Raw genomic sequence first — 56,920 nt, 5'->3', positions numbered from 1 at the left:
CCGCTGAATATGAAGTACAGGACGGGCCGAATGCGGATGGCGAAATGTTCACCCGCAAGGCGATCCCGACTGATCACTTCCCGGCGCCATTTCCGAACGCGAACGCAGCTGCGGCCGCGAACAACGGTGCAGCTCCTCCGGACTTCTCGCTGATCGCGAAGGCTCGTGGTGTTGAACGCGGCTTCCCGACCTTCATCTTCGACATATTCACGCAATATGCCGAAGCAGGTCCGGACTACATCCATTCACTGCTGACCGGCTATGATGAACAGCCACCAGCGGGGATGCATATTCCTGAAGGGACGCATTTCAACCCATACTTCATCGCCGGCAAGTCGCTGGCCATGGCAAAGCCGCTGAGCGACGACCAAGTCACCTATGACGATGGTTCGCCGCAAACGGTGGATCAGTATGCACGCGACGTTTCGGCATTCCTGATGTGGGCTGCAGAGCCGCATCTGGAAGATCGCAAGCGGACCGGTTTCCGGGTCATCATATTCCTGATCCTTTTTGCCGGTCTGGTTTATGTCGCCAAGCGTTCGATCTGGTCGGATGTTAAACACTGACAATAGATCAACCTGAATTAAAAGATGGGCGCCGTGGGCGCCCATTTTTTTGTGCTGGAACTGGAAGATCAGCCTTGCCACAATTAGGCCATGCAAATGACCGTGCGTCGCCGCAATGTTCTTGGCAGAAATGGGCGGTTTCTTTTGCAATTTGCCCGTTTGAGGGTGTAAAGGTCCTTGGTCCCAACTTTGCCTTGATTAACTTGACCGGCCCGCAGGCCGCCTGAAAGGATGGAAAATGGAATCCGGATTTAAAGCCAGCTTGAAGGATGCGATCCGCACCATTCCGGACTATCCCAAGCCGGGCGTCCAATTCCGTGACGTGACGACGCTTATGGGCGATGCGCAGGCATTTCGCCGTTCCGTCGATGAGCTGGTCTATCCCTATGCAGGCAACAAGGTCGACAAGGTAGCGGGCATCGAAGCACGTGGCTTTATTCTCGGCGGCGCAATCGCGCATCAGCTGTCGGCTGGTTTCGTACCGATCCGCAAGAAGGGCAAGCTGCCGCGCGATACAGTGCGCATTGCCTACAGCCTTGAATATGGCATCGATGAAATGGAAATGCATCGCGACGCGATTGAAAAGGGCGAACGGATCATTCTGGTGGACGATCTGATCGCCACGGGCGGAACGGCGGAAGCGGCAGCGAAGCTTTTGCTTCAGATGGGCGCAGAGATCGTCGCAGCCTGCTTCATCATCGACCTGCCGGATCTCGGCGGACGCAAGAAGCTGGAAGCTCTTGGCGTGCCGGTCCGCACGCTCGTGGCCTTTGAAGGCGACTGAGAATACGAAAAAGCCCGGACATTGCTCCGGGCTTTGTTATTTCAGGCATCAGCCTTGGGCGGCAGTTTCACCATCGCCGCATTGTCGAAGGAAAGCACCTCTTCGCCATTCTGGTTATGGGCGCTCGTCGTCATGGTCAGCATCGACCAGCCGGGGCGGGAGGCGAGCGGCCTTATGGCGTGGACCAGGCGCTTGTAGGTGATCGTATCTCCGGCATAGACGGGCTTTGACCATTTCAGGTTTTCAAAGCCGGGTGAGGGGCCGAATGTCGGCGGCGTCTCGCCGCGTTTCAGAGCTTCCTTCGTTGCCTTGACGATGGAAGCGACATTGAGCTTCATGAACACTGCAGTGGTGTGCCAGCCGGAAGCACAAAGTCCGCCGAAGACGCTCTTTTTTGCCGCTTCGCTGTCCAGATGGAACGGCTGCGGATCATATTTTCTGGCGAAATCGATGATTTCCTCGGCAGTAAACGTATAGCTGCCGATGACGAGGTTCTGCCCGAGATTTTCTTCCAGGAAACTCATGACGCCCCTCCTGCCGTCGCATCGTAATCGCGGCGCAGCATCATGCATGGATGCTGCATTTCGCACACGCTCTCACCACGCTGATTGAACAGTTCATGGTGGAACGTCACCAACCCGATTGCCGGGCGCGATTTGGAAATGCGTTTGTCCTTGATGGTCGTCACACCATTCAGCGTATCGCCCGCGAGTACGGGGCGTTTCCAACGCGTGAATTCGACGCCGGGACCACCCTGTGACGTTGAGTTTGTAAGATAGGCATCGCAGACCATGCGCATGATGAGGGAGGTGGTCTGCCATCCTGATGCCGCCAGCCCGCCGAGCACGCTCGCCTTGCCTGCTTCCTCATCAAGATGGAACGGCTGCGGATCGAACTCGCTGGCAAACTCGATGATTTCTTGCTTGTTGATCGTACGAGGACCGAAGGGAAGGGTCATTCCCGGCTCCATATCCTCATAAGCATATTTAGGCAGAGGCTTGCTCACCCTCGATCTCCTCCGAGTAGGCATAAAGAAAAGGCCGCCGGTTTCCGGCGGCCTGAACGTATCAGGTATTGAAGCGGAACAGCATCACATCGCCGTCATGGACGATGTATTCCTTGCCTTCGTCCCTTGCCTTGCCGGCTTCCTTCGCTCCGACTTCGCCATTGTATTTGACGTAGTCTTCATAGGCGATGGTCTGGGCACGGATAAAGCCGCGCTCGAAATCGGTATGGATGACACCGGCAGCGCCGGGAGCCTTGGTGCCGCGCCGGATTGTCCAGGCGCGGGTTTCCTTCGGCCCTGCGGTGAAATAGGTGATGAGGTCGAGAAGCTTGTAACCGGCGCGGATCAGGCGGTCGAGACCCGGTTCCTCAAGGTCCATGCTTTCCAGATATTCCTTGGCTTCCTCATCGGGAAGCTGCGCAACTTCCGCTTCGATTGCAGCCGAAATGATGACCGTCTGGGCACCCTGTTCCTCGGCCATCTTGTCGACGGCAGCGCTATACTCGTTGCCCTTGGCCGCATCGCCTTCAGCGACGTTGCAGACATAAAGAACCGGCTTGGAGGTGAGAAGGTTCAGGCCCTTCAGCGTCAGCAGGTCTTCTGCGGCAATATCCTTCAGCATCAGGCGGACCGGCTGGCCGTTCTGGAGCAGTTCGAGTGCTGCTTCCATCACCGGCAGAATGGTGAGGGCTTCCTTGTCCTTGCCGGTAGCGCGCTTGCGGATTTGCACGATGCGGCGCTCGATGCTTTCGAGGTCCGACAGCATCAGCTCCGTTTCAACCGTCTGGGCGTCCGATACCGGATCGATACGACCTTCGACATGGGTGATATCGTCATCCTCGAAGCAACGCAGCACATGCACGATGGCATCCACTTCGCGGATATTGGCGAGGAACTGGTTGCCGAGACCTTCACCCTTCGATGCGCCGCGCACGAGGCCGGCAATATCAACGAAGTTGATGCGGGTCGGGATGATTTCCTTCGAACCGGCAATCCGGGCGATATCGTTCTGGCGCGGATCGGGAACCGCCACTTCGCCCGTGTTCGGCTCGATGGTGCAGAACGGATAGTTTGCGGCCTGTGCGGCGGCCGTTTTGGTCAGCGCGTTGAAAAGCGTCGACTTGCCAACATTTGGCAGACCGACGATGCCGCATTTGAAACCCATGATCGTACCTATCAGACTAGAATTCTATTGTTGTGGCTATGCGTCATCGGACCGTGAAGCGTCAAGAGGCGGAGGCGTCGCGCCCTTGGGAACGGCTTACTTTTACGCATTCTCCCATGCAAAACCGCTTCGCACTTTTGCTGGAACTGTTTTAGTCCTTTTTCCCAAGCAGCTTTTTCAGCATTTCAGCCATCGGGCCGCTGGCAGGAATATTCGGCTTCTTCTGGTTCTGCCGCGCCTGGCGAATATGGCTCTGCGCCTTTGGTGGCGCCTTTTCCAGTTGTGCGGGATCGGCCTTGAAACCGCTGGGCCGTTGATTGCCGTCGCCCATGGCGAGCGCAATGCGGTTCATGAAACTGTTGTCTTCGCCCTTGGCGGCAAGCAGGCCCACATTGTCGGCAATAGCGCCCAGAAGCGTATCCAGCCATTCATTGTCGGCCTTGGCGAAATCGCCGAGGACATAGTTATGCACGAGTTCCTTCGCACCCGGATGGCCGATGCCAAGCCGCATGCGGCGATAATTCTGGCCGCCGGGGAAGGCCTGCATATGCGCGTCGATGGATTTGATGCCGTTATGACCGCCGGAGCCGCCGCCGGTCTTGATGCGCAGCTTGCCCGGAATGAGGTCGAGTTCGTCATAGATCACGACGAGATCGGCAGGTGTCAGCTTGTAGAAGCGCATGGCTTCGCCGATGGACTGACCCGAAAGGTTCATAAAAGTCTGCGGCTTGACCAGCAGCACTTTTTCGCCGTCGATCACGCCGTCGGCAATCTCGGCCTGAAACTTCTTCTGCCAGTTGGAAAAGCGATGGCGGCGGAATATTTCATCCGCCGCCATGAAACCGATATTGTGCCGGTTATGCGCATATTTGGGGCCCGGATTGCCAAGACCTGCAATGAGCAGCATGGTTCAGAGCCCCTTCTGTAGCGCTTCCCGAAAAGTGGGAACCGGTTTTCGGATAAGAAGCGCGTTAGCGCTCCTGTGCGGAAAGCGATTATTCGCCGTCCTTGGCTTCTTCTTCTGCAGCACCTTCCGAAGCAGCTTCTTCCGACTTCAGGCCGGCAGGAGCAGCAATCGTGGCGATGGTGAAGTCGCGATCCTGGATGGCAGCGGTCACGCCCTTCGGCAGCTTGATCGCCGAAATGTGGACGGAGTCGCCGATTTCGAGGCCGGTCAGGTCGAACTCGAGTGCTTCCGGAATTGCATTGGCCGGAACGATCAGTTCAACGTCGTGACGAACGATGTTGAGAACGCCGCCGCGCTTGATGCCCGGAGCTGCTTCTTCGTTCTTGAAGTGAACAGGAACATTCACGTGGACGACCGACTTCGCGGAAACGCGCAGGAAGTCGACATGCTGCGGGAAGTCACGGACCGGATCCAGCTGGTAGTCCTTCGGGAGGACCTGAATCTTCTTGCCGTCTACTTCGATCGTGGCAACAGTGGTCTTAAAGCCACCGCCATGAATCTTGTAGAAGATCTCCTTGTAGGAGACGGCGATTGCGAGGGGTTCCTGCTTGTCGCCATAGATGACTGCAGGAATCTGGCCGTTGCGACGCAGTTCGCGGGAGGACCCCTTACCAACCCGGGTACGCAGATCGGCCTTGAGCACGTAAGTCTCGCTCATGGCATTTCCTTTCGATGTTACTGGAGTGTCGCTCGCTGTATAATCTGCGCATGATCTTGTCCGAAAACCGGTTTCCACTTTTCGGGATCATGCTTCAACAAACGACATGAAACAGCCCGTATTGTCTGTCACAAGGTGAAAGACCGGACCGCTCCATTCCGCGTTGCCTCCAAGGGTGTCTACGCGGATGGCGCTGGCTATAGACCATAGCGTGCGGCGGCGCAAGTTTTTTGGGCTGCGAGCAGTTCCCGTGCCCGGCATCTGTGGGCATTTCTCATAACCGGTGGCATTGGCGGCGTCAAAGATGTTAAGCGAATGCCTGATCGACCGCAGGCTTGGCCGTGCGAGTCGTTTGTTCCTGCTATGTTGAAACAAGGAGGCGAGATGCAGGTCGGTATCGACATGGGTGCAGTTGCTGGAAGCGGTTCTGCCTCGGCAGCGGCGCTTGGCGGTGGCAAGCAGGCCATGCTTGATCTTGAGGAGCTTCTCGCCACGCGTTTGCTCGTGCAGGGCAATTCCGGCTCCGGCAAATCGCATCTTTTGCGCCGCCTTCTGGAACAGAGCGCGCAATGGGTGCAGCAGTGCATCGTCGACCCTGAAGGCGATTTCGTCACGCTTGCCGATCTTTACGGCCATGTCGTTGTCGATGCCGCCCGTACCGAAGCCGAACTGACACGCATTGCCGGACGCATCCGCCAGCATCGTGTTTCGGTGGTGCTCAATCTGGAAGGTCTCGATGTCGAGCAGCAGATGCGCTCGGCTGCGGCTTTTCTTGGCGGTTTGTTCGATGCCGAGCGCGACTATTGGTATCCGATGCTGGTGGTTGTGGATGAGGCGCAGCTTTTTGCGCCTGCCGCCGCCGGTGAAGTGTCGGATGAAGCGCGCAAGCTGTCGCTCGGCGCGATGACCAATCTCATGTGTCGCGGACGAAAGCGTGGCCTTGCGGGTGTTATCGCCACGCAGCGACTGGCGAAGCTTGCCAAGAACGTTGCAGCTGAAGCTTCGAACTTCCTCATGGGGCGTACATTTCTCGATATCGATATGGCGCGCGCCGCTGATCTTCTGGGCATGGAGCGCAAGCAGGCGGAAATGTTCCGCGATCTGCAGCGCGGGCATTTCGTGGCGCTTGGCCCCGCATTGTCGCGTCGTCCATTGCCGATCAAGATCGGCAAGGTGGAGACATCGGCGCGGTCTTCATCGCCGAAACTGATGCCGCTTCCTGATGCGCCGGAAGATGCGCTCGACCTCATCTTCACGCCTGCGCCGCAGGAAATCCGTGCTGCCGTGCGCAGAGCGCCGCCGCCTCCACCGCCGCCATCGACGGCGGAGATTCTGGCGCAGGTAGCAAAGCCGAAGCCCGAAGCCGAACCGGCACAGGAACCTTTGTTCCCCGGCATGGTGGAAGCCGAACGGGATGAGCTCCTTGAAAAGGTGATGCGCGAGATCGTGGACGATCCGGAAGCGTCGTTCCGGTCCGTGGCCGTGCTTTATCAGGACTTTCTGGTGCGTTGTCGCATTCACCGCGTTCCGGGCGAGCCGCTGGCTCTCCCTGCCTTCCGCCGCAGGCTGGCAGTGGCGCAGGCCAGCATTGAAAGCGATGTGGCCAGTGGCGAAACATGGCAGCAGGCGCTGGCCCTGTCGGAAAGCCTCACCGACGATGTGCAGGGCGTGTTCCTGATCGTGGCGCAGGCGGCGGTAACCGGCGCGCCTTGTCCTTCCGATGCGGCTTTGGCGCGCGCCTATGGCACGCACTCGTTCAGCCGTGCCCGGCGTCTGCTGACCTATTTTGAAGAACGCGGGCTTCTGGTGGTCCGCAACGATTTCAAGGGAATGCGCATCGTCAATTTTCCCGATCTCGCCTGCGAAACGGCACCGGGCGACCCGAATGCGCCGGACGATCTGGCGGAAGAAGGCGCTGCGGCGGAGTAAGCTGTGAAAACTGTCATGAACCTGTAATGATCCTCGCCGACAGCTTGCGAAACGGATCATTCAGGGCAGCAGCGTGACACAGCCAATTCAGCAACCGGGTTACAAAGAACTCTTCGCGACATTCGGCAAGATCGGGCTTCTGTCCTTCGGCGGGCCGGCCGCGCAGATCGCCATGCTGCAGCGCATTCTCGTGGATGAGAAGAAATGGATGGATCAGGAGCGGCTGATTCATGCGCTCAATTTCTGCATGTTGTTGCCGGGGCCGGAAGCCATGCAGCTTGCGACCTATTCCGGTTGGGCGGTTAAGGGCTGGCGCGGCGGCCTTCTGGCCGGGCTTCTGTTCGTGCTGCCCGGCGCTGTCGTCATGCTTGCATTGTCGGCGCTGTATATCTCCTTCGGGCATGTCGACATCGTGGCCGGGCTGTTGTTCGGCCTCAAGGCTGCGGTTCTCGCCGTGGTTTTTGAAGCGCTTTATCGCATGGCCAAACGGACACTAGCCTCGGGGTTTTCCTATGCGGTGGCGATTGCGGCATTCGTTGCGATAGCCTTCCTGAAACTGCCGTTTCCGCTCGTCGTTCTGCTGGCGGCTCTTGCAGGTGGCCTGCGGCATATCGTGCAGGGAAATGGTGCTGCCGCAATTATGGGAGAGGCGACGCCTGGCGCCTTGCGCGAATTCACGCAGCAAACGCTCATCTGGGGCGGGCTGTGGCTTTTGCCTTTGCTCGGGCTTTTCTTCACTTTTGGTGGCGCGCATGTCTTCGTGCAGGAAGCGGCCTTCTTTTCGAAGCTCGCTGCGGTGACATTTGGGGGCGCTTATGCAGCTCTTTCCTATACGGCGCAGCAGGCGGTCGAGCATTTCGGCTGGATGAAGCCGGGGGAAATGCTGACGGGGCTCGGTCTGGCGGAAACCACGCCGGGACCGCTGATCCTCGTGCTGGTTTTTGTCGGCTTTGTGGGGGCTGCGAACCTGTCGGGCCTGCCGCCACTTCTGGGTGGCCTTTTCGGCGGACTGATCGCGCTGTGGTTTACCTTCGTGCCCTGCTTTCTATGGATATTGGCGGGCGCGCCATTCGTGGAGCGGCTGCGTCAGGTGCGCTGGCTGTCGGCCATGCTGGGCGGGATCACGGCTGCGGTCGTCGGCGTGATTGCCAATCTGGCGCTGTGGTTCTCGCTGCATGTCCTGTTTTCGCAGGTTGTCGAGAAGGCTATAGGTCCCTTCACATTGCCGCTGCCGGTCTGGAGCACAATAGACAATGCCGCCGTCCTGATTGCAGGCGCGGCGGCATTCTTGCTTGTTGTTCTGAGGCTCAACATGCCGCTCGTGCTGTTGCTGGCGGCATGTCTCGGAATTGTAATCCGGCTGGTGTTTTAGTCGAACAGGCTCGAAACGGACTCTTCCGCTGCCGTGCGGGCGATGGCCTCGCCAATCAGGTCCGAGATCGAGAGGACGCGGATATTTGGCGCATCGTTGATGGCAGTGGTCGGCTGGATGGAATCGGTGATGACCAGTTCCTTCAGCTTGGACGAGGCGATACGGGCAACCGCGCCGCCGGACAGAACGCCGTGCGTGATGTAGGCGGTGACGCTCTTGGCGCCCTTGTTCAACAGGGCCTCAGCTGCGTTGCAGAGCGTGCCGCCGGAATCGACGATGTCATCGAACAGCAGGCAGTCCTTGCCGGAAACGTCGCCGATGACGTTCATGACTTCCGATTCACCTGGACGTTCGCGGCGCTTGTCGACGATGGCGAGCTGCGCATCGATGCGCTTTGCGAGCGAACGGGCGCGAACCACGCCGCCAACGTCAGGCGAAACGACCATGCAATTGCCGGTCGCGTAATTGGCCTTCACATCGCGGGCGATGACCGGAACGGCGTAGAGGTTGTCGGTCGGGATATCGAAGAAGCCCTGAATCTGACCGGCATGAAGGTCAAGCGTCAGGACGCGGTTCGCACCGGCTTCGGTGATGAGATTGGCGACCAGCTTGGCAGAGATCGGCGTGCGCGGGCCGGGCTTGCGGTCCTGACGGGCATAGCCGAAATAGGGCAGGACGGCGGTGATGCGACGTGCCGACGAGCGGCGGAAGGCGTCGATCATGATGAGCAGTTCCATCAGGTGATCGTTTGCCGGGTAGGAAGTCGATTGCAGTACGAATACGTCTTCGCCGCGCACGTTTTCCTGAATCTCTACGAAGATTTCCTGATCGGCGAAGCGACGGACGCTGGCCTTACCGAGTGGAATGTTGAGATACTGAGCAACGGATTCGGCAAGAACCCGGTTGGAGTTGCCTGCGAAAAGTTTCATTCTTTTGCCTCTGACGCCGATGCGGTCGCGGTTTGCAGTTTGGTTCTGTCGCAACAGTCCGCCGGAACGGACTTAATCTCTTAAAAACTTTAAAGCTGCGTACGGTCTGACCGGCCAAGTACTGCAGCTAGAAAGGTTTTCTTTCGGATGTGGGGCCTATTGCAAAGAGTCATCGCCATTGCAAGGCCCTCGGGAACACAATTGCTGTAAAAAGCCCGGTTTTCCGGCTTTCCCACAGTAGGCAAAACAGATTCAGCAAAAGATTTCAGTCTTTTGCTGCCAAAGCAAGTTTCTATGCGCGATTTGCCGCAAGCCAGGTCGAATATTCCTGCATGGTGCGGTCGGCGATTGTCTGCATTGCGGAAGCCGGAACGACGCTCCATGAGTCTGCGGCCGCACCTGGAACTTTCTCCTGCCCCTGTATCCGGTGAAGGCGGTTGCCGGAAGCATCCAGAACATCCCAGACGTAAAGCACGGTGGTCTGATTATCTTCCGAAAGAACGGAGAAATATCCCTTCATGACGTAGGCAGCACTCGGGTCGTTATTGCCTGCAAGCTCAATGCCTTTCGACTTGGCATCGTCATTCATGCGATGGGTCAGCGGCGTCACCACATTGACCGGTGCGCCGACAATCGGGGCGATATGCAACTTGCCCGGCTTGAGCGCTGCACTGCGCTGCGGTGCCACTGGCGTGGTCGTCGCAGGTGCTGTGCCGGTCGTGGCCGGAGTTGTTCCCGTGGGCTGCACGGGAGCGGTGCCCGTCGCCGGGGTGCCCGGTGTCGCGGCTGGCGTAGTAGTTTGCCCGGAATTTTGCCCGGAATTTTGATTGCTACCCTGTACGTTCAGAGCGGACTCAGTGCTGTTGCAGGCGGCCAGGACGCTTGTAAGCACTCCGGCCAGCAACAACATCGTTGAAAGACGTGCCTTGTTCATGTTCGGCTTCATGCTCCTGAAGGCGCAGGTTCTCTGCGGTCGGGCATTTTCAGTTCAAAATAATCTATCGATTTTATCGACGTGCATCTTGCCCGAAAGCCGCTTTGCAGTTTCCGGGTTGCGCTTGTGGCAGTTTTATCGCCGATTGCGCCTCATTTTACAATCATATCAAGAGAATGGCGGGATAATGGCTGAGCTGCGCCATTTGTTGTGAGATATGTCTGCCCCAGCGTCATGGCGGTTTGGGTGTCGGAATCCATGATGATCATATGTGCGAAAAGCGTCATGTCCGGCTGGATGCTTTCCGGGTTTCCGGCATAGAATATCTGCGGGTCCATCCATGATGGCGTGAAACGTGCTCCCACCGAATAGCCACAGGTATTGAGGCGATGACGGGTAAGGCCGTGTGCTTCCATGGTCCGCGCATGGGCGTCAAAGACGTCGCCGAATGTCGAGGCGGGCGTCATGGCTGCTTCCACTGCTTCCAGCGCCTCGCGTGCAGCCGCATAGAGCTCTTGATGATGTGTGGTCGGCTTGCCGACGACGATCGTGCGCATCATCGGCGCGTGGTAATGCCGGAAGACGCCCGACCATTCGAGCGTGAGCTGATCGTTCTTGTTCAGCTTGCGCCGACCGGATTTGTAGCGGCAGAGCAGGGCATCGTCGCCCGAGCCGATGATATATTCGTTGGCGGGAAAATCGCCGTCGCCGGCAAAATTGGTGCTCATCATCGCAGCCAGAATATCGGCTTCGCTCGCCCCGCCTTTGGTGAGCTTTATCGCAGCGTCGAGTATGTCGTCACTGAGTTCGGCGGCGCGTTTCGCATAGGCAATTTCCGCAGGGCTTTTGAGCAGCCGCAGGCGATCCACCATGCCGGAAGCATCGTAAAGCTTGGCAAAGCTCTGCAGCTGTTCGTCCAGCTTGCGCGCATTGGCGCCGGTAAGGCCATGCGTCTGATATTCGATCCCGATCCGGGTGCCGAGAAGGTCGAGTTCGGTCAGAATATTGCGAAGGTCGGAAGCCGGATTGGCATTGTCGCGATCGGTCCAGACGACGACGTTCTCGATGTTCGACGTATGACGCGCCTGCCGCAAATCGGCGGAGCGTGTCATCAGCACCATCGACCCGTCGGCCTTCACGACGAGGCATTGGAAGAAGCAGAAGCCGAACGTGTCATAGCCGGTCAGCCAGTACATGCTCTCCTGCGCGAACAGCAGAAGCGCATCCAGCTTTTCCTCCTCCATCTTCAAGATCAGACGGTCGCGACGTGCTGCGAATTCTTCCGGCTCGAAGTGAAGGGCCATGCGGTTCTCCTAATCTTCTATGATGGCGATCGCTGCAATCTGACGCCCGTAGTCGGGTTCATTGCGATGGGTGGTGCGCCGGTAGGAATAGAATTGTTCCTCATCGGCATAGGTGCACTGGCGAAGGGATTCTGCCCGCACACCAGCCTTCGTCAGCCGGTCGGTGATGAATGTCCACAGATCGAACAGCTTGTGTTCCGGCTTGTCGGAAGGCCGGAAATAGGTGGTGTAGGCAGCATCTCTGCCGATGAATTCTGCATAGAATTCCGGCCCGACTTCGTAATTTTCCGGCCCGATGGTCGGCCCGAGAACAGCAACGATGTTCTCGCGTTTCGCACCGAGGCCGATCATGGCTTCAATCGTGTTTTCAAGGACACCGCCGAAAGCGCCACGCCATCCGGCATGGGCGGAGCCGATGATTCCCGCTTCGTGATCTGCAAAAAGCACAGGCCCGCAATCGGCGGACAAAGCACCAATGGCGATGCCCGGCACATTTGTGACCATTGCGTCGGCCTTCGGGCGTGGAGCGCCGAACGGCTCGGTGACGTGGAGGACATCGGGCGAATGAACCTGATGCACGGTCATGAGATGATCGGGTGCAACGCCAAGGTTCTCGGCGACGCGGCGGCGATTCTCGGCAACTTTTTCCGGCACATCGTTTGACCCGCTTCCAACGTTCAGGCCCGTATAGATGCCATCGGAAACACCGCCCTTGCGGGTGAAAAAGCCATGCGCGATCCGCTTCCCGTTCTGTCCGACGGGCTTTTCAAGGAGAGGCGAGCGGAGTGGTTGCGGCATATCGGTCATCTTGCTGGCTTTCGTAAACGGCGGGATGGTGGGGGAGGTCCGCTGGCTTGTCAATTGAAGCTTTTTGAAGGGAAGGGCATCACTTGGTTTCGAAAGGATAGAGGCGTGTCAGCCCGTCACTCAATGCGAGAACCTTGAACAAGGTTCCCATTTGATCGGGTGCGGCCAGTCTTTCGACGTCCTGTCGGATTTTTTCCTGAAACGCTGCGTCCTTGCCCGTACCGAGCCGTCCGGCGCGATCAAGCAGGCCCATTGCGAGCAGAAATTCGCCCTGCGTCATTGTTCCGGTCTTGCAGCCGCTGGCCCGCGCGGTCTTGTCCAGAATGTCGAAATCGACATGGCTGGTGAGGTCCGCAATGCCCGGATTGGCAAATACATCGTCAAAGCCGTGTTTCAACATGGCTTGCAGCGTGTCGCCGAAACCGGCTTTCAGATGGCCATAGTCGACGTTGAGCGCTGCGCCGCGTGTGGTCGCGATACGGCTGGCAATTTCCTGCATCAAGGCCGTGCGCGCAGGGGCTGCTTCAAAGATCGCGCCTTCGGGTGCTTCCGCATGGCCTACAGGTAACAGCGCCGGATCTATACCACCCAGACCGCTGACGAAATGGAACTCATCCTTGTCATCGAGCGCAATCATCCGTTCGACAAAGCGGCCATCGACCTTGACGAACTGCCGGAACGGGATCGCATCGAACAGCTCATTGGTGACGAGGATCAGCGGCCCGTTGGCAGTATCGGCGGGAATATCGGAAAAGCGTTCGAACCAGTCGATCTTCGCGCCTGCGTCGGACAGTTTTTCCTTTTGCTTTTCGGCAAGGCGCGGGCTTGTTTCGACCATGGCGACACGCACATGGTCCAGCATTTGCGGGGCGAGCCTGCCAATAGTGCGCAGCATATCGCTCATCAGCGTGCCGCGACCGGGGCCGATTTCGCACAGCACGATATTGTCCGGGCCTCCCAGCGCGTCCCATTCGCTGACACACCAGATGCCGATCAGTTCACCGAACATCTGGCTTACTTCCGGCGCGGTGATGAAGTCACCGTCGCGTCCGAAAGGTTCACGCGTCGTATAATAGCCCGCCTCGCGGTCGCCGAGGCAGGCTGCCATGTAATCGGCAACGCTGATCGGCCCGGAGGTGGCGATCAGGCGTTTCAGCCGGTCTTTCAGCGAAAGATCAGGCATCCTTGGCTGCGGTCCGGTTTGCGCGCCACATGGCCCAAAGCCCGATCAGTACCATCGGCACCGAGAGGACCATACCCATGGTGAGCCATCCGCCGAAGAGATAGCCGAGCTGCGCATCCGGCTCGCGGAAGAATTCGACCACGATGCGGCTGAGGCCGTAGCCCGTGACGAAAGCGCCTGCAATGAAGCCGGGCTTCTTCAGTTTGCGTCCGACCCAGACGAGCAGGAACAGCACGAGGAAGAGGACTACACCCTCAAGGAACGCTTCGTAAAGCTGGCTTGGATGACGCGGCAGCGGGCCTCCATTGGGGAAGTAGACTGCCCACGGCACATCACTGACACGACCCCAGAGTTCCGAATTGATGAAATTGGCGACGCGCACGACACCAAGTCCGACCGGAACACCAGCGGCAATCGTGTCGAACATGCTCCAGACCTTGATGCCGCGCGAGCGGGCAAACAGGATCATGGCGAGCGTTGTGCCCAAAATGCCGCCGTGAAACGACATGCCGCCATCCCATACCGCCGGAATGGCAAGCGGGTTGGAGATATAATAGGAGAAATTATAGAAGAGCACGTAGCCGATGCGACCGCCGAGCACGACGCCAAGCGCTGCCCAGATGACGAAATCATCGAGCGCTTCCGGCGCCATGGGCGGCTGGTTGTTGGCCCACAGGCGGTGGCTTCGCAAGAGCTTCTTGCCGTACCACCAGGCGAACATGATGCCGACGACATAGCCGAGGCCGTACCAGTGCACTGCCAGCGGTCCGACCCGGAAAATCACCGGATCGATATTTGGGAAGGCGAGCGCCGATGCGGGCAGCAACGTCTCAATCATGAAATCACTCCGTTTTGTGACGGAACATGCTGGACCGACCCGTTATGGTCAAGCTGTTCCCGTCGGCTGCAAATCGCGTTTGCAAATCGTGTTTGCAAATCGCGTTTTCTGGGCTTCCGGTGCTGATCTACCCTTAAGGTAGCCTTAAGTACATTCGCTAGTGGCGCTTCCGGTTTCCGGTCGCCGTCATTTTCGCGTGGCCCGTGGTTTTGATTCAAGTGCGCCGAACCTGATCACTTTCTATAGCTGCGCTTGCATCGGAACTGAGACGGCCCTATTTCAAATTTATGTTTTCAACAGGTCTCACCTGGAAATAAGGAATGATTGCCATGACCAGCGGACAGAACCGGGTTCTTGATGAACTCGCCAAGCTTGTGACGGATGCGGCAGGCGCTGCCCAGGGCGTGCGCCGTGAAGTGGAAACGGCGTTGCGTTCGCAAGGAGAACGCGTGCTGAACACACTCGATGTCGTGCAGCGCGAAGACTTCGAAGCCGTTCGTGAAATGGCAATCAAGGCGCGTGCGGAAAACAGCGCGTTGCTGGCAAGAATCGAAGCTCTCGAAGCACGTCTTGCGAAATTCGAAGTTGATTCTGAAGCCAAATCGGCAAAATCAGCTTCATCTTCGGCAAAATCCAAAAATAATCCCTGAATATTTATTAACAGGCCGCAAGTGGCAAAAACCCTTGTCTTAGAGTCGGTTAAGGCAAGGGTCGCGGTCGGTCCCTCGTATATTTCCACATGCTTTCACGGCTCTTTGTTCAAAAGGGGCTGGCGTTCAGATTCAGCATCAATAGACTGAAAACACTACATGATTCGTAACGCGGTCATGTAGGCGGCGGCGAGGGGCTGAGTGTCAGGTTTCGCGTCTTTCAGGCTGCTTTCCAGTATCAGTTGCGTATGTGCGTGTGCCATTGAGGCGCTTGCATGCCGTCGTGCATGCCGGTTCCTCAACCGATCAATTCGTGCCTGTTTTCCTGCGCTTGTTCTTGCGCGGTGGCCGGCACGGGCGAGCAATGACTTGCGCGCCGGGAATTAGGAAACATCTGGGGGCAGATGGTTCCCAGAACAGGAAACGGACATGAGCCTTCTTGAGCTTGAATTCGCACGTGAGGCACATCCGGTGGATGTGATCGAACAGGTCGCGCATTCAAACGACTGGACGTTCGAGCGGACTGGCGACGACGAAATCGCAATTTCGGTTGCGGGCAACTGGACTGACTATCACATCTCGTTTTCCTGGATGGAGGATTTCGAGGCGCTGCATCTGGCCTGCGCATTCGACATCAAGGTGGCCGAGCCACGTGTGAACGAAGTGATGCGCCTGCTGTCGCTCATCAATGAAAAGCTTCTGATGGGCCATTTCGATCTCTGGCAGCAGGAAGGCGCGATCATGTATCGCCAGTCGCTGCTGCTGGCAGGTGGTGCGGAACCGACGAGCCGTCAGGTGGAAGTGCTGCTTTCGGCGGCGCTGGAAGCTTGCGAAGCCTATTTCCAGGCCTTCCAGTTTGTGGTCTGGTCGGGTGTTACGGCGCGTGAAGCGCTTGAATGCGTGGTGTTCGAGACCGTCGGTCGCGCCTGACTATAAATCAGTTGAATTTTGGCCCGGCGCTCGCGCCGGGTTTTCTGCGAGGCCGGGAGCGCGGGCCGGGGAGTGAAAAAATGAGCGAAGCAACCACTATCACCTGGGCAGATTTCGAACAGGTCGATATCCGCAGCGGAACCATCGTGGAAGCTGTGCCATTTCCCGAAGCCCGCAAGCCTGCCTTCAAGCTGAAGATCGATTTTGGTGAAAAGATCGGCATCAAGAAGTCGTCAGCCCAGATCACCAGGCACTACACGCCGGAAGAGCTGGTCGGCAAACAGATCATGGCAGTCGTGAACTTCCCGCCACGACAGATCGGGCCCTTCATGTCGGAAGTGCTGACACTCGGCATGCCGGACGAAGATGGCGAAGTGGTTCTCGCTGCAATCGACAAGCCCGTGCCGAATGGTGGCAAGCTTTATTGAGAGCGGATGATTTCGCGTTAAGCAAGCGCGTTTCTCCCTCATCCTGAGGAGGCTCCTGAGCTTGCGAAAGAGCCATCTCGAAGGACGAGGGCAAGCACCGTGCGTTTTCCCTCGCCCTTCGAGATGCCGTTTTCAACGGCTCCTCAGGATGAGGGAAAAGAATAGCGTTGGAAGTATGGAACTCCGTTGTCGGATCGCTCTGCCTTGACGTGCAGCCGTGCATTTGACGGGGCCAGAACGCTTTAAGCCGGAATATGGATGGTCGCGCGCAGGCCGCCGGTCGGAGCGTCTTCCAGCGTAATGTCGCCACCGTGGCTGCGTGCAATATCGCGTGCAATAGCAAGACCCAGCCCGCCTGTGCCGCCCGAATCCTGCGTTCGCGCTTCATCCAGCCGGACGAAAGGCTTGAAGACGTCTTCGCGGCGGTCTTCCGGAATACCCGGCCCGTCATCGTCCACAACGACTTTCAGCCAGCCTTCAACATGCGAAATCGACAGCTCGACATTCTGCGCATGACGGAAGGCGTTCGAGACGAGATTGCTGACCAGCCGCGAGAAGGCGTTCGGACGCACATGGACCTCGCTGTCGCCTTCAATATGATACTTGAAGCCGCGCTCGCGCAGGCGTGCTTCATGCTCCAGTTTTTCGCAAAGCCTCGTGACATCGTAGCTTGCGGTTTCCTCCGAACCTTCGCCGCGCGCAAAGGCGAGATAGCCTTCGAGCATCGTCTGCATGTCGGCAATATCCTGATTGAGCGGCTCGGTGTCGATCGAGTGGCCAGCCAGCGCAAGCTGCAGCTTGAAACGGGTCAGAATGGTGCGCAGATCGTGGCTGACGCCGGAAAGCATGGCCGTGCGCTGCTCGATCTGGCGTTCGATGCGCGAGCGCATCTGAATAAAAGCGATGCCTGCACGGCGCACTTCCTCGGCTCCGCGCGGATGGAACCCTTCCGGCATTGGTCGCCCCTTGCCGAAACTCTCTGCGGCCTCGGCAAGCTGCTGGATCGGCTTGATCTGGTTGCGCAGGAATGCGATGGCGATGATCAGCAGAACGAGCGCGGTGCCCACCATCCACGTCAGGAAGATGCCTGTATTGGATGCATAGGCCTGGCTGCGCCGCGCAAAGACGCGCAACACCTTGTCCTCCAGCTTGATGCGGATTTCGATAAGATCGGAATCGCCCACCGTATCGACCCAGAAGGGGCGATTGATCTGGCGGGTGATCTCTTCACTCAGGAAGTAATCGAGAATGGCGAAAAAGGGCTTTGGCCCGGGAGGTGGCAGCGGATCGGGCGGCAGGATCGAAATGTTCAGCGCCAGCCGCTGCTGCGCGATGCGGATGAGATTGTCGTAGCCCGGTTCCTGCGGATAGGTTTCGAGAATGTCGATGATGCCTGCAATATCGCGCACAACGGCGGTCGACAGTCGTTCGGTCACCATCTGCCAGTGACGCTCCATGAACACATAGGCGATCACGGACTGGAGCAGAACCATCGGGGCAATGATGATGATGAGCGAACGCGCATAAAGCCCCTTCGGCATGATGCGCGCCAACCAGCGGGAGAATTTTCTCAAGGGCGATTTCATCGTGTTAAAACGTCCCTCAGTACCCTGTGGTTGCGCTCAAAAGACTTATTTTGTCGCAAAGCCGCTTCACACTTTTTGGCTCGAAAAACGCTTCCGGAAATATTGCTGTCTGCAAATGGCGTTTTCCATGAACAACATTGCGGCTGCACCTTTGGTACATGCCGCCCTGCGTTTTGAGAAAACACCATTTTCTGATCGCGATATTCCTGATTGCCGATGGTTGCTATTCGATGCTGAGCTTGTAGCCGATACCGCGCACGGTCTGGAGCCAGACCGGATTGGCCGGGTCCTGCTCGATCTTGCGGCGAAGGCGATTGATCTGGACGTCGATCGTGCGTTCACCGACATCGCCATCCTGACCGGTCAGCTCATGGCGGGGGATCGTCTCGCCGGCACGCTCGGCGAAAATCGCCATGATATCCTGCTCACGATCCGTCAGCTTGATGGTTTCCGTACCCTTTTTCAGCTCGCGGCGCGGGATGAAGAAAGTATAGGGGCCGAACACGATCTGCTCGATCTTCGGCTGTGCGGGTGGCGCGCCGCGGCGCAGGATATTGTTGATGCGAAGCGTCAGCTCGCGGGGATCGAACGGCTTGGGCAGATAATCGTCCGCTCCGGCAGCCAGACCGTCGATGCGGCTGTCGGTTTCCGACAATGCCGTCAGCATCAGGATGGGGACGTTCTTCTGCTCGCGCAGCGATCGCGTCAGCGAAACGCCGGTTTCTCCCGGCATCATGACGTCGAGGATCAGCAGATCGAAATCGATGCCTTCCAGTTTGCGGCGCGCTTCGGCAGCGCTTCCAGCCATGGTGACACGGAATCCGCTATTGGTCAGATATTGTGAGAGAAGGCTGCGGATACGCGTATCGTCGTCAACGACGAGGAGATGTGGCGCGTCGTCCGAGAGCGTCTTTTCTTCTTCTACAGCCATGGCGTCTTTCGATCCCATTCCGATAATTTTACTTCAGCATTCCAGCTTATGCCCGATGCTTTGGTGCACATATTATCGACTGGAATGCGGCACGTCCATTCACTGCCTGCGTGGACCTGTTTTTATACAAGCACTTATTGTCTGATCCAAAAGTCGCCATACCTTGGCTCGCAAACAGCGTTTTTCTGCGCTTCCGGTGCTCATGTACTTGCTCAGACGCATAATCTTATCCGAAAAGTCTACAACTTTTCGGGACTATGCTTAGCAGTACACTGCGCTCCGGTTCTCGAAACCCACCATTTTCGCCACGGCCTGACGTTTTTTTATTCAGACACTTTGTGCAACTAGACGTAACACTCAAGCCCAGTGTCACTCGGTTCAGAGATGTCTGGTCGAACTATCTTCGGCAGAAAACTCGTCGATCTGGGCGCGCCGCTCGGGGTTGACCATATTATAGAGGAAGCGCTCGATGACTTCCCGGTCCTGCGGCGCACAGTCCTCCAGTGCACGTGCGATGCGTCGTGACTGCGGAAGGGCGAGGGCAAGCGTGAGCTGGCGGCCGCTCTTGGTCGGATAAAGCTTGCGGTGGCGGCGGTCGTGAAGGCCGGTGGCCTGAACCACATGCCCCGTATCGATCAACTGTTTAAGCACGCGCGACAGGCTCTGCTTGGTGATCCGCAGGACCTCCAGCAGCTCGGCAACCGTCATGCCGGGCTTTCGGTTGATGAAGTAGAGAACACGGTGATGCGCCCGCCCGAATCCGATCTTTTCCAGAATAAGATCAGGGTCGGCGGTAAAGTCGCGATAGGAAAAAAACAGTAGTTCGATCACGTTGAGGTCGGCCGCCTCCTCAGCCGTCAACGGATTGCTTATATAATTCATATCGTTCGTCGAATTCACATCTGTGCTCCGTTCTGTTGCGTTAAATATGTCAGCATTATTGACATAATTCAATCGCCCAGATAATTTTCGATAAGTGTGAGCTGGCTTTTTTGGAATAATGTTTGCGCTGATACGTGCAAGGAGGAGGAATAATTGCGCTAACGGGCTACCCGCCACCGTCTCAATGGGTTGGTGATGGAATGGTTGTCGCAATATTCGAACCCTGTGGAGGATTTATTTTCTTTCCATGCATGCTCCGCCTGGGATTCGCGCAATATGTTTGCGTGACCTCAAAGCATTTTGAACAAAAAGGCCAGCAATTACGCAGGAAAAGGTGGCCGTCTCACCAGTTATATCGATTTAGCTGGGGAAGACGGGATGCGGAGAAGTTTATCTGGTCTGAAGTCGACCTGAAACCAGATCGAGACAGCGCTGCTGAGGCGCATCCCGAAAAGTATGAGGCGATTTTCGGGATGCGCGTCAAAATGCATAGACAGGGCATTTCCAAGGTTTCATCCTGAAAAAAGAAATGCTCGATGAAATATTTAGGAGCAAGAAAATGGCTGCGATTCCATTCGATCAACGGGACGGATTTATCTGGCTGGACGGAGAATTCGTCGACTGGAAAGATGCAAAAATCCACGTGCTGACCCATGGTCTGCATTATGCGAGCGCCGTGTTTGAAGGCGAACGCGCCTATGGCGGCGAGATCTTCAAGCTCAATGAGCATACCGAACGCCTGCATGAATCTGCACGCATTCTCGGTTTCGAGATTCCTTTCAGCGTTGCAGAAATCAACGATGCCTGCCGCGAGCTTCTGAAGAAGCAGGGTTTTGAAGACGCCTATGTTCGCCCGATTGCCTGGCGCGGTTCGGAGTCACTGGGGGTCTCGGCGCAGAACAACCGCATTCATCTTGCCATCGCCATCTGGCAATGGCCGAGCTATTTCTCGCCCGAAGAAAAGATGAAGGGCATCCGGCTCGATATCGCTGAATATTGCCGCCCGGACCCGCGCACTGCGCCCTCGCGCTCGAAGGCTGCCGGTCTCTATATGATCTGCACGATCTCCAAGCACGCCGCCGAAGCCAAGGGCTATGCCGATGCATTGATGCTCGACTGGCGCGGACAGGTTGCGGAAGCAACCGGTGCAAACGTCTTCTTCGTGAAGGACGGCGCACTGCATACGCCGAAGCCTGACTGCTTCCTTGACGGTATTACGCGTCGCACGGTCATTGATCTTGCCAAGCGCCGCGGCATTGAAGTCATCGAGCGGGCAATCATGCCGGAAGAACTTGCCGGTTTCTCCGAATGCTTCCTGTGCGGAACAGCAGCGGAAGTGACGCCGGTATCCGAGATCGGTCAATACCGTTTCAAACCTTCCGAAATTACAAATGTTCTAATGAATGACTATTCTGCGGAAGTTCAGCCAAAGCGGGCGGCAGCCGAATAGTAGGTGCCGAACCAAGTTTTAAACAGAAAAAGAGCGGTCTTAGGGCCGCTTTTTTGTTATTCCGTCGCTTATTGTTTGACATTGGAAAGTTTCGGCACAAGATTTTTTTACCGGAGTCGCGCTACTCCGGTTTAAAACTCAGATGGGGTGACGATTATGGAATCTCTACTACCTATCATTCTCCAGCTTGTGGCTGGCGCGGTTGGTGGCAACATCGCCGGAGCAGTGAAGAATATCAGTCTGGGCACCACGGGTAACACGGTGGCAGGCGGCATCGGTGGTGTCATCCTCGGGCAGCTGCTTCCGATGTTGTCTGGCGGTGGCCTCGATTCCGTTCTCAACGGTGTTGTTGGTCAGCTGGCAGGCGGCGGCATTGGCGGTATCGTGCTCACGGCCGTTGTCGGCCTGATCAAGAACGCGATGGCCGCCAAGGCCTGACGCACTAAGACATCCCGAGAAGTGTGAAACGCCTACGCAGGGAAATCAGTCCACTGGACTGATTTCTGATCCCGCTTCGATCGGGTAACATGTGCGTGAAAGCAAACAGTTGGAGCGCCGGTCTGATTCAATCAGATCGAAACGCGCTCTGGAGACCGCATGGTTGTGGGGACAACCGGTAAGACGAACTGTCGGGCCTATCCCGGAAACCGTGAAACGGTTTTCGGAGAAAGCGCCTCGGACAATCCTGGAGAGGGAAAACGGGCGGCTATCAGCCGCCCGTATCTATTTAAAGCTTCACCTGACGGGCACAGGACACTATCTCTGTGTCAGAAAGCACCTTCCGGACCGCTATTTATTCAAGTGGAGTAAGACTATGGGGCAATTGCAGGCCATCATCGTTCCCGTCACGCCTTTCCAGCAGAATTGCACCATTCTGTTCGATGGCGAGACCAAGAAGGGTGTCGTGATCGATCCGGGCGGTGACCTGGATCGCATCCGCGAGGCGATTGATTCCCAAGGGATCGATGTCGAGGCCATCTGGATCACGCATGGCCATATCGATCATGCTGCGGCAGCCCTTGATCTCAAGGAAGCCCTGAATGTGGACATTATCGGCCCGCACAGGGATGATAAGTTCCTGCTCGATAATCTGGAAGCGACCGGCCTAAAATATGGCATCACTGAAGGCGTGCGCAATGTTACGCCGGACCGCTGGCTGGACGAAGGTGACAAGGTTTCCGTCGCCGGGCATGAATTCGACGTCTTCCACACGCCGGGCCATGCGCCGGGGCACGTCGTGTTCTTCAACCCCGAAGCGCGGTTTGCGATAGTCGGTGATGTGCTTTTCAACGGCTCGGTCGGGCGCACTGATCTGCCAGGCGGTGATCACGCGGCGCTGATTCGCTCCATCAAGAAAAAGCTGCTGCCGCTCGGGGACGATATCGGTTTCATTTGCGGGCATGGTCCCGGCGGTAGGTTCGGTGATGAACGGCGCTCCAATCCATTTTTGAACGACATCGGATATGCATAAAAAAAAGCCGCCTTTAAAGGCGGCTTTTCATCGGGATGGTTTGCTTTGGAGCACCGATCTGGTTGAAGCAGATCGGTGCTCTAATCACTTGTTTTGGCGCGCATCTTATCCGAAAACCGTTTCACACTTTTCGGGATGTGCTTTAATTTGCGGAGCAGAAGTGATCGCGTCCGTCATAACCGCGATAGGTGCCGGTATTCGGATTGAATGACCGGTAACGGTCGGCGCAATACTGGTACCAGCCACGGCTCCATGGCTCATAGCTTGAGCGATAATAAGTCGCCTGACGAGCCGGGGCTGCCGGGTAATAAGCTGGCGGCGGCGGAGGCGGTGCATAGACCGGGGCAGGCTGCACGTAGGTCGGTTGCGGCTGGCTCAGCGCGCTGCCGATGAGGGCACCTGCTGCAAGACCGATCACACCTGCGGCAACGGCGTCGCCATGGTTGCGATGCCGGTCGCGGTAGTAGGGTCGATCCCAGCCGCCACGATCCCAGCCATGGCGGCCCCAGGAATCTGCCGATGCTGTTGCAAGCGGTGCGGCAACAGCCGCAAGGGATGCCGCTGCCAGAATGGCTGTTTTCGCAAATCGGTTCATTGTTCGCTCCTTCAGAAGCTCGACTGTAATTTCTCCGATACGCTCGCCGAACGGGCACACACGTATCGTTTATGAATAACTAATTAACTGTTTCGACATGAATGGAGGCTGAACAATGGTGAAGGGCGATGGAAAGCTGTCAGTTTCCGGTCAATTACTTGCAGCATCTGTAATATTTCGCGCCTGAATGATGATCCGTTCAGGGTTGCATACCGGCAATAAAAAACCCCGGCAAAAGCCGGGGCAAGTGGTAGGTTCTTTTATGAACGATCAGCCGGTAACGGTGATGTTCACGGCCTTCGGGCCTTTGCCGCGACGATCCGGTTCCGTCTCGTAGGAAACCTTCTGATTGTCTGCGAGGCCAGTGAGGCCAGAAGCCTGTACAGCAGAAATGTGTACGAAGATGTCAGCGCCACCGTCGTCCGGCTTGATGAAACCGAAACCTTTTTCGGTATTGAAGAATTTGACCAGTCCGGTCTGTGCCATGGGATCCGTTCCTTTTCCTTGGCGCCACTGCTCTTGTGGAGACAGTGGTATTACAAATTCTGCCAAGCGCACCACACACCCGGCAGAGGGTTATGCAGGCAGTTCTCGACATTGGGAAGGAACCGATCATTGCCGAAGGGGAGCCTTCGACCCGGAACTTATAGCGGCCCCGGCGCGCCGTTCTTCCAGTCTTCCATTTGTTCGCTAAATGCCCGAACAGGTGGAGACTGATCTATGAAGCGGTATTTGGCAAGCAAATTCTTTGGGGGGAACATGATTGGTTATCTTTGAACCGGTATCGTCAGAATTTTTTACGATTGTTTCAAGAAAATCATCGACTCAATCCCAAAATAGAACAGGCTAACCCTAATATATCGCGAATTTAAACGGATATGTCCTGGTATTTTCATCGATTGCGCGAAACTATGCATGCGCCACCGGCGGCGCGCAGCTTCGCACAGATGCTGTCGGCTTCTCCGCGGCTGTTAGCGCCGATGCGTACTGCATAGATGCCACGGCGTCCCATCGGCGTCCGTATCCGGCTGATAACGGGGTCGTGGCCTGCCAGCACGGCGCTGAACTGTTTGCGCAGGCGCACCCATTGATTGGCCGCCGCGCTGCGGCGGAAATTGCCAGCGACCTGAATGCCCCATGGCTTGGGTTTCACGCGCGACATCGGAATTGTGGCGCTGCGGATGATCGGCAGGCGCTTGCAGGCATCGACGAAGGCGAGCTTGGGATCGAGCGGGCGGTTCACGACCTCCTTGCCTGCCGCGAAGTCATCGGCAGGTGCGCCGGTAATGTCCAGCACGTAATTTTCAGTTTCGAGCGGCAGAAATCCACCGGACCGCATCCAGCTGGAAACACGCCCGGCCCCTGCATTATAGGCGGCGGCTGCAAGGCCCCAATTGCCGAAAGCGCCTTTAAGGTCGCGCAGGAAACTCGCCGATGCGGGGATGGCCTGTTCTATGTCGAAAGGGTCGGCAAGCCCACGCTCCTTAGCAGTATAAGGCATGAACTGCGCAATGCCTTCAGCGCCGACAGGGCTGACCGCGTTGTGATCGAACCGGCTTTCTTTCCAGATCAGCCGGGCGAAGAAGTCGCGCGGGATGCCGTGGATGTCGGCATTGGCACCGATGAGCTGGCAGATGCGGCCGACGGTCGGGACTTTCTTCTCCGGCGGTAAAGGCGGCGCATAGACTGGCGGGTTCGGCTCGCTCGCCGCATAGGATGCAGCCACGCCGGAAGGCAGGCTGAAAAGCTGCGAAGCCAGGATAAATGCTATGCCGTGCCGATAACGATTCATGCTGCCTGTTCCGCCCCTCAACATCGGCCAAAGTAACCTATATGGGCGGGTTGTCGATATGGTCTGCAAGGTTTTGCACTTTTGCGAAAAGACTTGCTCTTATCGTAGGTTGCGCCATTTTAGTGTCCGGGACAGATCGGATTTATCCGGACAAGGGAGAGGAAAATGCAGTTTCATCGATTCAGACAATTGGCTGTGCTTGCGGGCGCTCTGCTTCTCGCCGGTTGTGTTGCCGAAGGCGGCCCGGATTATCGTCCGCCGATTCGCCCTGGACCGTCACAGCCGCAGATGTGCCCGATGATCTATGCTCCCGTCTGCGCCACGCGCGGTTCTTCGCGCAAGACCTTCGGCAATTCCTGTCAGGCAAGAGCTGAGGGCTATCGCGTCATCGCAAATGGCCAGTGCTCATCAAGACCGGGTCCGGGATGGGGCGGCGAAGGCGGCATGCGTCCGCCGCATCAGGGCAACAGACCGGGCAGGCCGGGCGCGGGTGCTTGCACGCGGGAATATATGCCTGTTTGTGCACGCCGTGGGAACGACAGGCGCACTTTCCCCAATCGTTGCGAAGCCGACCGTGCAGGCTATCGCATTATGAATGGCGGGCAGTGCCGCTGAATATAGAAAATCGAATGGCCGTTCGTGATGTGTTGGAAGACCGGTAAGTCTTCCAACACATAATCAACGATCTCGGTCACCGTCCCGGTCGGCCTGTCTTGCCGGGGCGGCGTTTCTTGCGCGCTGTTTCGGCAGGGTCCTCGTAAGACCCGATGCCTGCGCGCTCACGGCGGATCGCCGCATCGTCGCCGCCACTTGGCACTTCGGTCCGCTTGACCGTCATCTCATCAAGCGTGTTCTTGCGGAAGAGCGGTTTTGCCATGTCGGTGCCCGGTCCCATATCGTCAAGCGATGGCTTCTGGAACAAAGACGACTTGCCAAGCGGGCGCGTGGTATCAGCGCCCATTTCATCCAGCGCCGGCTTGCGGAAACGTGAATTGCCGGTGGGCTTGCCCTTGTTGCGGCTTGCACCTGCATCGCCCGCCTCAAACTCGCGTGCCAGCGGGTCGTCGGCAATAGCCAGTTCCGTCTCACGCAGCCGCTTGATTTCGTCGCGCAGGCGCGCGGCCTTTTCGAAGTCGAGATCGGCAGCGGCGTCGCGCATCTGCTTTTCCAGATGCTCCAGATGGGCGGCAAGATTGTTGCCCATCATCGCGCCTTCTTCCGCAAAGCCCGAAATATCCGCGCGGACATGATCGCGCTCGTAAACTGAGCCGAGGATGTCCGAGATATTCTTCTTCACCGAGGCAGGCGTGATGCCGTGCTCTTCATTATAGGCAACCTGCTTCTCACGGCGGCGGCTGGTTTCATCCATCGCGCGCTGCATCGAGCCGGTAATATTGTCGGCGTAGAGAATGACCTTGCCGTCAACGTTACGCGCTGCACGTCCAATGGTCTGAACCAGTGAGGTTTCCGAGCGCAGGAAGCCTTCCTTGTCGGCATCGAGAATGGCGACGAAGCCGCATTCCGGAATGTCGAGACCTTCGCGCAGGAGGTTGATGCCAACCAGCACATCGAAGGCGCCGAGACGCAGATCGCGAATGATTTCGATACGTTCCAGCGTGTCGATATCGGAATGCATGTAGCGAACGCGCACGCCCTGTTCATGCAGATATTCCGTCAGGTCTTCGGCCATGCGCTTGGTCAGCACTGTGACCAATGTACGGTAACCCTTCTGTGCCGTTTCACGAATTTCGCCGAGTACATCATCGACCTGCGACTTGGCAGGGCGGATTTCGACCGGCGGATCGATCAGCCCGGTCGGGCGGATGACCTGTTCTGCGAACACGCCGCCAGCTTCTTCCATTTCCCAACCGCCCGGCGTTGCCGAAACAGCAATGGTCTGCGGGCGCATGGCGTCCCATTCCTCGAAACGAAGCGGGCGATTGTCCATGCAGGATGGCAGGCGGAAACCATATTCGGCAAGCGTTGCCTTGCGGCGGAAGTCGCCGCGATACATGCCGCCGATCTGCGGAACCGTGACGTGGCTTTCGTCGATGAAAACCAGCGCATTGTCCGGAATATATTCGAACAGCGTCGGAGGCGGCTCGCCGGGATTGCGGCCTGTCAGATAGCGTGAATAGTTTTCGATACCCGCACAGGAACCGGTTGCTTCCAGCATTTCGAGATCGAATGTCGTGCGCTGGTCGAGGCGCTGGGCTTCCAGCAGACGCCCGGCATTGTTCAGTTCGACAAGGCGATGCTTCAGCTCTTCCTTGATCGACTTTATCGCCTGATTGAGGGTCGGACGCGGCGTCACATAGTGCGAATTCGCATAAATCTTGACCGATTTCAGATCGCCGGTCTTCTGGCCGGTGAGCGGGTCGAACTCGGTGATGGTCTCGATCTCATCGCCGAAAAGGGAAATGCGCCAGGCGCGATCTTCCAAGTGAGCCGGGAACAATTCGATCGTGTCGCCGCGCACGCGAAACGAGCCGCGCACGAAATTGATGTCTTGCCGCTTGTATTGCTGGGCCACGAGATCGGCGAGCAGCTGGCGCTGGTCGAGCCGGTCCCCGATCTTCATTTCGAAGGTCATGGCCGTATAGGTTTCGACCGATCCGATACCGTAGATGCACGATACGGAAGCGACGATAATCACATCGTCGCGTTCGAGCAGCGCGCGGGTGGCCGAGTGGCGCATCCGGTCGATCTGTTCGTTGATGGACGATTCCTTCTCGATATAAGTGTCCGAGCGCGGCACATAGGCTTCCGGCTGGTAATAATCGTAGTAGGAAACGAAATATTCGACGGCGTTGTTCGGAAAGAAGCTCTTGAACTCGCCATAAAGCTGCGCGGCCAAAGTCTTGTTCGGCGCCAGGATCAGGGCAGGGCGCTGCGTCCGCTGGATGACCTGCGCCATGGTGAAGGTCTTGCCCGAACCGGTGACACCGAGCAGGACCTGCGTGCGGTCGTCGTTGTCCAGCCCTTCCAGCAAATCGCGAATAGCCGTTGGTTGGTCGCCAGAGGGTTCGAAACTGGTTTCCATCTCGATGGCGATGCCGCCTTCGGATTTATCTGGACGTGCCGGGCGGTGAGGCGTCCAGAGTTCGCCGTTCTTGAACAGCGGATTGCCGGAGGCAATCAGGTCCGACAGGGCCTGAACTGTCGCGGTCGCACCGGTCGGGTTCAGTCCGGCAGCGTCTTCCAGACTGATGTCGAGACCGGCAACCGGATTGAGGCCAGCCGCTGCACGCTCCTTGGCGGATGCAGCGCCACCCATGGATGTGCCGCGCCCGCTGCGCGACGCTTCCTTGCTGCGCTCGGGAATTTTCTTGGGTTGTTTTGGGTTTTTCGCGCGTGGTTTCGCAGCCTCGTCGCCGATCTCCTTCGCCCAATCGGCGATGGGGCCGGCGATGGAGCCGGAAAGGGGCGCACCGGAAAGTTCGGCCTGAGGCATTTCGCCGAAACCACCTGAATGTGGTGCTTCACCGAAGCCGCCAGCCTTGTCGTGCGAATCCTGGGAGTGTTTGTCTTTTGAGGAAGCCATGTCCCCAATATGGATTTTCAGCGTCCAAATGAAAAGAGTGCGAAGGTGAAATCCTCCGCACCCTTACCCTATCCGGCGATGCTCCTGACAGAAGGTTGTCAGGAGGTGTGGTTCCAGAGGCGGCTTTACAGCCTGCCGCCGGGACGCATGCGAGGGCCGGGGCCAAAACCATGCCCGAAGCCGGGGCCAAAACCGGGATGATAGCCCGGATGATCGTTCCAGCCGGGACGGTCCGTCCAGTGTGGGCGTGCTGGTCCCCTGTTCGACTGGCAATTACGCCCGATGCAGCCATTATAGACATTGCCGCCACCGTTCCAGCCGCGATAAGGGCCTGGACCCCAGCCGGGTCCCCAATAGGGGCCGCTGTTGGCCGCCAGTGCCGAACCGATGGCGATGCCTGCGATGAGCGGTATGCCAACCGCTGCGGCGGTCGATCCGAAATTGTCGTTCGTCGTATAGCCGTTGCCTGTCTGAATGGCGATGTAGCTCGATGCAGCCCAGCCGGTCATGCCGCCATAGGTCACCTGACACCAGCCATAACCGCTGGTGCAGCCAGCCACTGTAATGCCGACGCCATTCGGGATCGCCCCGATGGTTCCGTACTGGGTGCCCGGGCCGACGCGAAGATTAATTGTCGATGTTACAATTGCTGATGATGCATAAGCATTCGTTGAAACAAGAAGTGCTAATGTAACTATGGAGGACTTAACCGATAGTTTCATATGTCATTCCTCTAATATACTTTCTTTAATTACTTATAACATGAAGATTATTATTTACGTGCATCACGATTTTTCGATTTCAATTCATGATTAATGAATATCGACCTCTTGAAATCGGCTTTCACACTAACGGTTTAAGCGCTTCATGCGGTACTTTTCTTCGTGGCGGGCTTGTCTCATATTAAAGGGCGACTCTCTCAAGCACTTAAGGACCGACTTCGATGAATACTGACAATGCGCCGAAGGGCATGCTGACATTGCGCGTTCCGGCCATGCCCAAGGATGCGAATGCGGCGTTCGATATTTTCGGCGGCTGGGTGATGGCGCAGATGGACTCCGCATCCGGCATTCGTGCTGCAGAACGCGCCAAGGGCCGCGTGGTGACGGCAGCGGTTCGTGAAATGTCCTTTGCCAAGCCGGTGAAGATCGGTGACGCGCTCTGCGTCTATACCGAGATTACGCGGGTTGGGCGCAGCTCGATCACGCTGCGGGTGGAAGCCTGGGCACAGCGTTACCTGACCCAGCAGATGGATCTCGTGACCCATGGCGAATTCGTCATGGTTTCTCTGGATGAAAACGGCAAGCCGACGCCGGTGCCGCCGGAGGAATAAAGTATCGTCAAGCCCGGCATTGCGCCGGGCTTATTTAGAGCGGTTCCGGTTAAAACCGGTGGTTGGAACCGCTCTATCTATTTGTTTTCACGCATTATCCTACGCAAAACCGCTTCGTACTTTTACTGGAAATGCTCTATTTACAAGCGCGATAGCCGCTGCGACGCTGCATCAGGTCGAAATGGAAGTGATCGGCATGTTCCGGGTTATAGCCGGGGCCGAGAACTGTCGAGAAATAGCCGCACGCATCGGAGCGAACGCTGTTGAGCAGGCCCTTTTCGCGAAAGGCGAAGAAGCCCGGCTTGCGCACCATGATGTTCTTGCCGTTGTTCAGCACGATCTTGGTGACATCGATGGCGTTGCCGCGTGAATGTTCCGACATTTTCGCGCCGCGACGGCTGTTCATGGTGCGGCAGGAATAGCCCCCGGCATTATAGATCGTGCTCACGCCGGACAGATAGCGCATACGCGAGGCAGGTTGCAGGTCGCCTTTGATCCAGCGGGCAAAGGCCTCGGTCACCTGACAGTTCAGCGTTGCCGCCGGTTTGAACGCGATGGAGCCGCTGTTGAAGCCGGACACCTCGATGGGATTTGCGATCTGGCAGGCACTGCTGCGATAGATCGGCGGTTTTTCCTTGAAGACGACGCCGAGCCGTTTCAGGCGCGTGCGGCAGGCGGTTTCCGCATTGGACATCGTATAGATGTTTTCGGCTGCTGTTACCGGATTTTGAATCGGGGCTGAGAAGCCATAGTCGCCGGAATATTGCGGCTGGCTCTGCTGCGTGGATTGCGTGACGTGGTTCTCTTCCTCCTCGGCAAGCCCGACGATGCGTTCTTGCTGTGGCTCCTGCATGACGGGTGCGTCTACAACCGGGGCAGCATTTGCAATCGGTGCATCGGGAACCATCACGTCGGAATTGCCGACACTGGCCTGCGGGCGCGGAGCGCTTTCACCGGAACAACCGGCGATGATTGCCAGCAGGGCGAGGGATAATGACGGGGCCAGACCTCGCAACCGGGAGCGCTGGCGGCTGACTGGAGCGGTGGCGGACAACGCAGAACTCATGTCCATACCTTTTCTTCAGGAGACCAGACCGATGGCGTTCCACGAATATTAGCTTGGAAGCGTAAAGGAAGAGTCAGCGCTCGCGTTAAGTGCTGTGGCGTAATCAGGGCAGCGACCAGAGCATAATCCGGCCGGAGTGAAACGCGCTCCAGCGCGCAGGATTGGCAAAATGCCGCCTTTGTTCTATCACCATGCAGCGGTTTCGGGCCATGCCGCCGACAACATCCTCCCGGTCCCTGAAGTCATTTCCATGTCAGCACTGATTTCGCCGAGCGTCCTGCCGATCCTGCTTCTCATCGGCTCGAACGTTTTCATGACATTCGCCTGGTACGGGCATCTGAAATTCACCAGCACGCCACTCGTCACCGTCATTTTCATCAGCTGGGGCATCGCTCTGATCGAATACTGCCTCGCGGTTCCGGCCAACCGCATCGGGCACGAGGTCTATTCAGCGGCGCAGCTCAAGACCATTCAGGAAGTCATCACGCTGGTGATCTTCAGCCTGTTCTCGGTGTTCTACCTCAAGGAAGCCTTTACATGGCACCATCTGCTGGGCTTTGCGTTCATAGCAGGCGGCGCGGCCCTGATTTTCAAAGGCTGACCGGGTTACTCGGCAGGTTCGGTGGCGGGTATAAGCGCCGCCTTGCGTTTCCAGAACATGGGAATGAGTTCCACCGCCATCATGGCGGCGAAGATCAGTCCGCAGCCGATAAAGCCTATGAAGGTCACCCGCTCGCCGAGGAAGAGTGCACCGAACAGGGCCGCAAAAAGCGCTTCCGACGACAGGAAGATCGCGGCCTGTGCGGAAGTCGTATAGCGCTGTCCTATGGCCTGCAAGGTGAAGGCAATGCCGGACGAGAAGACGCCGGTGAAAAGAATTTCCTTCCAGGTGAGTGCGATGGCGGTCCAGTTGAAGTCTTCGATCATGGACGCGATCGCAAGTCCTGCGAAGGCACTGGTTGCGAACTGGATGCAGCTCAGCGTTATCGGTCGCCCTGCGCGGTTTGCCCTGCTGATCAGGACCACCTGCAAGGCCCAGAAGACCGCGCCGCAAATGACCAGCCAGTCACCTTGCTTGAGCGCAGTCAACGTTCCGCCGGAAAGCAGGAATATGCCTGCCAGACATGCCGCCGCACTCGGCCAGACGACAGGATGCGGCCAAGTGCGAAACAGGACGACGCCAAGCACTGGCACCATGACGACATAGAGCCCGGTCAGAAAACCGGCATTGGTGACGGATGTGGTGATGAGCCCGATCTGCTGGAGAACAAGCCCGGTGAACAGGCTCAGTCCGATGAACATGAAGAAGAGATAGTTCGAGCGGCTCAGGCTGGTCTTCGCCCGACGGCCCTCGGCTACGGCCCATGGCAGGACAGTAAGGGCGGCGATTGCCGAGCGGATACCGATGAACAGAAACGGGCCGATACTGGCCATTGCCGTCGATTGGGCGACGAAACCCATGCCCCAGATGACGCCTGCCAGAAGCAGCAGCATATTGGCCTGTACGCGCGTCATCATTACCTCGGTTCGGGATATGTCATTGCAGAAAGAGAAACCGGACGCTTTTCAGCCTTTCCCGGTCGTCATGCTATAGGCAATATTATGGGCAGGCGGCAAGGGAACTTCCGATTCTGCGACATTCATGCATAGTCTGATTATAATTAGAGCGATTTCTTACTGACGGAGTGTTTTATGCTCTCTTTAAATCGTCAATCCGCTGTTGTGGCATTGATTGCCACAACACTGCTGTTTCTGGCGGGCGGGGAATCGCAGGCTGCTTTCAAGAAGGTTCGCGACACGCTGGTTCTGTGCGATTTCGCGCAAAACTGCACTTTGACCCTTACGCCGGTAGCAAGCGATGGTGCGCCGGGGCTTGGCATCTTTCGCAGCAGCCAGTCAGGCTCGAAGCCGCTACTCCGGCTTTCCTATGTCGATCCATCGCAGAAAACTGGCAAGTTGGAGATTTCCATCGACGGTCAAACACTGCTCGATGTCGATGTCTCGGCTTTGAAGGCGCAGGACGATCAGCTGGATTATACGGGCGATATGGTCAAGGCGCTCGACGGGATGAAGAACGGTCAGAAACTGCAGCTGAAATTTGCCGGAAAGACCTCGACCTATTCGCTTTCGGGCCTTGTCGGCGGGCTGATCTATGTGGACGAACAGCAATCGCGCGACGGAACTGTCGAGGCATTGCAGGTCAAGGGCAGCAAACCGGCGCCTGTTCCGCCACAGCTCAAGCTGATCGAAACGATCGAGCAGATACCGGCTGACATCCGCAAGGATTTTTCCGACGAGGCGGCGGTCTGTGGCGGGGCAAGCCCCGGCACGTTCCGCAATGCAGGCGGTTTCGAGACGAAGATTGCCGATGGCCTCGATCTTATCGGCCTGCCATGCGGATCGCCGGGCGCCTACAATCAGCCTTATGCCTTCTACAGCCGCTACGAAAACAAGACTGTGCCGATCTCGCTACCGACCATTTCCGACGATGGCCCGACTGTGACCGACACGGCATGGAACATCGACTGGGCCCAGAAAACCTTGACGCTGACGGCCTTCTTCAAGGGGAGAGGGCTTGGAGATTGCGGCATTTACGATGTCTGGAAAGCTACTGACAGCGGCGAGGGCCGGGTGCGTTTCGTTCTGGTGCAGGAACGTTCAAAAGGCGATTGCGATGGCAATTATGCCGGAGGCCCGGAGAAGTGGCCCGCGAGCTGGCCGGTTAACGCGCAATAGGTGCCGCTTAAGGGCACAGTTGACAGAGACATATTTTTCCGCGTGAAATGGTTGATGGAAATGCTATAGTTCTGTGAACGGCTATTCGAACGGTTCCGAGGCGGATGTTTCGGTGACCGTTTTCTTTTTGTGTGTCGGAGGCTGGTTGGCCTTCGAAAAGCGCCTCGCACTATCCAAGCATTGCGCGAGGTGAGGCGGGCAAATCAAGATGCCGGTGCGTGCAGGACCTCGGGGAGAGGTGAGTACCGGACGAAGGAAAGGACTGGGTATGGAAAAGTTCCCTATGACCCCTGGCGGTTTCGAAAAGCTCAAGGAAGAGCTGCGCTGGCGTCAGCAATCGGAGCGCCCTCGGATTATTGAGGCGATCGCCGAAGCACGTGCGCATGGCGATCTGTCGGAAAATGCCGAATATCATGCTGCGAAAGAAGCCCAGAGCCTGAATGAAGGTCGTATCAACGAACTGGAAGATCTGGTCGCGCGCGCCGAGATTATCGATGTCTCGAAGCTGTCGGGTGACCGCATCAAGTTCGGTGCCACCGTCACCATGATTGATGAGGATACGGAAGAAGAGAAGGTCTACCAGATCGTCGGCGATCAGGAAGCCGATGTGAAGGAAGGCCGCATCTCCATTTCATCGCCGATTGCGCGTGCGCTGATCGGCAAGGGCGAAGGCGATACGATTGAAGTCAACGCACCGGGCGGCTCGCGTTCCTATGAAATCGTCGGTTTGAAGTTCGTCTGATTTCCGTGTCCGTGCATAAGCCAGATTCCGGACCGGTTCGGGTTCAGGACGTTGAGGTGGTGGCGCCGAATTTCAAGCGCCGCCTCTCCGGTGTCACATCGACAATCGTTCAGCTGATCCCCTTGCAGCGCGCAAAGGGGTTGAACATTGCGACGATGGGGCCGGGCCTGCCGGATACGCTTCCGCATCTGGGATGGAGCGCTCTTTGGTCCTTCTGGTCAAAGCCAGCTACGAAACCGTTCCGCATCTGGCATGCGCGGCGCAATATTGAAATGCTCGCCGGTATTTTCATGCGCGATGTGCTGCGCATGAAACTGAGGCTGATCTTTACCTCAGCTGCACAGCGAGACCACAAGCCGTTTACCAAATGGCTCATCCGCCGCATGAATGCGGTGATTGCAACGAGTGGTCGCTCGGGAAGCTTTCTCGAAGTCCCGCATCAGGTCATCATGCATGGGGTGGATCTGCAGCGTTTCCATCCGCCTGTCGGCGATGAGGACAGTTTCGCGGCGTCGGGTCTGCCCGGAAAATATGCTGTCGGTTGCTTCGGTCGCGTGCGTTCCTCCAAGGGAACAGACCTTTTCGTCGATGCGATGATTGCGCTGTTGCCGCAATATCCGGGCTGGACGGCCATTATCACCGGACGCACGACTGCAGAACACCAGTCTTTCGAGGATGCGCTGAAGGCGAAGATCGCCGCTGCCGGTTTGCAGGACCGTATCCTCATTCTGGGGGAAGTGCCGGATATCCGCGTCTGGTATCGCCGCCTGACGCTTTATGTTGCGCCTTCGCGCAATGAAGGTTTCGGGCTGACACCGCTTGAAGCCATGGCGTCGCAAACGGCAGTCGTTGCCAGCGATGCGGGTGCCTATGCGGAAATGATCGTGGAAGGCACCGGAACATCGGTTGCGGCCGGTGACGGAGATGCCCTGCGCAAGGCTATCGAACCTTATCTGGCAGATCCGGCTCTGGCGGAACGCGATGGCGAGAATGCTCTCAGGCATGTTCGCGCGACTTTTCCGCTCGAAAAGGAAGCAGCTGCCATCAGCGCTGTCTACGAGCGCGTATTCGCCGGGACGTAACAAGTAATGACAGGGCGCTGCAATGCTGACGCATCACGCCCTGAAAATGCTCAATCACCGCACGGGCTTAACCAGGTCTTGATGAGGCAAGCTCATCCAGACCTGGTATAATTCCCGGCGCAAACCGTCGAAATATCAGAGAATCATCAGCGGTTCGTCCTTGACCGGACGAATGGTCAGCGCGGTGCGCACGGAATCCACATTGGGAGCGGCGGTCAGTTCCTCGATCACGAAGGTCTGGAACGTGTTGAGATCGCGCGCGACGCAATGGAGCAGGAAATCGGACTCGCCCGAAACCATCCAGGCGCGGCGTACCAGAGGCCACTGCTTGGATTTCTCGGCAAAAGCCTTGAGGTCGGCATCTGCCTGGCGATGGAGGCCAACCGAACAGAAAGCGACCAAATCCTGTCCAAGGGAATTGCCATTCAGAATGGCCCGATAGCCCCGGATAACGCCGCTTTCTTCCAGCTTGCGCACACGGCGCAGGCAGGGCGGAGCCGAAATACCGACGCGTTCGGCCAGCTCGACATTGGTGATGCGCCCGTTATTCTGGAGCTCCCGAAGGATTTTCCAATCGATTTCATCCAGATCGGCCTTGATCGGCATGCGTAACTCCGCGCGCAAGGAAATTTCATTCCGGGGTAATTATAGAACATTCGTCGCCATCGTGGCGCAATCTAATCCTGCTCATATCAAATGAAACGGGCGGATGTAAACTGCCTAACGTTCTGTCAACGCACCCAAAAAGTGCGAGTGAACAGGATATACACGGTAACGAGCTCCAGACGCCCTGCCAGCATCAGGAAGGAAAGGACCCACAATGCCGGGTCGTGAATGGTGGAAAAGTTGCCGACGGGGCCAATGGTGTCGCCAAAGCCGGGGCCGATATTGGAGAGGGCAGTCAACGCGCCAGTGAAGGCCGACACGAAGTCGAGGCCCAGTGAAGCAAGCAGCACCGCGCCTATAATCAGCGAGGCGCAGTAGAGGAACAGGTAGAGAAGCACGTTCTGTGCGATTTCGCCGGAAACTTCCGAGCTGCCGTAGCGGATCTTGATGACAGCATGTGGCATGATGAGCCGGGCAAGATTGGCGCGCGTCAAGCTCCAAAGGATGATGAGACGGTTCATCTTGATGCCGCCTGATGTAGACCCGGCGCAGCCACCCAGAAATGAAGCGAGAAAGAAAATTCCAATCGCCGGTGGTCCCCACAGGAAATAATCTTCCGTGGCATAGCCTGTTGTCGTCATGACCGAGACAAAATGAAACGAAGCCGAGATCAGCGCGTCGCCGAAAGGCACATCGGACCCAAGTCGCAGAACCACCGCGAGTGCAAAGCTGAAGCTGATTGCGATCGTGAAGAACAGTTTCACCTGCGGGTCGACAAGCGATTCCATGCGGCGTGGCATGAAGGCCTTGATATAGAGCACGAAGGGCAGGGCCGAGAGGGCCATGAAGATCGTGGACACGACCAGGAGCGGGCGGTTTCCCTGATAAAAGCCGATGGAGCTGTCGTGAGTGGAAAAGCCTGCTGTCGCAATCGTCGTGAAGCCGTGGTTGATGGCGTCGAACATGCTCATGCCGACGGCAAAATAAGCAATGATGCAGGCGGCGGTCAGGCTGAGATAGGCCAGCACGATGCCGAGCGCGATCTGGTTCATGCGCGGGAGAATTTTTTCCGACTTGTCGGAATTCTCCATATGGAAGAGCGCCAACCCGCCCGCCCGCAGGGACGGCAGCATCAGCAGAGCCAAGCCGATAAAGCCGATACCCCCGATCCAGCAGAGAAGCGAGCGCCACAAAAGAATGCCGCGCTGCATGTTGTCGAGCCCGGTCAGCGCGGTCGCGCCGGTTGACGTGACGCCCGACATGGCCTCGAAGAAGGCCGTCGCATAGCTGATCGGCAAATGCGAGAAATAAAGCGGTATCGAACCCAGAAAACTCGCTGTCAGCCAGAGGCACGCCGTCAGCAGAAAGCCAAGGCGCGGGGTGAAGCGCATCGTCTGGTTCTGGGTGGCCAGCAGAATCAAGGCTGAGAGCGCGCCGGTTGCCGCAGCTGAACGTACAAAGATCAGCCAGTCGTCACTCCCATCGCGCAGGTCGATTGCTGCAGGCAGAAGCATGGCTACCGCCATGAGGAGGCCGAAACGCGCACAGATATTGGCGACTGTCTTATAAATGGCGGACGGCTCCGAGGTTGGGCAAATTTTCCATTGTTTAGCGTGAGATCGATCCACCCGCAATGCGCTGGCTGTCAAAGGCTTTGCTTAAAGGTCACAAGCTGTGGCTAAAGCACAGCAAATCCCTGTGGAACCTTGCAAACATTGAGGGGCAGACCTACCTTGGCCATAATGTCGGGGCATTGGCCAAACAGGCGCGAAAGCGATTCTGGTGAGCCGGAACCCGCCGCTTTAAATCGATTTTAGAGTACCCCCGAAGTGTGGAACATTTTGGACAAGGTACATGTGAAAACAAACATGTGGAGCGCTGATCTGGATCAATCAGATCAAGACGTTCCGGGACCGGAGAGAACTTCATGTCACAGCGTCACGCGCCAGTCATAGTCATCGGCTCAGGTCCTGCTGGTTATACCGCTGCGATTTATGCTGCTCGCGCCATGCTGAAACCACTCATCATTGCCGGTCTCCAGCAGGGTGGTCAGCTTATGATCACCACCGATGTGGAAAATTATCCGGGCTACGCCGATCCGGTGCAGGGGCCATGGATGATGGAACAGATGGCAAAGCAAGCGGAAAATGTCGGCTCCGAAATCGTCCATGACATTATTACCGAGGTTGAAACCACGGTGCGTCCTTTCCGCCTGAAGGGTGATTCCGGCACGATCTATACCTGCGATGCCCTGATTATCGCCACGGGTGCGCAGGCCAAGTGGCTTGGCCTCGACAGCGAGCAGACCTTCATGGGCGGTGGCGTTTCTGCTTGCGCGACCTGTGACGGTTTCTTCTATCGCGGCAAGGATGTGGTCGTTGTCGGCGGTGGCAATACCGCTGTTGAGGAAGCGCTTTATCTTTCCCATATCGCCAAGAGCGTGACGGTCGTGCATCGCCGCGATGGCTTCCGTGCAGAGAAGATCATGCAGGATCGTCTGCTTTCGCGCCAGAACGTCTCGGTGGTCTGGAACAGCGTGATCGATGAAATCCTTGGCACCGAGGCAAAGCCGCCGATGGGCGCAACTGTGACCGGCGTACGCCTCAAGAATGTCGTGACGGGCGAGACGCAGGAACTCGACACGCACGGTGTTTTTGTCGCTATCGGCCACGCACCTGCGGTTTCTTTGTTCGAGGGCAAGCTCAAGCAGAAGCCGAACGGCTATCTGTGGACTGCACCCGATTCGACGGCTACCGACGTTCCGGGCATTTTTGCTGCGGGCGACGTCACGGACGATATTTATCGGCAGGCTGTGACTGCCGCCGGTTTGGGTTGCATGGCTGCTCTGGAAGCCGAGCGCTGGCTTGCCGCACAGGAACCGCTGCACGAAGCTGCGGAGTAAAGCATTTCCAAGCCAAAAGTGTGAGGCGGTTTTGCGTAAGGTGAATGCGGTGAAAACAATGAGAGGGGATAATCGTGGTCGCTCCGCTCGACTGGGATAAACTGCGCATTTTTCATGCTGCGGCTGAGGCTGGGTCGTTCACCCACGCAGCCCAGACATTGCATCTGTCGCAATCGGCTATCTCGCGTCAGGTGAGCGCGCTGGAGCAGGATGTCGGCGTCCCGCTGTTTCATCGTCATGCCCGCGGGCTCATTTTGACGGAGCAGGGCGAAACGCTTTATCGCACGGCGCATGACGTGCTGATGAAACTTGAAAACGTTCGCTCGAAGCTTGCCGAGAGCAAGGAAAAGCCGACAGGCCGTCTCCGCGTGACGACGACTGTTGGTCTTGGCTCCGGCTGGCTGATCGAGCGGATTCAGGAATTCGTCGAGCTTTATCCCGATATCCAGCTGCAGTTGATCCTCGACAATGAGGAACTGGACCTGACGATGCGTCATGCGGATTGTGCCATCCGGTTGCGGCAACCGCAGCAGCCAGACCTGATTCAGCGTCGGCTGTTCACAGTGCATATGCATGTCTATGCGTCGGCTGGTTATGTTTCGAAATATGGCAAGCTGAATTCGATCGATGAGATCGATCAGCATCGTGTCGTGACTTTCGGTGAACCGGCGCCAAGCTATCTGACAGGCCTAAACTGGCTGGAGATTGCCGGGCGTGCCGATGGTAGCACGCGCATTCCCGCGTTGCAGGTGAACAATCTGCTGTCGATCCGTCGCGCTGTGCAGCGTGGCGTCGGCATCGCCGTTCTGCCTGACTATATGGCCGACAAGGAATCCGGGCTGGTGCAACTTCTGCCGGAACTGGAAGAAATACCGTCCTTTGATACGTTCTTCTGCTATCCGGAAGCCTTGAAGAACTCTGCGAAACTGCACGCTTTCCGCGACTTCCTGTTCTCGAAGGCCCGCAACTGGACCTATTAATCGTATCTTACTGTTCATAAAAAAAGGCCGCGCTGATCGCTAGCGCGGCCTTTTTGCTTATGGCGATGGCTGGTTATTTGCGTGGCAGCAGGCGCTGCACTTCCTTGGACGCATCGGCAAGGGCGTCTTCCGGCGTGGCGGATTGCTCGACGACGCGCGAAAGATTGTCCACGATGGTTTGCGTCACCTTCACGCCGTTCGAACCCGGGAAAGCATACCACGGGATCATCAGTGACATCTGGCTGAGACCGGCTTTGAACAGCGGATTTTCCGCGTAGAATTTGCCGAGATATTCGTCGGACTTTGCAGCCAGTTCGTTGTTCGGCACATAGCCGGTGCCGGGAACGACAACGGAAGCGCCGTAAGGGCCGGCAGCGAACTTGGCGAATTTCCATGCCGCATCCTGCTTGGCCTGATCTTCTGTCAGGATAACAACGGCATTGCCGCCGGTTGGCAGGCGACCCTTTTCAGCATTGATAAGAGGAATTTTCGCGGTACGAAGATCGAACTTGTCGCCGACATTCTTGATCGTGTTGCGCAGCGCGCCAGTCGTCTGGAACGAGAAGCCGACTTTGCCAGCCGCGAAAGCCTGCTCACCCGCTGCCTTGGTCAGAACCGGCATGCCGCCTTCCTTCACCATGCGGTCGACCAGCTTGAAGGCTTCGAGCCCTTCCGGTCCGTCGAAGGCGACCTTCTTCTCGTCTTCGGTCAGCATGGTACCGCCTGCGCCGAACAGAAGCGCCGAGAACATCCAGTCGTCGCCCTGCCAGCGGAAATCAATGCCTTCATTGCCGTTGCCAAGCGCCTTGATCTTGCCGCCGAGCTCGATCACTTCATCCCAGGTGGTTGGAGGCGTGTCGGGATTGCCGCCTGCAGCCTTAACCAGATCGGCATTGTAATACATGATCGGGTTGGAGGTCGCGAAAGCAAGACCAACCTGACGGTCGCCAACGCGGGCGAGGCTCAGCAGGTGATCAGTGAAGCCCTGTGCTTCCATGTCGGTTTCTTTTTCGACCAGCGGCTTCATGTCGACGCCGATGTTGCGCTCGGCCAATACGCGCAGGCGGTTCAAACCAGTGAAGGTGATGTCCGGCATTTCCGACGTTCCGGCCTGACGCATGATCGTCTGGATGCCTTCTTCGTAGGTTGCCGAGGGGCTGACGAAGTTGATCTTGATGTCCGGATTTTCTGCCATGAACTTTCCAGAGATGTCAGCCATGACATCCTTGAAAAAGCCTGGCATCGGATAGTGCACATTCAGCGTCGTTTCGGCAAAGGCGGGCGAGCCGAGGCCTGTTGCCATAGCCAGAGCGGCGAGTGCACCGGAAAAGCGTTTCATGTTTGAACTCCTGTGGAGGATGGGAGGGAAGAATTCAGCCCTTGAGGCCGGTGAGGGTGATGCCTTCGATGAAGCGGCGCTGGGCGGCAAGAAACGCAAGCAGCAGCGGCAGCGTGATGATGAGGGTTGCCGCCATCAAGGCCCCATAATCGTCACCTGCTTCCGCAGCGCGAAAATAGAGGAGACCCAATGGTGGCGTGGCGCGCTCCATGCCGTTGATGACGATCAGCGGCCAAAACAGATCGTTCCAGTGCGCAACTACCGAGAAGATCGAGAAGGCGGTGATGGCGGGCCAGGCATTGGGTACGATCACCCGCATGACGATGCCTGCCTCTGACATGCCGTCGAGACGCGCGGCGCTGATGAGATCATCCGGCATGGCGCGGAAGAACTGCAGAAACAGGAATATGCCGAAGACCGAGATGAAGAACGGAGCACTGAGAGCAAAATAGCTGTTGAGCACGCCGAGCTGATTGAAGCCGACATAGAAGGGCAATGCGGTGGCATGGATCGGCACGAGCAGGCCGAGCATGACCATCATCATCATAGTGCGCTGGCCGCGGAAATTGAGCTTTGCCATGGCATAGGCGCAGGGAATGGCGACCACGACCTGAATGACCAGAATGAGCGCGCAGACGACTACGCCGTTGAACAGCAAGAGCCCCATCGGCACACGGCTGAATGCCTTGGCAAGGTTATCCAGGAGTGCCCAGTTGTGCGGGATCAGCGACAGGGAGGACGAGAAAATATCCTGCTGCGACTTTGCTGCCGTCGACAGCATGAAGATATAGGGCGCGAGAAAAAGCAGGGCACCCAGTGAAAGAATGCCAAGACGGAAAGAACGAGCCAATGTCATCCGGGTTTCCTCAGTAATGGGTGCGGCGGTCCAGCACGCGGAACTGCAACATCATCAGGATCACCAGAACCGCGAGAAAGATCACCGTCATTGCCGAGGCATAACCGACGCGCAGATAGACGAAGCCTTCCTGATAGATGGTCCAGAGCAGGACTTCCGATGCCTTGTTCGGGCCGCCTTCGGTCAGCGTCTTGACCGTCTCAAACACCTTCACGGCATTGATGATGCTGATCGTCGTGACGAAAAGCGTGGTGGGTCCGAGCAGGGGCCACGTGACCAGCCGGAAGCGTTCCCAGCTGTTTTTCACGCCGTCCACTTCGGCTGCGGAATAGAGTTCTCGCGGAATGGCGGTGAGCCCGGCCAGAAACAGCACCATGTTGAAGCCGACGCTCTGCCATACGCCGATCATCGCAAGGCTGGTCAGAACCGTGTCGCTGGAACCAAGCCAATTGGGACCGGCAATACCGATCATGCCCAGCATGGCATTGACGGGGCCGAGTGTCGGATGCAGCAGATATTGCCAGACGGTTGCCATGGCGACGAGGAGCGAAGCGACCGGCAGGAAATAGACCGTGCGGAAGAAGGATTTGCCGCGAACTTCGCCTTCGATGAGGAGGGCCACGCCAAGGCCGAGAAAGACGGAGGCCGGTGCCACGATCGCGGTATAGATGGCGGTGTTCTTCAGCGAGACCAGAAACGTCCGGTCGCTGAAGAGTTCGGCGTAGTTTTCCAGTCCGATGAATTCGAAACCGTCATAGCCAAGCTCGAAATTGGTCAGGCTCCAGAAAATGACGGCGGCTGTCGGCAGGAGGATCAGCAGCACCGTCAGAACGATGGCCGGAGCTGCGAGTTTCCAGGCCAGCCGTTCTTCGCGGCGGCGGGCTTCATCAGCCGCAGTGCGCGCGCTGGTGGCCGCAGGGCCGGATAGCGTAAAATCAGACATGAGCGGCAGCCTTTGCCGGCGATGCAGGTTTGACGATGTTCCCGGCGGGCTGGCGCAGGCGCAAACCATCTTCTCCGAAGAGGTGGGCGTGGCTGGCATCGAAATGCAGGCCCACCGGCAGGCCGACGACAATGTCACGGGCTTGTTCGGGTGTGAGCTTCACAGTGAGATCTTGTGAGGCGCCGGGAGCCTTGAGATAGACCAGTACTTCCGAGCCGAGAAATTCGATCCGCGATACCGTGCCCGCAATGCCTGTCTTGTCATGCGGCTTGAGCTGAAAATGCTCAGGACGAATGCCGATGCGGATATTAGTGCCGGAATGGGCGGCGACGTCCTGCAGGATGGGGCGACCGGCAAAATGCACCATGCCGTTATCGCTGACCAATGCTTCCAGAATATTGATGCGCGGCGTGCCGATGAACTGTGCGACCTCGATATGGCGCGGATCGTTATAGATTGCGGTTGGCGTGTCGATCTGCAGCAGTTTTCCGCCCATCATCACTGCAACGCGGTCGGCCATGCTGAGCGCTTCGGCCTGGTCGTGGGTCACATAGATAGTCGGGACACCGGCGCGGCGATGCAATTCGACGATTTCCGCACGAGTGTGAACACGCAGATTGGCATCGAGGTTCGACAGTGGTTCATCCATCAGGAATGCACCGGGCTGGCGGACGAGCGCGCGGGCAAGGGCCACGCGCTGGCGCTGGCCGCCGGACATCTGGCCCGGCTTGCGGTCGAGCAGGTGGTCGATCTTGAGGCTTGTTGCTGTTGCCCTGACCTGCTTCTGGATGGCGGCGCGCTTCCTGCGCTGGCCGGGAATGAAAGTGCCGATCATTGGCAGGCGTTCCACGGCGGTCAGATCACGCATTGCAAGCGGCACCGCGATGTTCTGCGCCGTCGTCAGGTGGGGATAGAGCGCGTAGGACTGGAACACCATGGCAATGTTCCTGTCCGCAGGGTGGGCGCCGGTTATGTTACGCCCTGCAAGCTCCACGCTTCCTTCATCCGCATGGTCGAGACCGGCGAGAATACGCAGCAATGTGCTCTTTCCGCAGCCCGACGGGCCGACGAGGGCGATGAATTCGCCTTCTGCTGCTTCGATGGAAATGCCATCGAGAATGCGATTGTCCCCGTAGGATTTGCCGATGTCGCGAAGGACGAGCGTGCTCACTGGCTTGTCTCCTCAGCGACTTTCTCGCCGTCACCAGCGTGGTGTGGATAGACTTCATGCACCACGTCATCGATGACATAGGGCGTCAGCTCATCGATGCGGACGATGCTGCTTGTGGCGACTTCATCGAGATCGTGAATGGCGGCTCCGAGGATACGTTCGCCGGGGAGATCGCGTTCCATCGGCCCGACGATGAAGGCTGCGGCAGGCGCCCAGACATAATTCGTACCGAAGGCGTCGCCCGACCATGCACGATGCAGGTGGCCGCTGGCATGAAGCTGAACATTATACTGAGCGAAGAGATCATAAAGACGTTGGCGCGGGGCAGGGCGAATGCCCCAGTAGCCGCTGTCGCCTTCATCCGGATCGTCCACGAAGAGCGGCTTGTGGGCGAAGACGGCGACGGGCTTGCCATCGCTGTTCTTCAATTCGTCTTCGAGCCACTGGAACTGTTCCGCTTCTTCGGCTTCACCGGAGCCGATGACGAGACTGTTGAGGCCGATGATGCGCCAGTTGCCGAAATTTTCCGCCCAACGGTCCGGACCGATATGACGACGCCAGCGCATCAGGCGCTGCGGATTGACCGGCTGGTGGCTCTCGGGAAGATGGCCGATATCGTGATTGCCCGGAAGACTGAGAACACGCGCCGAAAGCTCGTTCAGGCAGGTGCGGCAGAACAGAAGGTCAGCCTCTACGTCTGCGCCATCGACGGTCAGGTCACCGGTGTGAATGACGAGATCGGGCTTTTGCTGATCGATCCAGGCAACGAGCGGTTCCCAGTTGCGATTGAAGTGCGGCTTGATGGGGCTGAGGTGGGTATCTGTAATCTGAACGATCCGCACGGCTACGATCCTTCTCGGGTCTGTCTATTGTCGCAGCACTTTTCGCGCGCTGCACATCCGCCAGGCGCGTTATGCGCGGCGTCTTGCCGGGGCTTTTAGGCGCGTTGTGTGACAGGCCCGCTGCATAGCCGTGACAGTTGCATGACATCTGCTTTGAGCGACTCAGAAAGGGTGATTTGCCAAATTTGGAGGCATCGTTGTTTTGCCGATGCTCATGCTTTAGGCGGCTAATTTGCACATTATAATATTACGAAGTAATTCAATTTTCTGTAAGCTTTTGTTTTTAAACAAGTTTATTGCTTAATCTAGTCATGCGTAAAATGCATAGCTGCATTGCGCTAAAGTCGCATTGCAAAAACAATGGGCAACAGGCATATAAAGATCATCTCAGCGCTGCGTTTCCTCCTCCCATTTGCGCAGGCTGAGTGTTCCCCTCTGGAGGTTTGCCTCAAAGGCACCTTCAAAACTCAAAGCCAGACATTTGTCTGGCTTTTTTTTTGGATTTTTGCCAAGCCGCCTCTTTTTGTCAGAAATACAGAAACGAAAAAGGGGCGTCTCGGCCCCTTCGTTATTCCATTTTGTTTTGTTTAGCGCAGGCTGGCACAGAAGCGCTGGATGCGCGTGCAGGCTTCTTCGAGAAGCGCGTCTGACGTTGCATAGGAAATGCGGAAGTTTGGTCCAAGACCGAAAGCCGAACCGTGAACGACGGCGACGCCTTCTGCTTCCAGCAGTTCGGTTACGAAGTCTTCGTCGCTCTCGATGACCTTGCCAGCTTCCGTCTTCTTGCCGATGAGGTCAGCGCAGGACGGATAGACGTAGAACGCACCTTCCGGTGTCGGGCACTTGATGCCTTTGGCCTGATTGAGCATCGACACGACCAGATCGCGACGGGCCTGGAAGATTTTCTTGTTTTCCGGAATGAAATCCTGCGTGCCGTTGAGTGCTTCGACTGCGGCCCACTGTGCGATGGAGCAGGCACCCGAAGTCTGCTGACCCTGCACCATATCCATGGCCTTGATGAGCTGCAGCGGTCCTGCCGCATAGCCGATACGCCAGCCGGTCATGGCATAGGCCTTCGACACGCCGTTCATGGTGAGCGTGCGGTCGTAAAGCGAAGGCTCGACCTGAGCAGGCGTCGTGAAGACGAAATCGCCATAGACCAGATGCTCATACATGTCGTCGGTCAGGATCCAGACATGCGGGTGACGAACCAGAACGTCGGTCAGGGCCTTGAGTTCCGCTTCCGTGTAAGCCGCGCCGGTCGGGTTCGACGGCGAGTTGAAGATCAGCCACTTGGTCTTGGGCGTGATGGCCTTTTCCAGATCGGCGGCGGTCAGCTTGAAATTGTCTTCGATCTTCGTGTTGATGAAAACCGGGTTGCCGCCGTTGATCGCTACCATTTCAGGATAGCTGACCCAGTAAGGGGCAGGGACAATGACTTCATCGCCGGGGTTCAGCGTCGCCATAAAGGCGTTGAACAATATCTGCTTGCCGCCAGTGCCGACGATGACCTGTTCCGGCTTGTAGTCGAGGCCGTTTTCACGCTTGAACTTGGCCACGATGGCCTGACGCAGTTCAGGAATACCGGCAACGGGCGTGTACTTCGTTTCACCGCGATTGATCGCGTCGATGGCAGCCTGCTTGATATTCGTGGGCGTGTCGAAGTCGGGCTCGCCCGCACCGAGACCAATCACGTCCTTGCCCTTGGCTTTCAGCTCACGTGCTTTCTGGCTGACCGCGATGGTCGCAGATGGCTTTACACGAGAAAGGGCGTCGGCGAGAAATGCCATGATAGATCTCCATAGATGGCAGGCTCTGTTAACCGGCACCGGGAGCGTCCGGTTTTGCGGATTTTCTATGTCCCATCGGCGCAGGAAGCGCAACAGAAGGATTGTGATTTCATCGGCAATTGCTGGATTTCGCAAAAATGTGTTGCCGAAACGAACAGATCCATCAGCAATGCTGACATATTAACGCAACGAAACTGATCGGACCGGGCGATATTTGGCGTCATCCTGCCAGGAGGTCTCGCAAGCTGCGTGTGGCCATTACTTTATAGGCCTCTATCAGCGTCATGCTTTCCTCTTCCGAAACGTCGACGGCGATGCGCATGGTGGATTCGCCAAAATGCATCAGGAGGAAAGCAGTCTCGTCCAGTTGTGCGGACACCTTGCCGGGGGCAATCCGGCGGATCGTATCAGCAAGCAACCGACCATTCTGCCTGCTTTCGGCAATTTCCAGTTTTGACAGGGACTTGTCGGTCTGCGTGGCCGACCAGATGTCGCACATTGCCGGTTCCTGACGCATCAGTGCCAGATATTCATCGATCAATGCATTGAACGCGACAATCAGTTCATCGGCAGAATGGGCCGTTGCAAGACCTTCCTTGATGCACTGGCGCGATTGGGCATTGCAGCTTTCAAACAGGTAGCGGATCAGGGCGCTTTTATCAGGAAAATACTGATAGAGCGCGCCAATCGAGATGCCGGCCTGCTGGGCGATCTCACTCATCTTGAGACTGTCGCTGCCTTTGGCGGCGATCAGCGCCGTGGCGCATTCAGCAATGCGACGAATCTTTTCCTGCGCCCGGCTCTGGCTGGGAGTGCGGCGCAGGATCGGTGCGCTGGTTGATTCTGTTTCCGTGGCGGAATTCTGCTTCATGGCGGACTCACATTTTTCGCTCTTGACAGAATATGAGAGTTGCTCACATATTGCAAATATGAGGGTTACTCATATTTTGGGAGACGGAAGATGAATACACATCGTAATGATCGTTATCTGGTGATTGGCGCCAACGGCAAAACCGGCAGGCGAGTCGCTGAGAGGTTGCGGGAGAAGGGGGTGTCCGTGCGTTCTGTGTCGCGGAGCACCGAGGTTCCCTTTGACTGGGCCAACCAATCCACCTGGGCTGCGGCGCTTGACGGCATCGACAGTGCCTATGTGTCATACCAGCCGGATCTGGCCCTGCCGGGTGCCGTTGATGCCATTCGCGCATTTCTTTTGGCGGCAAAGAAGGCGGATGTGAAGCATGTCGTGCTTCTGTCCGGGCGAGGTGAGGAGGAGGCGGAAATTGCGGAAAAGGTTCTGCAGGATTCCGGGCTGGACTGGACCGTGTTGCGCGCCAGCTGGTTCATGCAGAATTTCAGCGAAAACTACATGCGGGATGAGCTGCTTTCAGGCTCGCTGACCCTGCCGGTCGGGCCGACGAAGGAACCCTTCATCAATGTTGACGATATTGCCGATGTCGCCGTTGCTGCCCTCACCGAAACGGGACATCGCAACAAGCTCTATGAACTCACCGGCCCGGAACTGTTCAGCTTCAGCGATGCAGTAAGCGAGATTGCCAGGGCGACTGACAAAGACTTGTCGTTCAATCCGGTCTCATACGCCGATTATGAGGCGGCGCTGCGCGAGCAGGCCTTGCCGGAAGATGTCATCACGCTTTTGCGCTATCTTTTCGTCGAGCTTTTCGATGGCCGCAATGCCAGTGTGGCACATGGTGTAGAGGAAGCTCTCGGGCGCAAGCCGCGCCGGTTTGCAGATTTTGCGCGCAAGGCTGCCATTGAAGGCACATGGGAGGGACAATCATGACGATGAGTTTTCAACTACTTGTTCTGCTGACGGCATGGGGGAGCGCGATTACAGGCGGCATCTTCTATGCGTTCTCAAGTTTCGTGATGGCCGCGCTGGCACGCATTCCGGCCAATGCGGGCATAACGGCGATGCAGTCGATCAATATCACCGTTATCAACGGAACGTTCTTTGCCGCCTTTTTCGGCACGGCATTGCTGTGTCTGGTGATTATCGTACTGGGATTGATGGGCTTTGGAAGCTTGTCGAAATGGGCGGTGATCGGCGCTGCCGTCTATCTTGTCGGCACTATTGGCGTCACGATGGCTTTGAATGTGCCGCTGAACAACCAGCTCGCGGCGATGGATGCCAGTGCCGCCGCGTCGGCCGATGTCTGGCTTACTTATGTGCGCGACTGGACCCTATGGAATCACGTCCGCACCATTGCTGCGCTGATTGCGGCCCTGATTCTGGGCGCGAGCGCGCTGGCAAGGGTGTGAGCAGAAAAGCGGACAAACAAAAAAGGCGGGTCCGAGGACCCGCCTTTTCTCTGCCTTACGGCAAAACTTATGCTGCGACGAGGTTGTCGGCAGACGAACGGCCCGAACGACGGTCCTGTACGATTTCGTACGAAACCTTCTGACCTTCATCGAGCGTGGCCAGACCAGCGCGCTGAACGGCGGAAATGTGGACGAATACGTCCGTGCCGCCCTGATCAGGCTGAATGAAGCCGAAGCCCTTGGTCGTGTTGAACCACTTAACTGTTCCCGTAGCCATGGGAAATTCCTTTGTAACATTAGTAGTAGAGTAGTCCGTATGCTTCGCACACGTCCCTGTGAATCGAATTTATGGACAGGAGATCGTCAGGAAGCACGGCGGGCCGCACGGGTCGCAAAGTCACTTGACCGAAAAATCGATGCGCTAACTATATGCGACAAATTTGACCAATACAAGACAGCTAAAATTGTCAGCTAAAAACTGATTTTACTGAGGCTTTTTGCCATTCCGAGCCCGAGCCGGTTTTGCGCGCTCAATCGGTCGAGCCAGAACAGTCGGAACAGAATCGGGGCGCTTCCGTCGCAGGGCGACATTTCGTAGTGATCCCAGGTTTCAGGTACGGCGTTTCTCAATCGCAGATGAAATCAGTGGCGGCGGTGAGGCTCTGTCTGCCCCCGTTCGGGATAATCATAATCGACGGTTTCGAGATGGGTCATGCCATCGTCATAGACGAGGCCGGTTTCCTCGGCGAATTCGCGATAGGCGGCGGCGAGAATGTCTTCTCCCGCATCGACCGTGCCGCCCGGCACCTGAAGCGGCGTTTCAGGAAAATCCGGTTCTTCAAAAACCAGAAGCCGGTCGTTCCATGTCGCGTAAATGAGTACTTTGTCGATGGGTTGGATTGTAACGGTCATGGACTTTTCCGGCAGGGTTAGCGTTCAGACCATAATTGCAACGAATGATTTGCGGTAAAACCCGCATATTGTTGTGGGTCATCGCAGCTGGCGCGCGCGAAAAGCGTGTGCTCTCCTATCTTTGACTTCCACGTGACGTAGATATTCAGCATGTTGCAAACATATCTGCAAAATTGAGCGGGCGGATGGGCAGCGAGGCAGGACATGACGTCTGAACCAGACAAGGACAAGACGAAGCGGAGTGCGCCCAAGAAAGAGCGCCGCCGCAAAAAGCCTAGGCGCAGTGTCTCGGAGCGTCTGCGCAAGAGTTCGGCCAAGCTGATTGGTGGTTCTCCGTCACGCGACGGAACCGATCTTTTCTCCCAAGTCTCGATGATGGTGGGAGCCTTTATGGTCTCGCCGGTGCGCAACACGCTGATTGCGCTCGGGACCGGTATTTTCGTTCTCATCGTGCTGATCGCCATCGGACAGGTTGCCATCAATCGCTGGAACGAACCCTTCTACGATGCGCTTGCGCGCAAGGATTTGCAGGCTTTCTTCCATCAGCTGATGGTTTTCTTCGGGATTGCGGGCAGCTTGCTTGTGCTCAACGTATCGCAAACCTGGCTCAACCAGATGTTCAAGCTCAAGATGCGTGAAGGACTGGCGCGCGATCTCGTGGGGCAATGGCTGGTGCCGGGTCGGGCATTTCGTCTCGCCAATGCCGGCGAGATCGGCATCAATCCCGATCAGCGTCTGCATGAGGATGCACGTCACTTTGCAGAAATGTCGTGCGATCTTGGGATCAACCTCCTCCAGTCGACCGTCATTCTGGTGAGCTTCGTCGGTGTCCTGTGGTCGCTCTCAAGTGGCTTTGTTTTTCATGTCGCGGGCTACAGTTTCTCCATTCCCGGCTACATGGTCTGGGCTGTCATTATCTACGCGGCCTCTGCCTCATGGCTGACATGGATCGTCGGGCGCAGTCTGGTCAATATCAACGCCAATCGCTATGCGCGTGAGGCGGATTTCCGCGCATCGCTGATGCGGGTCAACGAACATCTGGATGCCATCACCCTGTCGCGCGGCGAAGGGGATGAAAGACGTCGTCTCGATCTGGATATAGATGCGGTTCTGGCCGCAATCCGCAAGATCGTCTATGCGACCACGCGATTGACCTGGGTAACGGCCGGTTACGGCTGGCTGACAATCGTGGCGCCGATCCTCGTGGCGGCTCCGGTCTATTTCGGCGGGGGTCTGACATTTGGCGGGCTGATGATGGCCGTCGGCGCATTCTCACAGGTGCATAATGCCCTGCGCTGGTTCGTCGACAATTTCGGGGCGATTGCGGACTGGCGGGCAACGCTGCTGCGTGTCGCGAGTTTCCGTCAGGCGGTGCTGCGCATGGACGAGCTTGGTCATCTGGACCGGCAGATCGATCTTGAGACGAACGAAGATGACAGGCTGACGCTGGACGGTGTTTCCATCGCCGCCCCCGATCAGTGCCTGAAGCTCTCCCGCAAGGCTTTTTCGGTAAAACCCGGCGAGCGGGTGCTTGTGACGGGCGGGACCGAAACGCAAAGAACGCTGCTGTTCCGCGCATTGGGCGGGCTTTGGCCATGGGGCGAGGGGCGGATCGGCATGCCGGTTGGCGATGGTGTCGCCTTTATGCCGCGCGCGCCTTATTTCCCGCCGGGCAGCCTCAAGGGCGTGATCGTCTATCCGCTTGATATCAAGAAATTTTCTGAACAGGATCTGGAAAATGTCCTGCGGCGTGCCGGGCTTGAACGGCTTTCCACGAGCATGGATCGTGTTGCGCGCTGGGATCGCGTGCTGACGGACGATGAGCGCCAATGTATCGCCTTCGCCCGCCTCATATTGCAGAAACCGCAGTGGATCGTGATTGACGGTGCGCTCGATGGTCTCGACGCTGAAGCCTATGACAGGATTCGCGACATGCTGAACACCGAATTGAAGGATGCAGCCGTGATCCATCTCGGCAAGCCGCATTTGCATGACGGTCTTTTCACACAGCAGATCAATCTGGAAGACGATCCTTCAGGTAAGCCTCTGGAGCTGCCAGCCTTGAAAACAGCATGAAAAAAGCCGCCGGGATGACCGGCGGCTTTTTTGTTTCGGGATGTCTTCAGGCTATCAGCGGAAGTAGTCCTGCAGCGGGCGCACTTCCAGCGATCCGGCCTTGAGCGCAGCGATGGCCTCAGCAGCGGCTTCAGCTCCCGCCATGGTCGTGTAGTAAGGCAGCTTCTGCATCAGCGTTGCGCGGCGGATCGACTTGGAGTCGGAAACAGCACTGGCGCTGTCCGTCGTGTTGAAGACGAGATGAATCTGGCGATTGCGGATCGCGTCTTCCACATGCGGACGGCCTTCGATGACCTTGTTGATCTTGGTCGATTCGACGCCGTTGGCTTCGAGGAACTTCTGTGTTCCGCCGGTTGCCATGACCTTGAAGCCGATGCTTGCAAGCTTGCGGACCGCACCGAGCACGCGTTCCTTGTCCTCGTCGCGAACAGATACGAAGACCGTGCCTTCACGCGGCAGTTCAACGCCTGCGCCAAGCTGTGCCTTTGCGAAGGCCAGAGCATAGTCGTAGTCGAGGCCCATGACTTCGCCGGTCGAGCGCATTTCCGGTCCGAGCAGCGTATCGACGCCAGGGAAACGGGCAAACGGGAACACAGCTTCCTTGACCGCGATATGCGGGCGGGAAGGCGTCTTCGGCTTGCCGCCATAGGCGCCGAGTGCTGCTTCCAGGCTTTCACCGGCCATGACGCGGGCTGCAACCTTGGCGATCGGAGTGCCGACCGTCTTGGCGACGAACGGAACCGTACGCGATGCACGCGGATTGACCTCGAGAATGAAGATTTCGCCGTCCTTGATGGCGAACTGCACATTCATCAGGCCGCCGACATGAAGCGCCTTGGCAAGCGCCGCCGTCTGGCGTTCCAGCTCGGCAACGGTTTCAGGCGAAAGTGTATGCACCGGCAGCGAGCAGGCCGAGTCACCGGAGTGAATGCCAGCTTCCTCGATATGCTCCATGATACCGGCGACAAAGCTGTCCTTGCCGTCACACAGGCAGTCGACGTCCACTTCAATGGCTTCCGTCAGATAGGTATCGAACAGAAGCGGGTTCTTGCCGAGAAGCGTATTGATCTGGCCGGTCTTGTCGTTCGGATACTTGGCCTTGATGTCTTCCGGCACCAGCTCCGGCACGGTGTCGAGCAGATAGTTCTGCAGCGAGCGTTCATCATGGATGATCTGCATGGCGCGGCCACCGAGAACATAAGACGGGCGCACGACAAGCGGGAAGCCGAGGTCGGCTGCGACGAGGCGTGCCTGCTCGACCGAATAGGCAATGCCGTTCTTCGGCTGGTTGAGATCAAGCTTGATGAGCAGCTTCTGGAAACGGTCACGATCTTCCGCAAGGTCGATGGCGTCAGGCGACGTGCCGAGGATCGGGATACCGGCCTTTTCAAGCGCATTGGCGAGCTTGAGCGGGGTCTGGCCGCCAAACTGCACGATCACGCCGTGAAGTGTGCCCTTTTCCTGTTCGACGCGCAGGATTTCCAGCACGTCTTCCGCTGTCAGCGGTTCGAAATAGAGACGATCCGACGTGTCGTAGTCGGTCGAAACCGTTTCCGGATTGCAGTTGATCATGATGGCTTCATAGTCAGCATCATTGAGCGCAAAAGCCGCATGGCAGCAGCAATAGTCGAACTCGATGCCCTGACCGATGCGGTTCGGACCGCCGCCGAGAATGACGACCTTCTTGCGATCCGAGACTTCGGCTTCCGAGCGCGGCTGGCCGACGAAAGGCGTTTCATAGGTCGAGTACATGTAGGCAGTCGGCGAAGCGAATTCGGCAGCGCAGGTGTCGATGCGCTTGTAGACCGGATGCACATCGAGTTCGCCGCGCAGCTTGGCCACGTCTTCCGCGTCCTGATCCGTCAGGCTTGCAAGGCGCGCATCGGAGAAGCCCATGGCTTTCAGCATACGCAGGTTTTCAGCGTCCTGCGGCAGGCCGTGTTCGCGGATGCGCTCTTCGGTCTTTACGATGGCTTCGATCTGTTCGAGAAACCACGGATCGATCTTCGATGCGTCGTGCACCTGCTCGGTGGTCAGGCCGAGGCGCATTGCCTGCGCGACCATGCGCAGACGATCCGGCGTCGGCGTGCCGATGGCAGCGCGGATGGCGTTCTTCTCGTCGCCTTCCTCGATGTTCGGAATGGCAATTTCGTCGAGGCCGGTCAGGCCGGTTTCAAGACCGCGTAGCGCCTTCTGCAAGCTTTCCTGGAAAGTACGGCCAATGGCCATCACTTCACCGACCGATTTCATGGCAGTGGTCAGGATTGGCGAGGAGCCGGGGAATTTCTCGAAGGCGAAACGCGGGATCTTGGTGACGACATAGTCGATCGATGGTTCGAACGAGGCAGGCGTTGCGCCGCCGGTAATGTCGTTGTCGAGTTCGTCGAGCGTGTAGCCGACGGCAAGCTTGGCTGCGACCTTGGCAATCGGGAAGCCGGTCGCCTTGGAAGCAAGCGCCGAAGAACGCGACACGCGCGGGTTCATTTCGATGACGATCATGCGGCCATTGGCCGGGTTGATCGCGAACTGCACGTTGGAGCCGCCGGTTTCGACGCCGATCTCGCGCAGCACCGCAATCGAGGCGTTACGCATGATCTGGTATTCTTTGTCGGTCAGCGTCAGCGCAGGCGCGACGGTGATCGAATCGCCGGTGTGTACGCCCATCGGATCGAGGTTTTCGATCGAGCAGATGATGATGCAGTTGTCCGCCTTGTCGCGGACGACTTCCATTTCATATTCTTTCCAGCCCAGAACCGACTCTTCAATCAGCACTTCGGTCGTCGGCGATGCGTCCAGACCGCGCTCGATGATTTCGAAGAATTCCTGGCGGTTATAGGCAATGCCGCCGCCGGTGCCGCCGAGCGTGAAGCTTGGGCGGATGATGGCAGGCAGGCCAACCACGTCGAGCGCCTGCGCAGCCTTTGCAAGTGCATGCGTCATGTAACGCTGCTTGCGTTCGACTTCGCCGAGCTGCCATTCGGTTTCAAGCTTGTCGAGCGCTTTGTCGAGATCGTCACCCGAAAACTGCGCCTTGACTTCGGCGCGCTTGGTTTCGTGGCGCTTGCGGTCTTCGTCCTTGATTTCGGTGGCGTTGGCGAGGCGGGATTCCGGCGTATCAAGGCCGATCTTTTCCATGGCTTCGCGGAAAAGCGCGCGATCTTCCGCCTTGTCGATGGCTTCCGCATTGGCGCCGATCATCTCGACATTGTAGCGCTCAAGAACGCCCATGCGGCGGAGCGACAATGCGGTGTTCAGCGCGGTCTGGCCGCCCATGGTCGGCAGCAACGCGTCCGGGCGTTCCTTGGCGATGATCTTGGCGACCACTTCCGGCGTGATCGGTTCGATATAGGTTGCATCCGCCAGATCGGGATCGGTCATGATCGTGGCCGGATTGGAGTTGACGAGGATGATACGGTAGCCTTCCTCTTTCAACGCCTTACAGGCCTGCGTGCCCGAATAGTCGAATTCACAAGCCTGGCCGATGACAATGGGGCCCGCGCCGATAATCAGGATCGATTTGATATCTGTACGTTTCGGCATGGGCGCTCGTCCTATCTTCTTCGCGCGCATGATCTTGTCCGAAAACCGGTTCCCATTTTCGGGATCATGCTCTTGTTTTACGCATGTCTTTGTCTCGAAACCGCTTCCCACTTTCGAGAGACATGCTGCTTAGCCTGCCAGAAAAGCCCGCACGGTTTTCCGGCGGGTTGGCAGCGTATGAATTCTGTGGGCTAAGCGGGCCTTATAGGCAATCGATTCCGAAAGCGGAACCCCACAAATCGTTTTATTTCAAAGAAAGTGCGGGCATTCACGAAAATTCTTGCCCGCCTCATACTTTCTCTGTCGATGTTATGACCGAAACACAGTGCTCGCGGGCCGTTCAGGCTTCTGCCTGAGCGACTTTCAGCGATGGTTTGTTGCGCTTTGTGAGCATATGGCCGAGCCTGTTCGACGGTAGTTCGATCAAGCGATAGGAAATCTTTGCTGCGATGATCGCACCAATCACGATGGCAGCCATGCCGGCGATCTCAAGTGTGGGGCCGAGGTTCAGCTTCCGCATCACCGCCCAGCCAAAACCGACCACGAACATATGGGTCAGGTAGAGCGAATAGGAAGTTGCCCCGAGAGCGACAAAGAAATTGTCTCGCAGGTCGCCGAGCCAGCGCTCGATGCCCAATGCACCGGCAACCAGTAAAACAGCCGCACCGCACATGATGAGATAAGTGAAGAAGTTATTGAATGCGACCAGTGGGGTGGAGAAGGTGCCGTAAAGCGCCGCTATGGCGAGGACACCAATTCCGGCCAGCGCCGCGGGGGGCAATTTTTCCCACAGGCGGTGTTTTTCCGCTTCGGCCAGCCACATGCCGCACATGAATGTCAGCAGGTTCTTGTGAAGATAGAATGCCGCGATGCTCGCCGATGGTTCGACGAAGAAGCTTCCGATGACACATGCGCCGAAGATACCGGTCAGCAAGATCGTGCGCTGTAAGAGCCTGAATCATAATGAATGTAATGATATCAGGCTCTTGCGATACGCCGTGTGAGGAAGCGGATATTTGCGAT

The 56,920-nt window shown here is 57.3% G+C and carries 55 protein-coding genes and 2 pseudogenes (1 of these 57 cut by a window edge); 22 read left to right on the top strand and 35 right to left on the bottom strand.

What is annotated here, in order from left to right; genetic code table 11:
* Together FG152_RS11910 and FG152_RS11905 are read left to right on the top strand one after the other, a co-directional pair.
* Positions 1-566, top strand: partial view of a cytochrome c1 gene (locus tag FG152_RS11910; RefSeq protein WP_012091661.1) — the 3' portion only. 307 nt of this gene lie to the left of the window's left edge; only the last 566 of its 873 coding nucleotides appear in the window; the start codon falls outside the window, past its left edge; the stop codon is at positions 564-566.
* Positions 567-804: 238 nt separating this feature from the next.
* The gene (locus tag FG152_RS11905; protein WP_010659612.1) at positions 805-1,350 is read left to right on the top strand and encodes an adenine phosphoribosyltransferase; all 546 of its coding nucleotides are present in this window, start codon (positions 805-807) and stop codon (positions 1,348-1,350) included.
* 41 nt (positions 1,351-1,391) lie between these two features.
* On the opposite strand, the gene FG152_RS11900 is transcribed toward FG152_RS11905, so the two are convergent.
* The 5 genes from FG152_RS11900 to FG152_RS11880 form a co-directional block, all read right to left on the bottom strand.
* Positions 1,392-1,874, bottom strand: a complete 483-nt coding sequence (locus FG152_RS11900) for a MaoC family dehydratase (RefSeq protein WP_010659613.1) — start codon at positions 1,872-1,874, stop codon at positions 1,392-1,394.
* Entirely contained in the window at positions 1,871-2,356 is a 486-nt protein-coding gene (locus FG152_RS11895) for a MaoC family dehydratase (protein ID WP_010659614.1), read from the bottom strand. The genes FG152_RS11900 and FG152_RS11895 overlap by 4 nt, the downstream gene beginning before the upstream one ends.
* 61 nt (positions 2,357-2,417) lie before the next feature.
* Complete coding sequence (gene ychF, locus FG152_RS11890; protein WP_010659615.1) at positions 2,418-3,521, bottom strand: redox-regulated ATPase YchF; 1,104 nt, start codon at positions 3,519-3,521, stop codon at positions 2,418-2,420.
* 151 nt (positions 3,522-3,672) lie between these two features.
* Complete coding sequence (gene pth / locus FG152_RS11885) at positions 3,673-4,428, bottom strand: aminoacyl-tRNA hydrolase (protein ID WP_010659616.1); 756 nt, start codon at positions 4,426-4,428, stop codon at positions 3,673-3,675.
* 88 nt (positions 4,429-4,516) lie between these two features.
* A complete protein-coding gene (locus FG152_RS11880) occupies positions 4,517-5,146 on the bottom strand; it encodes a 50S ribosomal protein L25/general stress protein Ctc (protein WP_010659617.1) in 630 nt (209 codons plus the stop codon).
* Positions 5,147-5,530: 384 nt separating this feature from the next.
* On the opposite strand from FG152_RS11880, the gene FG152_RS11875 reads away from it, so the two are divergent.
* Both FG152_RS11875 and chrA read left to right on the top strand, forming a co-directional pair.
* Positions 5,531-7,075 carry an ATP-binding protein gene (locus FG152_RS11875; protein WP_010659618.1) on the top strand — a complete coding sequence of 515 codons (1,545 nt, stop codon included), beginning with the start codon at positions 5,531-5,533 and terminating at the stop codon, positions 7,073-7,075.
* A 73-nt stretch (positions 7,076-7,148) separates the two neighbouring features.
* Positions 7,149-8,447 carry a chromate efflux transporter gene (chrA, locus tag FG152_RS11870; RefSeq protein ID WP_010659619.1) on the top strand — a complete coding sequence of 433 codons (1,299 nt, stop codon included), beginning with the start codon at positions 7,149-7,151 and terminating at the stop codon, positions 8,445-8,447.
* Here chrA and FG152_RS11865 read toward each other — a convergent pair.
* From FG152_RS11865 to lgt, 6 genes are all read right to left on the bottom strand, one after another.
* Positions 8,444-9,376 (bottom strand): ribose-phosphate pyrophosphokinase, encoded by a 933-nt coding sequence (locus tag FG152_RS11865; protein WP_010659620.1) that lies wholly within the window; start codon positions 9,374-9,376, stop codon positions 8,444-8,446. The two genes, chrA and FG152_RS11865, sit on opposite strands and share 4 nt — an antisense overlap.
* Before the next feature lie 292 nt (positions 9,377-9,668).
* On the bottom strand, positions 9,669-10,322 hold the full coding sequence (locus FG152_RS11860) for a hypothetical protein (RefSeq protein WP_010659621.1): 654 nt from the start codon (positions 10,320-10,322) through the stop codon (positions 9,669-9,671).
* A 140-nt stretch (positions 10,323-10,462) separates the two neighbouring features.
* Positions 10,463-11,614 carry a M24 family metallopeptidase gene (locus tag FG152_RS11855; protein WP_010659622.1) on the bottom strand — a complete coding sequence of 384 codons (1,152 nt, stop codon included), beginning with the start codon at positions 11,612-11,614 and terminating at the stop codon, positions 10,463-10,465.
* A 9-nt stretch (positions 11,615-11,623) separates the two neighbouring features.
* Entirely contained in the window at positions 11,624-12,421 is a 798-nt protein-coding gene (gene pgeF, locus FG152_RS11850) for a peptidoglycan editing factor PgeF (RefSeq protein WP_036563639.1), read from the bottom strand.
* A gap of 79 nt (positions 12,422-12,500) precedes the next feature.
* Positions 12,501-13,604 (bottom strand): class I SAM-dependent methyltransferase, encoded by a 1,104-nt coding sequence (locus tag FG152_RS11845; RefSeq protein WP_010659624.1) that lies wholly within the window; start codon positions 13,602-13,604, stop codon positions 12,501-12,503.
* Positions 13,597-14,442, bottom strand: coding sequence for a prolipoprotein diacylglyceryl transferase (lgt, locus tag FG152_RS11840; protein ID WP_010659625.1), 846 nt, complete (start codon positions 14,440-14,442; stop codon positions 13,597-13,599). Before lgt ends, FG152_RS11845 begins: the two co-directional genes overlap by 8 nt.
* Positions 14,443-14,771: 329 nt before the next feature.
* Here lgt and FG152_RS11835 point away from each other — a divergent pair, with 329 nt between their 5' ends.
* The 3 genes from FG152_RS11835 to FG152_RS11825 all read left to right on the top strand — a co-directional run bounded on the left by FG152_RS11835 (position 14,772) and on the right by FG152_RS11825 (position 16,450).
* On the top strand, positions 14,772-15,092 hold the full coding sequence (locus FG152_RS11835) for an accessory factor UbiK family protein (RefSeq protein ID WP_010659626.1): 321 nt from the start codon (positions 14,772-14,774) through the stop codon (positions 15,090-15,092).
* A gap of 429 nt (positions 15,093-15,521) precedes the next feature.
* Positions 15,522-16,022, top strand: coding sequence for a type III secretion system chaperone family protein (locus FG152_RS11830; RefSeq protein WP_010659627.1), 501 nt, complete (start codon positions 15,522-15,524; stop codon positions 16,020-16,022).
* An 80-nt stretch (positions 16,023-16,102) separates the two neighbouring features.
* Positions 16,103-16,450: a tRNA-binding protein gene (locus FG152_RS11825; protein WP_010659628.1), complete on the top strand. Its 348-nt coding sequence runs from the start codon at positions 16,103-16,105 to the stop codon at positions 16,448-16,450.
* Positions 16,451-16,692: 242 nt separating this feature from the next.
* Here the strand turns inward: FG152_RS11825 and FG152_RS11820 are convergent, their stop codons facing one another.
* The 3 genes from FG152_RS11820 to FG152_RS11810 form a co-directional block, all read right to left on the bottom strand.
* Positions 16,693-18,036, bottom strand: coding sequence for an ATP-binding protein (locus tag FG152_RS11820; RefSeq protein WP_010659629.1), 1,344 nt, complete (start codon positions 18,034-18,036; stop codon positions 16,693-16,695).
* A 223-nt stretch (positions 18,037-18,259) separates the two neighbouring features.
* The gene (locus tag FG152_RS11815) at positions 18,260-18,967 is read right to left on the bottom strand and encodes a response regulator (RefSeq protein ID WP_012091674.1); all 708 of its coding nucleotides are present in this window, start codon (positions 18,965-18,967) and stop codon (positions 18,260-18,262) included.
* Between the two features lie 378 nt (positions 18,968-19,345).
* A complete protein-coding gene (locus FG152_RS11810) occupies positions 19,346-19,867 on the bottom strand; it encodes a MarR family winged helix-turn-helix transcriptional regulator (protein ID WP_010659631.1) in 522 nt (173 codons plus the stop codon).
* Between the two features lie 182 nt (positions 19,868-20,049).
* Between FG152_RS11810 and FG152_RS11805 the strand changes: the two genes are divergently transcribed.
* From FG152_RS11805 to FG152_RS11790, 4 genes are all read left to right on the top strand, one after another.
* The gene (locus FG152_RS11805; RefSeq protein WP_162998230.1) at positions 20,050-20,370 is read left to right on the top strand and encodes a hypothetical protein; all 321 of its coding nucleotides are present in this window, start codon (positions 20,050-20,052) and stop codon (positions 20,368-20,370) included.
* Positions 20,371-20,408: 38 nt separating this feature from the next.
* The gene (locus FG152_RS11800; protein WP_010659633.1) at positions 20,409-21,299 is read left to right on the top strand and encodes a branched-chain amino acid aminotransferase; all 891 of its coding nucleotides are present in this window, start codon (positions 20,409-20,411) and stop codon (positions 21,297-21,299) included.
* A gap of 156 nt (positions 21,300-21,455) precedes the next feature.
* The gene (locus tag FG152_RS11795) at positions 21,456-21,737 is read left to right on the top strand and encodes a hypothetical protein (protein WP_010659634.1); all 282 of its coding nucleotides are present in this window, start codon (positions 21,456-21,458) and stop codon (positions 21,735-21,737) included.
* A 376-nt stretch (positions 21,738-22,113) separates the two neighbouring features.
* Positions 22,114-22,770, top strand: a complete 657-nt coding sequence (locus FG152_RS11790) for an MBL fold metallo-hydrolase (RefSeq protein ID WP_010659635.1) — start codon at positions 22,114-22,116, stop codon at positions 22,768-22,770.
* A gap of 142 nt (positions 22,771-22,912) precedes the next feature.
* On the opposite strand, the gene FG152_RS11785 is transcribed toward FG152_RS11790, so the two are convergent.
* From FG152_RS11785 to FG152_RS11775, 3 genes are all read right to left on the bottom strand, one after another.
* The gene (locus FG152_RS11785; RefSeq protein ID WP_010659636.1) at positions 22,913-23,365 is read right to left on the bottom strand and encodes a BA14K family protein; all 453 of its coding nucleotides are present in this window, start codon (positions 23,363-23,365) and stop codon (positions 22,913-22,915) included.
* A gap of 270 nt (positions 23,366-23,635) precedes the next feature.
* Positions 23,636-23,851, bottom strand: a complete 216-nt coding sequence (locus tag FG152_RS11780) for a cold-shock protein (RefSeq protein WP_010659637.1) — start codon at positions 23,849-23,851, stop codon at positions 23,636-23,638.
* Positions 23,852-24,257: 406 nt separating this feature from the next.
* A complete protein-coding gene (locus FG152_RS11775) occupies positions 24,258-25,157 on the bottom strand; it encodes an SPOR domain-containing protein (RefSeq protein WP_010659638.1) in 900 nt (299 codons plus the stop codon).
* A 165-nt stretch (positions 25,158-25,322) separates the two neighbouring features.
* On the opposite strand from FG152_RS11775, the gene FG152_RS11770 reads away from it, so the two are divergent.
* A complete protein-coding gene (locus FG152_RS11770) occupies positions 25,323-25,772 on the top strand; it encodes a Kazal-type serine protease inhibitor family protein (protein ID WP_010659639.1) in 450 nt (149 codons plus the stop codon).
* A 76-nt stretch (positions 25,773-25,848) separates the two neighbouring features.
* Here the strand turns inward: FG152_RS11770 and uvrB are convergent, their stop codons facing one another.
* Entirely contained in the window at positions 25,849-28,611 is a 2,763-nt protein-coding gene (gene uvrB / locus FG152_RS11765; RefSeq protein ID WP_376749532.1) for an excinuclease ABC subunit UvrB, read from the bottom strand.
* A 215-nt stretch (positions 28,612-28,826) separates the two neighbouring features.
* On the bottom strand, positions 28,827-29,423 hold the full coding sequence (locus tag FG152_RS11760; RefSeq protein ID WP_010659641.1) for an SH3 domain-containing protein: 597 nt from the start codon (positions 29,421-29,423) through the stop codon (positions 28,827-28,829).
* A 221-nt stretch (positions 29,424-29,644) separates the two neighbouring features.
* Here FG152_RS11760 and FG152_RS11755 point away from each other — a divergent pair, with 221 nt between their 5' ends.
* Complete coding sequence (locus FG152_RS11755) at positions 29,645-30,034, top strand: acyl-CoA thioesterase (protein ID WP_010659642.1); 390 nt, start codon at positions 29,645-29,647, stop codon at positions 30,032-30,034.
* Between the two features lie 136 nt (positions 30,035-30,170).
* On the opposite strand, the gene FG152_RS11750 is transcribed toward FG152_RS11755, so the two are convergent.
* Positions 30,171-31,100, bottom strand: coding sequence for an extensin-like domain-containing protein (locus FG152_RS11750; RefSeq protein WP_010659643.1), 930 nt, complete (start codon positions 31,098-31,100; stop codon positions 30,171-30,173).
* Between the two features lie 250 nt (positions 31,101-31,350).
* Here FG152_RS11750 and FG152_RS11745 point away from each other — a divergent pair, with 250 nt between their 5' ends.
* Positions 31,351-31,701, top strand: a complete 351-nt coding sequence (locus tag FG152_RS11745; RefSeq protein WP_010659644.1) for a DMT family protein — start codon at positions 31,351-31,353, stop codon at positions 31,699-31,701.
* A 5-nt stretch (positions 31,702-31,706) separates the two neighbouring features.
* Here the strand turns inward: FG152_RS11745 and FG152_RS11740 are convergent, their stop codons facing one another.
* Complete coding sequence (locus FG152_RS11740; protein ID WP_010659645.1) at positions 31,707-32,615, bottom strand: DMT family transporter; 909 nt, start codon at positions 32,613-32,615, stop codon at positions 31,707-31,709.
* A gap of 177 nt (positions 32,616-32,792) precedes the next feature.
* On the opposite strand from FG152_RS11740, the gene FG152_RS11735 reads away from it, so the two are divergent.
* The 3 genes from FG152_RS11735 to FG152_RS11725 all read left to right on the top strand — a co-directional run bounded on the left by FG152_RS11735 (position 32,793) and on the right by FG152_RS11725 (position 35,660).
* Positions 32,793-33,836 (top strand): DUF1176 domain-containing protein, encoded by a 1,044-nt coding sequence (locus tag FG152_RS11735; protein WP_010659646.1) that lies wholly within the window; start codon positions 32,793-32,795, stop codon positions 33,834-33,836.
* Positions 33,837-34,104: 268 nt separating this feature from the next.
* On the top strand, positions 34,105-34,578 hold the full coding sequence (gene greA / locus FG152_RS11730) for a transcription elongation factor GreA (protein ID WP_010659647.1): 474 nt from the start codon (positions 34,105-34,107) through the stop codon (positions 34,576-34,578).
* Between the two features lie 11 nt (positions 34,579-34,589).
* The gene (locus FG152_RS11725) at positions 34,590-35,660 is read left to right on the top strand and encodes a glycosyltransferase family 4 protein (protein WP_029376058.1); all 1,071 of its coding nucleotides are present in this window, start codon (positions 34,590-34,592) and stop codon (positions 35,658-35,660) included.
* A 135-nt stretch (positions 35,661-35,795) separates the two neighbouring features.
* Here FG152_RS11725 and FG152_RS11720 read toward each other — a convergent pair whose 3' ends face one another.
* Entirely contained in the window at positions 35,796-36,266 is a 471-nt protein-coding gene (locus FG152_RS11720; protein ID WP_010659649.1) for an Lrp/AsnC family transcriptional regulator, read from the bottom strand.
* Positions 36,267-36,391: 125 nt separating this feature from the next.
* Positions 36,392-37,792 carry a TrkH family potassium uptake protein gene (locus FG152_RS11715; protein WP_029376059.1) on the bottom strand — a complete coding sequence of 467 codons (1,401 nt, stop codon included), beginning with the start codon at positions 37,790-37,792 and terminating at the stop codon, positions 36,392-36,394.
* A gap of 401 nt (positions 37,793-38,193) precedes the next feature.
* On the opposite strand from FG152_RS11715, the gene trxB reads away from it, so the two are divergent.
* Positions 38,194-39,168 (top strand): thioredoxin-disulfide reductase, encoded by a 975-nt coding sequence (gene trxB, locus FG152_RS11710; RefSeq protein ID WP_010659651.1) that lies wholly within the window; start codon positions 38,194-38,196, stop codon positions 39,166-39,168.
* A gap of 74 nt (positions 39,169-39,242) precedes the next feature.
* Entirely contained in the window at positions 39,243-40,148 is a 906-nt protein-coding gene (locus FG152_RS11705) for a LysR family transcriptional regulator (RefSeq protein WP_010659652.1), read from the top strand.
* Between the two features lie 73 nt (positions 40,149-40,221).
* Here FG152_RS11705 and FG152_RS11700 read toward each other — a convergent pair whose 3' ends face one another.
* From FG152_RS11700 to FG152_RS11665, 8 genes and pseudogenes are all read right to left on the bottom strand, one after another.
* A complete protein-coding gene (locus FG152_RS11700; protein WP_010659653.1) occupies positions 40,222-41,487 on the bottom strand; it encodes an ABC transporter substrate-binding protein in 1,266 nt (421 codons plus the stop codon).
* Between the two features lie 34 nt (positions 41,488-41,521).
* A complete protein-coding gene (locus FG152_RS11695; protein WP_010659654.1) occupies positions 41,522-42,343 on the bottom strand; it encodes a carbohydrate ABC transporter permease in 822 nt (273 codons plus the stop codon).
* 10 nt (positions 42,344-42,353) lie between these two features.
* On the bottom strand, positions 42,354-43,286 hold the full coding sequence (locus tag FG152_RS11690; protein ID WP_010659655.1) for a carbohydrate ABC transporter permease: 933 nt from the start codon (positions 43,284-43,286) through the stop codon (positions 42,354-42,356).
* Positions 43,279-44,457, bottom strand: coding sequence for an ABC transporter ATP-binding protein (locus FG152_RS11685; RefSeq protein WP_029929110.1), 1,179 nt, complete (start codon positions 44,455-44,457; stop codon positions 43,279-43,281). Before FG152_RS11685 ends, FG152_RS11690 begins: the two co-directional genes overlap by 8 nt.
* Positions 44,454-45,299 carry a metallophosphoesterase family protein gene (locus tag FG152_RS11680; protein ID WP_029929107.1) on the bottom strand — a complete coding sequence of 282 codons (846 nt, stop codon included), beginning with the start codon at positions 45,297-45,299 and terminating at the stop codon, positions 44,454-44,456. Before FG152_RS11680 ends, FG152_RS11685 begins: the two co-directional genes overlap by 4 nt.
* 382 nt (positions 45,300-45,681) lie before the next feature.
* Positions 45,682-45,871, bottom strand: a pseudogene (locus FG152_RS11675) (hypothetical protein).
* Between the two features lie 15 nt (positions 45,872-45,886).
* Positions 45,887-47,089 (bottom strand): pyridoxal phosphate-dependent aminotransferase, encoded by a 1,203-nt coding sequence (locus FG152_RS11670; RefSeq protein ID WP_010659659.1) that lies wholly within the window; start codon positions 47,087-47,089, stop codon positions 45,887-45,889.
* 220 nt (positions 47,090-47,309) lie between these two features.
* Positions 47,310-47,960, bottom strand: a complete 651-nt coding sequence (locus tag FG152_RS11665) for a TetR/AcrR family transcriptional regulator (RefSeq protein ID WP_498986572.1) — start codon at positions 47,958-47,960, stop codon at positions 47,310-47,312.
* Positions 47,961-48,050: 90 nt separating this feature from the next.
* On the opposite strand from FG152_RS11665, the gene FG152_RS11660 reads away from it, so the two are divergent.
* Together FG152_RS11660 and FG152_RS11655 are read left to right on the top strand one after the other, a co-directional pair.
* Positions 48,051-48,890 carry an NAD(P)H-binding protein gene (locus FG152_RS11660; RefSeq protein ID WP_029929100.1) on the top strand — a complete coding sequence of 280 codons (840 nt, stop codon included), beginning with the start codon at positions 48,051-48,053 and terminating at the stop codon, positions 48,888-48,890.
* Entirely contained in the window at positions 48,887-49,369 is a 483-nt protein-coding gene (locus FG152_RS11655; protein ID WP_010659662.1) for an anthrone oxygenase family protein, read from the top strand. The genes FG152_RS11660 and FG152_RS11655 overlap by 4 nt, the downstream gene beginning before the upstream one ends.
* 67 nt (positions 49,370-49,436) lie before the next feature.
* Here FG152_RS11655 and FG152_RS11650 read toward each other — a convergent pair whose 3' ends face one another.
* Positions 49,437-49,646, bottom strand: a complete 210-nt coding sequence (locus tag FG152_RS11650; protein WP_006471898.1) for a cold-shock protein — start codon at positions 49,644-49,646, stop codon at positions 49,437-49,439.
* A gap of 194 nt (positions 49,647-49,840) precedes the next feature.
* Positions 49,841-50,281: pseudogene (locus FG152_RS11645) on the bottom strand (NUDIX hydrolase).
* A 204-nt stretch (positions 50,282-50,485) separates the two neighbouring features.
* Here FG152_RS11645 and FG152_RS11640 point away from each other — a divergent pair.
* On the top strand, positions 50,486-52,357 hold the full coding sequence (locus FG152_RS11640) for an ABC transporter ATP-binding protein/permease (RefSeq protein WP_010659664.1): 1,872 nt from the start codon (positions 50,486-50,488) through the stop codon (positions 52,355-52,357).
* Between the two features lie 54 nt (positions 52,358-52,411).
* On the opposite strand, the gene carB is transcribed toward FG152_RS11640, so the two are convergent.
* Both carB and FG152_RS11630 read right to left on the bottom strand, forming a co-directional pair.
* Entirely contained in the window at positions 52,412-55,897 is a 3,486-nt protein-coding gene (gene carB / locus FG152_RS11635; RefSeq protein ID WP_010659665.1) for a carbamoyl-phosphate synthase large subunit, read from the bottom strand.
* A 340-nt stretch (positions 55,898-56,237) separates the two neighbouring features.
* Positions 56,238-56,831, bottom strand: coding sequence for an acyltransferase family protein (locus FG152_RS11630; RefSeq protein WP_498986569.1), 594 nt, complete (start codon positions 56,829-56,831; stop codon positions 56,238-56,240).
* Positions 56,832-56,920: the final 89 nt, after the last annotated feature.

It is taken from the genome of Ochrobactrum sp. XJ1 (assembly GCF_024701725.1).
Classification (GTDB): Bacteria; Pseudomonadota; Alphaproteobacteria; order Rhizobiales; family Rhizobiaceae; genus Brucella; species Brucella anthropi.
Note: the sequence above shows the minus strand (reverse complement) of the source record. Positions and strands in the feature narration are given on the sequence as shown.

Coding starts and splice junctions, on each gene's coding strand:
- FG152_RS11905 (WP_010659612.1), top strand. CDS start 805: ATGGAATCCGGATTTAAAGCCAGCTTGAAGGATGCGATCCGCACCATT.
- FG152_RS11900 (WP_010659613.1), bottom strand. CDS start 1,874: ATGAGTTTCCTGGAAGAAAATCTCGGGCAGAACCTCGTCATCGGCAGC.
- ychF (WP_010659615.1), bottom strand. CDS start 3,521: ATGGGTTTCAAATGCGGCATCGTCGGTCTGCCAAATGTTGGCAAGTCG.
- pth (WP_010659616.1), bottom strand. CDS start 4,428: ATGCTGCTCATTGCAGGTCTTGGCAATCCGGGCCCCAAATATGCGCAT.
- FG152_RS11880 (WP_010659617.1), bottom strand. CDS start 5,146: ATGAGCGAGACTTACGTGCTCAAGGCCGATCTGCGTACCCGGGTTGGT.
- FG152_RS11875 (WP_010659618.1), top strand. CDS start 5,531: ATGCAGGTCGGTATCGACATGGGTGCAGTTGCTGGAAGCGGTTCTGCC.
- FG152_RS11865 (WP_010659620.1), bottom strand. CDS start 9,376: ATGAAACTTTTCGCAGGCAACTCCAACCGGGTTCTTGCCGAATCCGTT.
- FG152_RS11860 (WP_010659621.1), bottom strand. CDS start 10,322: ATGAAGCCGAACATGAACAAGGCACGTCTTTCAACGATGTTGTTGCTG.
- FG152_RS11855 (WP_010659622.1), bottom strand. CDS start 11,614: ATGGCCCTTCACTTCGAGCCGGAAGAATTCGCAGCACGTCGCGACCGT.
- pgeF (WP_036563639.1), bottom strand. CDS start 12,421: ATGACCGATATGCCGCAACCACTCCGCTCGCCTCTCCTTGAAAAGCCC.
- FG152_RS11845 (WP_010659624.1), bottom strand. CDS start 13,604: ATGCCTGATCTTTCGCTGAAAGACCGGCTGAAACGCCTGATCGCCACC.
- lgt (WP_010659625.1), bottom strand. CDS start 14,442: ATGATTGAGACGTTGCTGCCCGCATCGGCGCTCGCCTTCCCAAATATC.
- FG152_RS11835 (WP_010659626.1), top strand. CDS start 14,772: ATGACCAGCGGACAGAACCGGGTTCTTGATGAACTCGCCAAGCTTGTG.
- FG152_RS11830 (WP_010659627.1), top strand. CDS start 15,522: ATGAGCCTTCTTGAGCTTGAATTCGCACGTGAGGCACATCCGGTGGAT.
- FG152_RS11825 (WP_010659628.1), top strand. CDS start 16,103: ATGAGCGAAGCAACCACTATCACCTGGGCAGATTTCGAACAGGTCGAT.
- FG152_RS11820 (WP_010659629.1), bottom strand. CDS start 18,036: ATGAAATCGCCCTTGAGAAAATTCTCCCGCTGGTTGGCGCGCATCATG.
- FG152_RS11815 (WP_012091674.1), bottom strand. CDS start 18,967: ATGGCTGTAGAAGAAGAAAAGACGCTCTCGGACGACGCGCCACATCTC.
- FG152_RS11805 (WP_162998230.1), top strand. CDS start 20,050: ATGGTTGTCGCAATATTCGAACCCTGTGGAGGATTTATTTTCTTTCCA.
- FG152_RS11800 (WP_010659633.1), top strand. CDS start 20,409: ATGGCTGCGATTCCATTCGATCAACGGGACGGATTTATCTGGCTGGAC.
- FG152_RS11795 (WP_010659634.1), top strand. CDS start 21,456: ATGGAATCTCTACTACCTATCATTCTCCAGCTTGTGGCTGGCGCGGTT.
- FG152_RS11790 (WP_010659635.1), top strand. CDS start 22,114: ATGGGGCAATTGCAGGCCATCATCGTTCCCGTCACGCCTTTCCAGCAG.
- FG152_RS11785 (WP_010659636.1), bottom strand. CDS start 23,365: ATGAACCGATTTGCGAAAACAGCCATTCTGGCAGCGGCATCCCTTGCG.
- FG152_RS11780 (WP_010659637.1), bottom strand. CDS start 23,851: ATGGCACAGACCGGACTGGTCAAATTCTTCAATACCGAAAAAGGTTTC.
- FG152_RS11775 (WP_010659638.1), bottom strand. CDS start 25,157: ATGAATCGTTATCGGCACGGCATAGCATTTATCCTGGCTTCGCAGCTT.
- FG152_RS11770 (WP_010659639.1), top strand. CDS start 25,323: ATGCAGTTTCATCGATTCAGACAATTGGCTGTGCTTGCGGGCGCTCTG.
- uvrB (WP_376749532.1), bottom strand. CDS start 28,611: ATGCCTCAGGCCGAACTTTCCGGTGCGCCCCTTTCCGGCTCCATCGCC.
- FG152_RS11760 (WP_010659641.1), bottom strand. CDS start 29,423: ATGAAACTATCGGTTAAGTCCTCCATAGTTACATTAGCACTTCTTGTT.
- FG152_RS11755 (WP_010659642.1), top strand. CDS start 29,645: ATGAATACTGACAATGCGCCGAAGGGCATGCTGACATTGCGCGTTCCG.
- FG152_RS11750 (WP_010659643.1), bottom strand. CDS start 31,100: ATGAGTTCTGCGTTGTCCGCCACCGCTCCAGTCAGCCGCCAGCGCTCC.
- FG152_RS11745 (WP_010659644.1), top strand. CDS start 31,351: ATGTCAGCACTGATTTCGCCGAGCGTCCTGCCGATCCTGCTTCTCATC.
- FG152_RS11740 (WP_010659645.1), bottom strand. CDS start 32,615: ATGACGCGCGTACAGGCCAATATGCTGCTGCTTCTGGCAGGCGTCATC.
- FG152_RS11735 (WP_010659646.1), top strand. CDS start 32,793: ATGCTCTCTTTAAATCGTCAATCCGCTGTTGTGGCATTGATTGCCACA.
- greA (WP_010659647.1), top strand. CDS start 34,105: ATGGAAAAGTTCCCTATGACCCCTGGCGGTTTCGAAAAGCTCAAGGAA.
- FG152_RS11720 (WP_010659649.1), bottom strand. CDS start 36,266: ATGCCGATCAAGGCCGATCTGGATGAAATCGATTGGAAAATCCTTCGG.
- FG152_RS11715 (WP_029376059.1), bottom strand. CDS start 37,792: ATGGCGGTAGCCATGCTTCTGCCTGCAGCAATCGACCTGCGCGATGGG.
- trxB (WP_010659651.1), top strand. CDS start 38,194: ATGTCACAGCGTCACGCGCCAGTCATAGTCATCGGCTCAGGTCCTGCT.
- FG152_RS11700 (WP_010659653.1), bottom strand. CDS start 41,487: ATGAAACGCTTTTCCGGTGCACTCGCCGCTCTGGCTATGGCAACAGGC.
- FG152_RS11695 (WP_010659654.1), bottom strand. CDS start 42,343: ATGACATTGGCTCGTTCTTTCCGTCTTGGCATTCTTTCACTGGGTGCC.
- FG152_RS11690 (WP_010659655.1), bottom strand. CDS start 43,286: ATGTCTGATTTTACGCTATCCGGCCCTGCGGCCACCAGCGCGCGCACT.
- FG152_RS11670 (WP_010659659.1), bottom strand. CDS start 47,089: ATGGCATTTCTCGCCGACGCCCTTTCTCGTGTAAAGCCATCTGCGACC.
- FG152_RS11665 (WP_498986572.1), bottom strand. CDS start 47,960: ATGAAGCAGAATTCCGCCACGGAAACAGAATCAACCAGCGCACCGATC.
- FG152_RS11660 (WP_029929100.1), top strand. CDS start 48,051: ATGAATACACATCGTAATGATCGTTATCTGGTGATTGGCGCCAACGGC.
- FG152_RS11655 (WP_010659662.1), top strand. CDS start 48,887: ATGACGATGAGTTTTCAACTACTTGTTCTGCTGACGGCATGGGGGAGC.
- FG152_RS11650 (WP_006471898.1), bottom strand. CDS start 49,646: ATGGCTACGGGAACAGTTAAGTGGTTCAACACGACCAAGGGCTTCGGC.
- FG152_RS11640 (WP_010659664.1), top strand. CDS start 50,486: ATGACGTCTGAACCAGACAAGGACAAGACGAAGCGGAGTGCGCCCAAG.
- carB (WP_010659665.1), bottom strand. CDS start 55,897: ATGCCGAAACGTACAGATATCAAATCGATCCTGATTATCGGCGCGGGC.